The organism is Brevundimonas sp. (assembly GCF_013912065.1).
Classification (GTDB): Bacteria; Pseudomonadota; Alphaproteobacteria; order Caulobacterales; family Caulobacteraceae; genus Brevundimonas.
In genome coordinates, this window is the sequence record NZ_JACESA010000001.1 from 114,187 (window position 1) to 169,257 (window position 55,071).

At 66.1% G+C, this 55,071-nt stretch carries 55 protein-coding genes, 3 tRNA genes and 1 other RNA gene (2 of these 59 cut by a window edge); 33 read left to right on the top strand and 26 right to left on the bottom strand.

The features are described 5' to 3' along the window. On the top strand, nt 1-239 hold the 3' end of the coding sequence (gene ygiD / locus H2037_RS00505) for a 4,5-DOPA dioxygenase extradiol (protein ID WP_292116238.1). The gene continues 520 nt to the left of window position 1, outside the view; only the last 239 of its 759 coding nucleotides appear in the window; its start codon lies beyond the left edge, outside the window; its stop codon occupies nt 237-239. Here the strand turns inward: ygiD and H2037_RS00510 are convergent, their stop codons facing one another. Next, nucleotides 240-2,666 (bottom strand): glycoside hydrolase family 3 N-terminal domain-containing protein, encoded by a 2,427-nt coding sequence (locus H2037_RS00510; RefSeq protein ID WP_292116241.1) that lies wholly within the window; start codon nt 2,664-2,666, stop codon nt 240-242. It lies immediately after the preceding gene. A 196-nt stretch (nt 2,667-2,862) separates the two neighbouring features. Continuing rightward, on the bottom strand, nt 2,863-4,413 hold the full coding sequence (locus H2037_RS00515; RefSeq protein ID WP_292116244.1) for an AMP-binding protein: 1,551 nt from the start codon (nt 4,411-4,413) through the stop codon (nt 2,863-2,865). A 170-nt stretch (nt 4,414-4,583) separates the two neighbouring features. On the opposite strand from H2037_RS00515, the gene lipA reads away from it, so the two are divergent. The 14 genes from lipA (at nt 4,584) to H2037_RS00585 (ending at nt 16,877) form a co-directional block, all read left to right on the top strand. Next, entirely contained in the window at nt 4,584-5,546 is a 963-nt protein-coding gene (lipA, locus tag H2037_RS00520; RefSeq protein WP_292116247.1) for a lipoyl synthase, read from the top strand. Nucleotides 5,547-5,553: 7 nt separating this feature from the next. Next, nucleotides 5,554-6,006 carry a type II toxin-antitoxin system RatA family toxin gene (locus H2037_RS00525; RefSeq protein WP_292116250.1) on the top strand — a complete coding sequence of 151 codons (453 nt, stop codon included), beginning with the start codon at nt 5,554-5,556 and terminating at the stop codon, nt 6,004-6,006. Further along, nucleotides 6,003-7,118, top strand: a complete 1,116-nt coding sequence (locus tag H2037_RS00530; RefSeq protein ID WP_292116253.1) for an NAD(P)/FAD-dependent oxidoreductase — start codon at nt 6,003-6,005, stop codon at nt 7,116-7,118. Before H2037_RS00525 ends, H2037_RS00530 begins: the two co-directional genes overlap by 4 nt. Before the next feature lie 16 nt (nt 7,119-7,134). Further along, nucleotides 7,135-7,659: a GNAT family N-acetyltransferase gene (locus H2037_RS00535; protein WP_292116256.1), complete on the top strand. Its 525-nt coding sequence runs from the start codon at nt 7,135-7,137 to the stop codon at nt 7,657-7,659. A 145-nt stretch (nt 7,660-7,804) separates the two neighbouring features. Continuing rightward, complete coding sequence (gene rpmF, locus H2037_RS00540) at nt 7,805-7,987, top strand: 50S ribosomal protein L32 (RefSeq protein WP_035305966.1); 183 nt, start codon at nt 7,805-7,807, stop codon at nt 7,985-7,987. Between the two features lie 112 nt (nt 7,988-8,099). After that, nucleotides 8,100-8,726 carry a hypothetical protein gene (locus tag H2037_RS00545; RefSeq protein WP_292116259.1) on the top strand — a complete coding sequence of 209 codons (627 nt, stop codon included), beginning with the start codon at nt 8,100-8,102 and terminating at the stop codon, nt 8,724-8,726. Nucleotides 8,727-8,814: 88 nt separating this feature from the next. Continuing rightward, nucleotides 8,815-10,092, top strand: coding sequence for a phosphopyruvate hydratase (gene eno, locus H2037_RS00550; protein ID WP_292116262.1), 1,278 nt, complete (start codon nt 8,815-8,817; stop codon nt 10,090-10,092). Between the two features lie 126 nt (nt 10,093-10,218). Then, nucleotides 10,219-10,530, top strand: coding sequence for a septum formation initiator family protein (locus H2037_RS00555; RefSeq protein WP_292116265.1), 312 nt, complete (start codon nt 10,219-10,221; stop codon nt 10,528-10,530). 133 nt (nt 10,531-10,663) lie between these two features. Next, nucleotides 10,664-11,692 (top strand): pyruvate dehydrogenase (acetyl-transferring) E1 component subunit alpha, encoded by a 1,029-nt coding sequence (gene pdhA, locus H2037_RS00560; RefSeq protein WP_292116267.1) that lies wholly within the window; start codon nt 10,664-10,666, stop codon nt 11,690-11,692. 3 nt (nt 11,693-11,695) lie between these two features. Further along, nucleotides 11,696-13,072, top strand: coding sequence for a pyruvate dehydrogenase complex E1 component subunit beta (locus H2037_RS00565; RefSeq protein WP_292116270.1), 1,377 nt, complete (start codon nt 11,696-11,698; stop codon nt 13,070-13,072). Next, entirely contained in the window at nt 13,069-14,355 is a 1,287-nt protein-coding gene (locus tag H2037_RS00570) for a pyruvate dehydrogenase complex dihydrolipoamide acetyltransferase (protein WP_292116273.1), read from the top strand. The genes H2037_RS00565 and H2037_RS00570 overlap by 4 nt, the downstream gene beginning before the upstream one ends. A 15-nt stretch (nt 14,356-14,370) precedes the next feature. After that, nucleotides 14,371-14,850: a glutathione peroxidase gene (locus H2037_RS00575; RefSeq protein ID WP_292116275.1), complete on the top strand. Its 480-nt coding sequence runs from the start codon at nt 14,371-14,373 to the stop codon at nt 14,848-14,850. A gap of 2 nt (nt 14,851-14,852) precedes the next feature. After that, the gene (lpdA, locus tag H2037_RS00580) at nt 14,853-16,259 is read left to right on the top strand and encodes a dihydrolipoyl dehydrogenase (protein WP_292116276.1); all 1,407 of its coding nucleotides are present in this window, start codon (nt 14,853-14,855) and stop codon (nt 16,257-16,259) included. Nucleotides 16,260-16,343: 84 nt separating this feature from the next. Further along, on the top strand, nt 16,344-16,877 hold the full coding sequence (locus tag H2037_RS00585) for a hypothetical protein (protein WP_292116278.1): 534 nt from the start codon (nt 16,344-16,346) through the stop codon (nt 16,875-16,877). A 14-nt stretch (nt 16,878-16,891) separates the two neighbouring features. Here H2037_RS00585 and H2037_RS00590 read toward each other — a convergent pair whose 3' ends face one another. The 3 genes from H2037_RS00590 to H2037_RS00600 form a co-directional block, all read right to left on the bottom strand. Beyond that, a complete protein-coding gene (locus H2037_RS00590; RefSeq protein WP_008259491.1) occupies nt 16,892-17,074 on the bottom strand; it encodes a DUF3606 domain-containing protein in 183 nt (60 codons plus the stop codon). A 58-nt stretch (nt 17,075-17,132) separates the two neighbouring features. Further along, entirely contained in the window at nt 17,133-19,178 is a 2,046-nt protein-coding gene (locus H2037_RS00595; RefSeq protein ID WP_292116282.1) for a glycoside hydrolase family 2 TIM barrel-domain containing protein, read from the bottom strand. 101 nt (nt 19,179-19,279) lie between these two features. After that, nucleotides 19,280-21,637 carry a UvrD-helicase domain-containing protein gene (locus H2037_RS00600; protein ID WP_292116284.1) on the bottom strand — a complete coding sequence of 786 codons (2,358 nt, stop codon included), beginning with the start codon at nt 21,635-21,637 and terminating at the stop codon, nt 19,280-19,282. A 147-nt stretch (nt 21,638-21,784) separates the two neighbouring features. Here H2037_RS00600 and H2037_RS00605 point away from each other — a divergent pair, with 147 nt between their 5' ends. Then, on the top strand, nt 21,785-21,994 hold the full coding sequence (locus H2037_RS00605) for a hypothetical protein (RefSeq protein WP_292116287.1): 210 nt from the start codon (nt 21,785-21,787) through the stop codon (nt 21,992-21,994). Here H2037_RS00605 and H2037_RS00610 read toward each other — a convergent pair. Both H2037_RS00610 and H2037_RS00615 read right to left on the bottom strand, forming a co-directional pair. Then, a complete protein-coding gene (locus H2037_RS00610) occupies nt 21,975-22,694 on the bottom strand; it encodes an SIMPL domain-containing protein (protein WP_292116289.1) in 720 nt (239 codons plus the stop codon). The genes H2037_RS00605 and H2037_RS00610 overlap by 20 nt on opposite strands. A gap of 25 nt (nt 22,695-22,719) precedes the next feature. Next, complete coding sequence (locus tag H2037_RS00615) at nt 22,720-22,944, bottom strand: ribbon-helix-helix domain-containing protein (RefSeq protein WP_292116292.1); 225 nt, start codon at nt 22,942-22,944, stop codon at nt 22,720-22,722. Between the two features lie 162 nt (nt 22,945-23,106). Here H2037_RS00615 and H2037_RS00620 point away from each other — a divergent pair, with 162 nt between their 5' ends. Continuing rightward, complete coding sequence (locus H2037_RS00620) at nt 23,107-24,003, top strand: EamA family transporter (protein WP_292116295.1); 897 nt, start codon at nt 23,107-23,109, stop codon at nt 24,001-24,003. Nucleotides 24,004-24,005: 2 nt separating this feature from the next. Here H2037_RS00620 and H2037_RS00625 read toward each other — a convergent pair whose 3' ends face one another. Together H2037_RS00625 and H2037_RS00630 are read right to left on the bottom strand one after the other, a co-directional pair. After that, the gene (locus H2037_RS00625) at nt 24,006-24,212 is read right to left on the bottom strand and encodes a DUF4169 family protein (RefSeq protein ID WP_292116299.1); all 207 of its coding nucleotides are present in this window, start codon (nt 24,210-24,212) and stop codon (nt 24,006-24,008) included. A gap of 2 nt (nt 24,213-24,214) precedes the next feature. Further along, entirely contained in the window at nt 24,215-25,456 is a 1,242-nt protein-coding gene (locus H2037_RS00630; RefSeq protein WP_292116301.1) for a patatin-like phospholipase family protein, read from the bottom strand. Nucleotides 25,457-25,613: 157 nt separating this feature from the next. Here H2037_RS00630 and H2037_RS00635 point away from each other — a divergent pair, with 157 nt between their 5' ends. Continuing rightward, nucleotides 25,614-25,853 (top strand): DUF2171 domain-containing protein, encoded by a 240-nt coding sequence (locus H2037_RS00635; RefSeq protein WP_292116302.1) that lies wholly within the window; start codon nt 25,614-25,616, stop codon nt 25,851-25,853. Nucleotides 25,854-25,944: 91 nt separating this feature from the next. Then, the gene (locus H2037_RS00640; protein WP_292116304.1) at nt 25,945-26,331 is read left to right on the top strand and encodes a YccF domain-containing protein; all 387 of its coding nucleotides are present in this window, start codon (nt 25,945-25,947) and stop codon (nt 26,329-26,331) included. On the opposite strand, the gene H2037_RS00645 is transcribed toward H2037_RS00640, so the two are convergent. Both H2037_RS00645 and fumC read right to left on the bottom strand, forming a co-directional pair. Beyond that, on the bottom strand, nt 26,328-27,401 hold the full coding sequence (locus tag H2037_RS00645; protein ID WP_292116306.1) for an alpha/beta fold hydrolase: 1,074 nt from the start codon (nt 27,399-27,401) through the stop codon (nt 26,328-26,330). The genes H2037_RS00640 and H2037_RS00645 overlap by 4 nt on opposite strands. A gap of 77 nt (nt 27,402-27,478) precedes the next feature. Next, complete coding sequence (gene fumC, locus H2037_RS00650; protein WP_292116308.1) at nt 27,479-28,870, bottom strand: class II fumarate hydratase; 1,392 nt, start codon at nt 28,868-28,870, stop codon at nt 27,479-27,481. A gap of 107 nt (nt 28,871-28,977) precedes the next feature. Here fumC and H2037_RS00655 point away from each other — a divergent pair, with 107 nt between their 5' ends. Next, nucleotides 28,978-29,334 (top strand): RusA family crossover junction endodeoxyribonuclease, encoded by a 357-nt coding sequence (locus tag H2037_RS00655; protein ID WP_292116311.1) that lies wholly within the window; start codon nt 28,978-28,980, stop codon nt 29,332-29,334. A gap of 5 nt (nt 29,335-29,339) precedes the next feature. On the opposite strand, the gene H2037_RS00660 is transcribed toward H2037_RS00655, so the two are convergent. From H2037_RS00660 to miaA, 3 genes are all read right to left on the bottom strand, one after another. After that, nucleotides 29,340-29,810 carry a ClpXP protease specificity-enhancing factor SspB gene (locus tag H2037_RS00660; protein ID WP_292116314.1) on the bottom strand — a complete coding sequence of 157 codons (471 nt, stop codon included), beginning with the start codon at nt 29,808-29,810 and terminating at the stop codon, nt 29,340-29,342. Nucleotides 29,811-29,899: 89 nt separating this feature from the next. Then, nucleotides 29,900-30,267: a transfer-messenger RNA gene (gene ssrA / locus H2037_RS00665) on the bottom strand. 423 nt (nt 30,268-30,690) lie between these two features. Further along, nucleotides 30,691-31,629 carry a tRNA (adenosine(37)-N6)-dimethylallyltransferase MiaA gene (gene miaA / locus H2037_RS00670; RefSeq protein WP_292116317.1) on the bottom strand — a complete coding sequence of 313 codons (939 nt, stop codon included), beginning with the start codon at nt 31,627-31,629 and terminating at the stop codon, nt 30,691-30,693. Nucleotides 31,630-31,655: 26 nt separating this feature from the next. On the opposite strand from miaA, the gene H2037_RS00675 reads away from it, so the two are divergent. Next, nucleotides 31,656-32,735, top strand: a complete 1,080-nt coding sequence (locus H2037_RS00675; protein WP_292116320.1) for an Mrp/NBP35 family ATP-binding protein — start codon at nt 31,656-31,658, stop codon at nt 32,733-32,735. Here the strand turns inward: H2037_RS00675 and H2037_RS00680 are convergent. From H2037_RS00680 to H2037_RS00700, 5 genes are all read right to left on the bottom strand, one after another. Beyond that, on the bottom strand, nt 32,732-33,052 hold the full coding sequence (locus H2037_RS00680) for a YbjQ family protein (RefSeq protein WP_292116323.1): 321 nt from the start codon (nt 33,050-33,052) through the stop codon (nt 32,732-32,734). The two genes, H2037_RS00675 and H2037_RS00680, sit on opposite strands and share 4 nt — an antisense overlap. Nucleotides 33,053-33,060: 8 nt before the next feature. Continuing rightward, the gene (locus H2037_RS00685; RefSeq protein ID WP_292116327.1) at nt 33,061-33,588 is read right to left on the bottom strand and encodes a dihydrofolate reductase; all 528 of its coding nucleotides are present in this window, start codon (nt 33,586-33,588) and stop codon (nt 33,061-33,063) included. Beyond that, entirely contained in the window at nt 33,585-33,896 is a 312-nt protein-coding gene (locus H2037_RS00690; RefSeq protein WP_292116330.1) for a phosphoribosyl-ATP pyrophosphohydrolase, read from the bottom strand. The genes H2037_RS00685 and H2037_RS00690 overlap by 4 nt, the downstream gene beginning before the upstream one ends. After that, nucleotides 33,896-34,753, bottom strand: coding sequence for a thymidylate synthase (locus H2037_RS00695; RefSeq protein ID WP_292116333.1), 858 nt, complete (start codon nt 34,751-34,753; stop codon nt 33,896-33,898). Before H2037_RS00695 ends, H2037_RS00690 begins: the two co-directional genes overlap by 1 nt. A gap of 121 nt (nt 34,754-34,874) precedes the next feature. Further along, a complete protein-coding gene (locus H2037_RS00700; RefSeq protein WP_292116336.1) occupies nt 34,875-35,417 on the bottom strand; it encodes a DUF924 family protein in 543 nt (180 codons plus the stop codon). Here H2037_RS00700 and ilvC point away from each other — a divergent pair. Then, nucleotides 35,416-36,450: a ketol-acid reductoisomerase gene (gene ilvC / locus H2037_RS00705; RefSeq protein WP_292116339.1), complete on the top strand. Its 1,035-nt coding sequence runs from the start codon at nt 35,416-35,418 to the stop codon at nt 36,448-36,450. The two genes, H2037_RS00700 and ilvC, sit on opposite strands and share 2 nt — an antisense overlap. 56 nt (nt 36,451-36,506) lie before the next feature. Here the strand turns inward: ilvC and H2037_RS00710 are convergent. After that, nucleotides 36,507-36,583 (bottom strand) — tRNA-Pro (locus H2037_RS00710). A 201-nt stretch (nt 36,584-36,784) separates the two neighbouring features. Between H2037_RS00710 and H2037_RS00715 the strand changes: the two genes are divergently transcribed. After that, nucleotides 36,785-36,858, top strand: a tRNA-Gln gene (locus H2037_RS00715). Between the two features lie 85 nt (nt 36,859-36,943). Here H2037_RS00715 and H2037_RS00720 read toward each other — a convergent pair. Continuing rightward, complete coding sequence (locus H2037_RS00720) at nt 36,944-38,485, bottom strand: alpha-L-fucosidase (RefSeq protein WP_292116342.1); 1,542 nt, start codon at nt 38,483-38,485, stop codon at nt 36,944-36,946. A 206-nt stretch (nt 38,486-38,691) separates the two neighbouring features. On the opposite strand from H2037_RS00720, the gene H2037_RS00725 reads away from it, so the two are divergent. The 4 genes from H2037_RS00725 to H2037_RS00740 all read left to right on the top strand — a co-directional run bounded on the left by H2037_RS00725 (nt 38,692) and on the right by H2037_RS00740 (nt 41,953). After that, nucleotides 38,692-40,740 (top strand): beta-galactosidase, encoded by a 2,049-nt coding sequence (locus H2037_RS00725; protein WP_292116345.1) that lies wholly within the window; start codon nt 38,692-38,694, stop codon nt 40,738-40,740. A 93-nt stretch (nt 40,741-40,833) separates the two neighbouring features. Next, a complete protein-coding gene (locus tag H2037_RS00730) occupies nt 40,834-41,349 on the top strand; it encodes a DNA starvation/stationary phase protection protein (RefSeq protein WP_292116348.1) in 516 nt (171 codons plus the stop codon). A gap of 80 nt (nt 41,350-41,429) precedes the next feature. Then, nucleotides 41,430-41,807, top strand: a complete 378-nt coding sequence (locus tag H2037_RS00735; protein ID WP_292116350.1) for a hypothetical protein — start codon at nt 41,430-41,432, stop codon at nt 41,805-41,807. A gap of 61 nt (nt 41,808-41,868) precedes the next feature. Then, nucleotides 41,869-41,953, top strand: a tRNA-Leu gene (locus tag H2037_RS00740). A 56-nt stretch (nt 41,954-42,009) separates the two neighbouring features. Here H2037_RS00740 and H2037_RS00745 read toward each other — a convergent pair. Continuing rightward, nucleotides 42,010-43,620: an amino acid permease gene (locus H2037_RS00745; RefSeq protein ID WP_292116353.1), complete on the bottom strand. Its 1,611-nt coding sequence runs from the start codon at nt 43,618-43,620 to the stop codon at nt 42,010-42,012. Between the two features lie 145 nt (nt 43,621-43,765). Between H2037_RS00745 and hrpB the strand changes: the two genes are divergently transcribed. Together hrpB and H2037_RS00755 are read left to right on the top strand one after the other, a co-directional pair. After that, entirely contained in the window at nt 43,766-46,213 is a 2,448-nt protein-coding gene (hrpB, locus tag H2037_RS00750; RefSeq protein WP_292116356.1) for an ATP-dependent helicase HrpB, read from the top strand. Nucleotides 46,214-46,275: 62 nt separating this feature from the next. Beyond that, the gene (locus H2037_RS00755; protein WP_292116359.1) at nt 46,276-47,562 is read left to right on the top strand and encodes an MFS transporter; all 1,287 of its coding nucleotides are present in this window, start codon (nt 46,276-46,278) and stop codon (nt 47,560-47,562) included. On the opposite strand, the gene H2037_RS00760 is transcribed toward H2037_RS00755, so the two are convergent. Genes H2037_RS00760 through H2037_RS00770 form a run of 3 tightly spaced genes read right to left on the bottom strand, consistent with a single transcriptional unit; the run spans nt 47,559 to nt 50,698 of the window. Further along, complete coding sequence (locus H2037_RS00760) at nt 47,559-48,368, bottom strand: RNA methyltransferase (protein ID WP_292116361.1); 810 nt, start codon at nt 48,366-48,368, stop codon at nt 47,559-47,561. The genes H2037_RS00755 and H2037_RS00760 overlap by 4 nt on opposite strands. Further along, on the bottom strand, nt 48,365-49,303 hold the full coding sequence (locus H2037_RS00765) for a class I SAM-dependent methyltransferase (protein WP_292116957.1): 939 nt from the start codon (nt 49,301-49,303) through the stop codon (nt 48,365-48,367). Before H2037_RS00765 ends, H2037_RS00760 begins: the two co-directional genes overlap by 4 nt. Nucleotides 49,304-49,321: 18 nt before the next feature. Further along, entirely contained in the window at nt 49,322-50,698 is a 1,377-nt protein-coding gene (locus H2037_RS00770; protein ID WP_292116363.1) for a glycosyltransferase family 2 protein, read from the bottom strand. 133 nt (nt 50,699-50,831) lie between these two features. On the opposite strand from H2037_RS00770, the gene H2037_RS00775 reads away from it, so the two are divergent. The 4 genes from H2037_RS00775 to H2037_RS00790 are packed head-to-tail and all read left to right on the top strand — an operon-like array spanning nt 50,832 to nt 53,999. After that, entirely contained in the window at nt 50,832-51,461 is a 630-nt protein-coding gene (locus tag H2037_RS00775; protein ID WP_292116365.1) for a TetR/AcrR family transcriptional regulator, read from the top strand. Beyond that, on the top strand, nt 51,458-52,261 hold the full coding sequence (locus H2037_RS00780) for an ABC transporter substrate-binding protein (protein WP_292116368.1): 804 nt from the start codon (nt 51,458-51,460) through the stop codon (nt 52,259-52,261). The genes H2037_RS00775 and H2037_RS00780 overlap by 4 nt, the downstream gene beginning before the upstream one ends. Next, a complete protein-coding gene (locus H2037_RS00785; RefSeq protein WP_292116373.1) occupies nt 52,258-53,247 on the top strand; it encodes an iron ABC transporter permease in 990 nt (329 codons plus the stop codon). The genes H2037_RS00780 and H2037_RS00785 overlap by 4 nt, the downstream gene beginning before the upstream one ends. Continuing rightward, nucleotides 53,244-53,999, top strand: a complete 756-nt coding sequence (locus H2037_RS00790) for an ABC transporter ATP-binding protein (RefSeq protein ID WP_292116376.1) — start codon at nt 53,244-53,246, stop codon at nt 53,997-53,999. Before H2037_RS00785 ends, H2037_RS00790 begins: the two co-directional genes overlap by 4 nt. On the opposite strand, the gene H2037_RS00795 is transcribed toward H2037_RS00790, so the two are convergent. Then, nucleotides 53,993-55,071: the 3' portion of a lytic transglycosylase domain-containing protein gene (locus H2037_RS00795; RefSeq protein ID WP_292116379.1), read on the bottom strand. The gene runs 982 nt beyond the window's last position; only the last 1,079 of its 2,061 coding nucleotides appear in the window; the start codon falls outside the window, past its right edge; the stop codon is at nt 53,993-53,995. The two genes, H2037_RS00790 and H2037_RS00795, sit on opposite strands and share 7 nt — an antisense overlap.

A 55,071-nucleotide genomic window follows, 5' to 3' on the forward strand; every position in this document is an offset into this window, starting at 1 on the left:
ATGCCTGGGCGACCGGATTCAACGAGGCCGTCAAACACGCGTTTCGGGTCGGGGACCACGAGGCCCTGATTGACTGGATCGACCTGGCCGAGGACGCCCAGCTGAGCGTGCCGACCGACGAACACTATCTGCCGGTCCTCTATGTCGCCGCCCAGCAGGAGGCGGGCGAGTCGGTCAGCTTCTTCAACGACCTGATCGACGGCGGCTCGATCTCGATGACCGGAGTGCGGATCGGCTGATCAGGCCGTTACGGTCAGGGTCGTGGACTTCAGATCGACCGAGTTCGGCCCAGCGCTGATCGTAAAGGTTCCCGGTTCGACCACCCGCTTCATCTCGGTATTCCAGAACCAGAGGTCGGACGGTCTGATTTCGAACGTCACGGTCGCGCGGGCGCCAGGCTCAAGGGTCACGCGCCTGAAATGCTTCAACTCCTTGACCGGCCGGGTGACGGTGGCCACGTCGTCGCGGACATACAGCTGAACGACCTCGTCCCCCTTCGAGGGGCCGGTGTTGTGGACATCGACCGAGACCTGAACGCTCTGGCCCATGCCGATCGTGGCGTGGGCCAGACGCGGCTCGGACATCTCGAAACTGGTGTAGCTGAGGCCGTAGCCGAACGGATAAAGCGGCGCTGTGGTGTCGAACAGATAGCCGCGCCGCGCCGTCGGCTTGTGGTTGTAGAAGATCGGCAACTGGCCGACCGAGCGGGCGATCGACACCGGCAGCTTGCCGCCGGGACTGACGCGACCGAACAGCACGTCCGCCACCGCATTTCCCGTCTCCTGACCTAGGTACCAGCCCTCGATCAGGGCCGGAGCGTTCTCGGCCAGATAGTTGACTGACAGCGGCCGCCCGTTCAGCAGCAGGACCACGGTGGGTTTGTTCAGGGCGAAGATGGCTCGGGCCAGATCGTTTTGCTGGCCCAGAAGATCGAGGGAGTTCCGGTCACCCAGGTGATTGGTCGCCCAGGCCTCGCGGCTGGTCTGTTCGTTGTCCCCCAAGACCATGACGACGGCGTCGGCGTCGCGGGCGTCGGCGACGGCTTGTTCGATCAGACGGGCGTTGGCGGTCGGATCGACCAGCTTGACCTCGTCAGCGGCCCATATGCGTTCCTCTGTCACGCGGACAGCTTCGGAATAGACGACCTCGAACTTGCCCCGGCCTTCGTTCTGGAGGCCTTCCAGGACGCTGACGACATGACGTGGCTTGTCCGAATAGCCGCCGATCGGCGTGTCGCGGGCGTGGGTCCCCAGCACCGCCAGCTTGCGGATTCGGTCCGAGCGCAGAGGCAGGACGCCCTGGTCGTTCTTCAACAGAACCATCGCGCGTCGCGCCGTCTCGCGCGCCAGAGCGATGGCGTCGGCGGTGGCTTCCTTCGCCTCGGCCGCCGCAGGATCGACATAGGGGTTTTCGAAGACGCCCGACTGGAACTTCATTTTCAGCACGCGGCGAACCGCCTCGTCGATCTGCGCCTCGCTCACCCTGCCTGAGCGCACGAGCCCGGGGAGATAATTATACGCCTCGCCGTCCGGCAGCTCGACGTCGACGCCCGCGGCGAGCGCATGGGCCGCCGCTTCCTGGATCGTGCCGAACAGCTTGTGACCGGTATGCAGGTCACGGATGGCGAAATAGTCGGATACGACCGAACCCTTGTAGTTCCATTCTCCGCGAAGCACGTCCTGCAACAGCCAACGATTGGCGTGCGAGGGCAGGCCGTCGACCTCGTTGTAGGAGGCCATCACTCCCTGAACCGGGAGTTCGGTCACCGCCCGTTCGAACGGCGGGAAGAAGTTCTCGCGCAGGGTTCGTTCGGAGATGCTGGCCGGGCCGACGTTCGTGCCGTTCTCGGGCTGTCCGTGGCCGGTCATGTGTTTCAAGGTGACCAGCACCTTGTCGGGCGCCAGCGGGAGGGTCTCGCCCTGGAAGCCCCGTATGGCCGCCAGGCCCATTTCGGACACCAGGTGCGGATCCTCGCCATAGGTTTCCTCGATACGGCCCCAGCGGGGGTCGCGCACCACGTCGACGACGGGCGCCAGGGCCAGTTGCGTGCCCCGCGCACGCATCTCGCGCGCCGCTACCGAAAACACCCTCGTGATCAGGGCTGGGTCCCAGGTGGAGGCGAGACCGATGGATTGCGGGAAGCTGGTGGCGCCGCGCGCGACATAGCCATGAAGCGCTTCCTCATGCATGAGGAGCGGTATGCCGAGCCGGGTTTCCTCCACGGCCCATCGCTGGGCGGCGTTGGTGTAGTCGGCCGTTTGGCGCGCGTCACGACCGACCGCATCGCCGGCGGCGCCGGCGGCCCCGTTCTGAGCGGGGTCCACCCCGCGAAAGTCCGAAGGGCGAGAAATCTGGCCGAGTCCGTGGGGAAAGACCTGCGAGGCCTTTTCCGGCGAGAAGTCGCCATTGGCGGCCTGGACGTCGCCCTTCTTTTCCCAAACGCCCACCATCTGGGCGACTTTTTCCTCAAGGGTCATGCGACGCAGCAGATCCTCGACACGCGCGGCGATGGGCTGGGCCGCGTCCTTGTAGAGCGCGCCGGCCTCGGGGCGAGCGGCCTGGGCGCGTGCGGCGCCCGCCAGAGGCGCGGCGGCGGCGGCTCCGAGCAGTCCGGCGACAAAGGTGCGGCGAGCGAGCGTGGCCGTGAGGCAGTCGGCGGTGGACATCGGTCTTCTCCCAGGTCCCGCCGGTTCGCCCAGCGATGATAGCGCTATCATTTACGGTATGGCGTCATGCTCCGGCCGTCAATCCACCCCTGGCGTCGCAGACCGATGGTGCGCACGCCTGCGCTCTCCACGTGCAGAAGTAGATGCTGCCTTCATCGGGAGCCTCCGTGACCAAAGCCGGAGGCGGGTCGGCTGATCAGGCCGCCTTTTCGTCCTCGACCATCTTCTGGATGGCGACATAGTCGGTCTTGCCGGTGCCCAGCACGGGGACCTCGGCGACTTTGACGATCTTCTTGGGCACGACCAGTTCGGGCGCGCCGTTGTCGCGCGCCCATTCGGTCAGGGACGCCACCTCAGCGGCGGCGTGGTCTGTCACCAGAACCAGTTTCTCGCCCTTGCGGCTGTCGGGGATCGAGATGACGGCGTGGCGCTGTTCCGGCCAGACGGCGCCGGCTATGCCCTCGACGGCGGTCAGAGAGACCATTTCGCCGCCGATCTTGGCGAACCGCTTGGCGCGGCCCTTGATGGTGACATAGCCGTCGTCGTCGACATCGACGATGTCGCCGGTGTCGAGCCAGTCGTCCTCGATCGGCGCCCAGGCCAGGGGGTCGGCGGCGGTGACATAGCCGCTCATGACGTTGGGGCCGCGCAGGAACAGACGGCCGCCGCCCTCGATGCCTTCGACCGGCTCCAGCTTCCAGTCCATGCCCGGCAGGATTTGGCCCACCGTGCCGGGGGCGTTGCGATCCGGATGATTGACCGCGACGACCGGCGAGGCCTCGGTCGCGCCATAGCCCTCCAGCAGTTCGACGCCGCCGAACTTGGAGAACAGGGCGCGGGTCTCGTCGCGCACCTTCTCGGCGCCGGCGACCACGAACTTCAGGGTGGTGAAATCGTCGGCTTCGGCCACGCGGCCGTACTGATTCAGGAAGGTGTCGGTGGCGAACAGGATCGAAGCCTTCACCTGGGGTAGCAGGTCGGTGATCTGTTTGGCGTGAAGAGGCGACGGATACTGGAACGCTTTCAGACCCTGCAGAAGCGGCAGGATGACGCCGCCGGTCAGGCCGAAACAGTGGAAGGTCGGCAGCGGGTTGAACATCACCCATTCGGGGAGAAGGTCGATGTGTGCGGCGACCTGGCGGGCGTTGGCGACCAGGTTCTTCTGGCTCAGCACCACGCCCTTGGGCGTGCCGAAACTGCCGGAGGTGAACAGGACGACGCCCGGCGCGTCGGGATCGGTCTTGACGCGGAACCGTTTGGGGGCGGCGCCGGCGGCGAGGCCGTACAGCTTGTCGGCCAGGCCGACGGTCTTGCGTACGTCGTCCAGCCAGACGACCTCGGCCACCGTCTGCAGTTCTACGATCAGGTCATCCAGCTTGGCCTGGTCGATGAAACGTCGGGCGGTCAGCACCTTCCTGACGCCGGAGGCCTTGATGGCGGCTTTCAGATTGGCCTCGCCAGCGGTGAAGTTCAGCATCACCGGCACGCGGCCATGGGCGTGAAGCCCGAAGAAGGTGACGACCACACCCATCGACGACGGCAGCAGGATGGCGACACGTTCGCCCAGGGTGGTCATGTTCGCGATCTTGCGGCCCAGGACGAAGGCGGCGCGGATCAGACCTGTGTAGGTCAGGGGCTTGCGATCCTGGTCTTCCAGGATTTCCTTGTCGCCGAACCGCGCGCGCGCCTCGATCAGGGCGTCGATAAGCGATTCGTCGTACAGCGAGGGATCCAGGGCCTGGCGCAAGCGCGTCTCCTACGGAGGGTGCGGGGGACCCTCTCTGTTGTCGGGCGTCCGTCATTAATGACGCGACGGCATCTTGAAAAGATATGTAACGTCGCGCGAGTTCCCGCCAAGCCATCTTCTGTAACCGGCCGTGGCTTGCCTTCGGACGTCGGAAGGCCGAAATACCGGCCATGGTCACCCTGATCGACACACTTCAGCGCAAGCCGTCGGAGCTGCGCCATCCCGAAAAGCAGAACCGTCCGGAGTCGGTGGTCCTGAAAAAGCCCGACTGGCTGCGCGTCAAGGCGCCGGGCTCGGGTGAATATAATGCGACCAAGGACATCGTCCGGTCCAAGGGGCTGCATACGGTCTGTGAAGAGGCCGCCTGCCCGAACATAGGCGAGTGCTGGAGCCAGAAGCACGCCACCCTGATGATCATGGGCGACACCTGCACGCGGGCCTGCGCCTTCTGCAACGTCAAGACGGGCCTGCCCCAGCCGCTGGACCCGGAAGAGCCCGGCAAGGTGGGGCTGGCCGTGTCGCAAATGGGCCTGAACCATGTGGTCATCACCTCGGTCGACCGCGACGACGTGTCCGACGGCGGCGCCGCCCATTTCGCCGAGGTGGTGCGCCAGATCCGTCTCCAGGCCCCGGCTACGACCATCGAGATCCTGACGCCCGACTTCCTGCGCAAGGATGGCGCGGCGGCGACGATGATCGACGCCAAGCCGGATGTCTTCAACCACAACCTCGAGACCGTTCCGCGCCTGTATCTGAAGATCCGGCCCGGCGCCCGTTACTTCCACAGTCTGCGCCTGTTGCAGATGGTCAAGGAACGCGACCCGGAACAGTTCACCAAGTCCGGCATCATGGTCGGCCTGGGCGAGACCAAGGAAGAGGTCATGCAGGTGATGGACGACATGCGGTCCGCCGGCGTCGACTTCATCACCATCGGCCAGTACCTGCAGCCGACCCGCAAGCACGCCGCCATTGACCGGTTCGTCACGCCGGAAGAGTTCAAGGCCTATGAGGCCATCGCCCGGGCCAAGGGCTTCCTGATGGTGTCCTCGTCGCCCTTGACGCGTTCGTCGCACCACGCAGGCGACGATTTCGCCCGGCTGAAGGCGGCGCGCGAGGCGCAGCTGCGCCGCTAAGGTTCGAATGGCCGTCCACCGCGTAACGCGCATTCTCCCCTATGCGCCAGAACAACTCGCCGATCTCGTCGCCGACGTGGAGGCCTATCCGCGCTTCGTGCCGTGGGTGACGACCATGCGCGTCTGGAACGAACGGACCGAGGCCGAGGGCGTCACCGTGATCGACGCCGAGGCCGGGGTCGGCTTCTCCTTCCTCAAGGAGCGGTTCTCGACCTGGGTTCGGCATGATCGCAACGCGCCCAAGGTCGAGGTCGGCCTGCTGCGCGGGCCGTTCAAACATCTGAAGAATCGGTGGGAGTTCTTTCCGCATCCCGACGGCGCGCGGCTGGAGTTCATGATCGACTTCGCCTTCAAATCGCGCATGCTGGACCTGATGCTGTCCGCCAACTTCGACCGGGCGGTGGAAAAGCTGATCGGTTGTTTCGAGGCCGAGGCGAGGCGGAGGTACACGGGCCGATGAGTTTCGATTTCGACGCGACCGTCGTGGGCGCCGGGGCCGTCGGCCTGGCTTGCGGGCGGGCGTTGTCGAAACGGGGTCTGACCGTGCTGGTGCTGGAGAAGGAAGGCCACATCGGCCAGGGCGTCTCGTCGCGAAACTCCGAGGTGATCCACGGCGGCCTCTATTATCCGACCGGATCATTGAAGGCGCAGTTCTGCGTCGAGGGGCGGCGCGCGCTTTATGGCTTCCTGGCCAGCCGCAAGATCGATCATCGGAAATGCGGCAAGCTGGTCGTGGCCACCGAAGCGGCCGAGGTCGAGCGGATCGAGGCCATCTTCGAACAGGCGACGGCCAACGGGGTCGAAGGGCTGGCCCACCTGACCGGCGCCCACGCGCGGGCCTTGGAGCCAGAACTGAACGCCCACGCCGCTATCCTGTCGCCCGAGAGCGGCCTGTTCGATAGTCACGGCTATATGCTGGCGCTCCAGGGGGAGATCGAGGATGCGGGCGGATCGGTCGTGGTTTCAGCCCCGTTCGAGGGGGCGGAGCCCATGCCGGGCGGCGGCTTCAGGATCCGCGTGGGCGGGAAGGGGGCGGTGGAGGTCACTAGCCGCCTACTGGTCACGGCGGCCGGTCTGTCGTCTCAGGCGGTAGCAGCTTCCATTGACGGCTATCCCGCGACCGACATCCCGGCGGGGCATTTCGGCAAGGGCGTCTATTTCCGTCTGGTCGGCAAGGCGCCGTTCGACCGTCTGATCTATCCGCCGCCCATTCCCGGCGCTCTGGGCACCCACTATCGCAAGGATCTGGGCGGCCAGGCGGTGTTCGGCCCGGATCTGGCTTATGTCGAGACCGAGGACTATTCGGTAGATCCGGCCAAGGCGGAGACCTTCGCCGCCTATATCCGCCGCTTCTGGCCGGGCCTGCCGGACGGCGCCCTGACGCCTGACTACGCTGGCATTCGACCCAAGCTGCATGGACCGGGCGAGCCGCAGCCGGACTTCCAGCTTCACGGCCGCGAGCATCATGGCGTCGACGGCTTGATGGCCCTGTTCGGCATCGAAAGCCCGGGCCTGACCAGTTCGTTGGCGATCGGCGAGGCGGTGGCCGCGGCCTTGACGGAGGCGTTGTGACCCAGGACGTCACGCCGTGACCCGGGAACTGGTTACGGCCCGCCTGGTTCTGCGACGACCGAAGCCGGGCGACGTCGATGATCTGCACCAGGTTTTTTCATCGCCGGAAGCGATGCGGTGGTGGTCTACGACACCGCATGAGACCGTGGAAAAGACGGCGGAATGGCTCGACGGCATGATCGCCGCCGATCCGGAGCTCAGCGATGATTTCGTTATCGAGGCGCAGGGACGGGTGATCGGCAAGGCGGGTTTCTGGCGTCTGCCCGAAATCGGCTATATCTTGCACCCCGACTATTGGGGGCAGGGGTTGGCGACCGAAGCCCTGACCGCAGTCATCGATCATATTCTAGCCACGCGGACGGTCGAGCGTGTGACCGCTGACGTGGATCCCGACAATGCGGCGTCTATCCGGCTATTGAGGCGCCTAGGCTTCGAACAGACAGGCGCCGCCAGCCGAACCTGGAGGGTCGGGGGCGTCTGGATGGACAGTCTTTATTTCGGGCTGGACCGTGATCGCTGGAAGTCACTCAAGACGCCTTGAAATCGTCGCGCGGTTCATGCATAAGCCGCGCCTCGCGTGGCGGCTCGGCGTTCTTCTTTCGAAGGACTGGGGCCGCCGCTATTGTTTTCGCGCTTGATCAGGCTTCGGCTCTGGGCGGCGCCCGACTTAGAAGATTGAGACGGACATGGCCGTTCCGAAGCGGAAAGTATCCCCCTCGCGTCGCAACATGCGCCGCGCCCACGACGCCCTGAGCTCGAACGTCTATGTCGAGGACAAGGACACCGGCGAGCTGAAGCGCCCGCACCATATTGACCTGAAGACCGGCACCTATCGCGGTCGCCAGGTCATCACGCCGAAGGAAGACTAGTCTTCGACGGCGCCCCGGTTTCGACCGGACGGTGATTTTAACGGCGCGCGGTGACCCGCGCGCCGTTTTCGTGCGTTGTGTGCGGCAAAGCTTGTTCTGGAGACGCCGCCCTATGATTCGTTTCGCCACCGTCAGCGCCCTGGCGCTGCTTACGCTCGCCGCCTGTGAACGCAGGGACGATCCCGTTTCCGAACCCCCGTCGGCCGCCGTCAATCCCCCCGCCGAGGTCGCGCCGCCCCAGAATGACGCGCTCGTCGACGCCTCGAGCCTGACTTCGAACGGCCTGGGGCCGGCGCGCATAGGAATGACGCGCGCCGAACTCGTCAGGGTGTGGGGGGAGGATTCCCAGCCGAACGCCGTCGGCGGTCCCGATCCCGCAACGTGCGACGAGTTTCATCCGACCGGGGCGCCGACCGACGTGCGCGTGATGATCCAGAACGGCGTCCTGTCCCGAATCACCCTGGCCCGGGGCGCGACGATCAAGACCGATCGTGGCTTCGGCGTCGGTGATTCCGGCATGGCGATCAAACAGGCCTATGGCGGGGCGGTCTTCGCCCAGCCGCACAAATATCAGTCCGCGCCTGCCGAGGATCTGTTCGTCTGGTCGCGCGGCGGTTCGACCGCCTATGTGACGGATCCGGCGGCGCGCGGACTTCGCTACGAAGTCGGCGGGGACGGCAAGGTGATCATGGTGCACGCCGGCGATCCGTCGATCCAACTGGTCGAGGGCTGTTCCTGAAGGCGAGCGGTGAGCGAGGCATTGGCGTTTCGCAGGGAGACGGCTAAACCCTCGGACCTGTTTTCCGCCTGAGCCAAAGAGCCGAGCCATGACCGACATCGCCGACATCGTCGCCCGCCAGATCCTCGACAGCCGGGGCAATCCGACGGTGGAAGTCGATGTGATCCTGGACGACGGCTCGTTCGGCCGCGCGGCTGTGCCGTCCGGCGCCTCGACTGGCGCCCACGAGGCCGTGGAACTGCGCGACGGGGACAAGGACGTCTGGGGCGGCAAGGGCGTGCAGAAGGCGGTCGACGCCGTCAACGGCGAAATCTTCGACGCCCTGTCCGGCATGGACGCAGAAGATCAGCGTCGTCTGGACGAGGCGATGATCGACCTGGACGGCACGCCGAACAAGGCCCGCCTGGGCGCCAACGCCATCCTGGGCGTCTCGTTGGCCGCCGCCAAGGCCAGCGCCATCTCGGCCGGTCTGCCGCTGCACCGCTACATCGGCGGCGTCTCGGCCCGCGTCCTGCCGACGCCGATGATGAACATCATCAACGGCGGCGCCCATGCCGACAATCCGATCGACATCCAGGAGTTCATGATCCTGCCGACCGGCGCGGAAACCTTCACCGACGCCCTGCGGATGGGCACGGAGATCTTCCACGCCCTGAAGAAGCAGCTGAAGGACGCCGGCCACAACACCAACGTCGGCGACGAGGGCGGTTTCGCCCCGAACCTGGCCTCGGCCGAGGAAGCCTTGAGCTTCATCACCAAGGCGGGTCAGGCGGCCGGTTATCTGGCGGGCGAGGACTTCCACCTGGGTCTCGACGTAGCCTCGACCGAGTTCTTCAAGGATGGCAAATACGTCATGGCGGGCGAGGGCAAGACCGTCGACGCCGAGGGCATGGCCGCCTATCTGGTCGACCTGTGCGAACGTTTCCCGATCGTCTCGATCGAAGACGGCATGGCCGAGGATGATTTCGACGGCTGGCGCCTGCTGACCGAGCGTCTGGGCGACCGGGTGCAACTGGTCGGCGACGATCTGTTCGTCACCAATCCGGCCCGTCTTGCCGCCGGCATCGGCGAAGGCCTGGCCAACTCCATCCTGATCAAGGTTAACCAGATCGGCACCCTGTCCGAGACCCTGGACGCCGTCGATATGGCCCACCGCGCCGGTTACACCGCCGTGATGAGCCACCGGTCGGGCGAGACCGAGGATTCGACTATCGCTGACCTGGCGGTCGCCACCAACTGTGGGCAGATCAAGACCGGTTCCCTGGCCCGGTCCGACCGGGTGGCCAAATACAACCAGCTGCTGCGCCTCGAGGAGATGCTGGGCGATCAGGCCGTCTATTTCGGCGACGGCATGCTGTTGCGTTAAACCAATGAATTCTCGGCGGAGAATCAGCGTTCTCCGCCGAGTTCTTACGGTCAAGCTACATTTTATTAGGCATTTTCGGGCACCCTTCCTGAACTGTGTATTTCGCGCTCAGAAGGAGCGTCTGTATTGCCTGAACGGATGAAACCGTACCGCCTGTCCGCCGCTCTTCTGTTGCTGCTCGTCTATCTCGGCGTGCAGGCTCTGACGGGCGAGCGCGGTCTGCTGAGCGGATCGTCACGCGACGCCCTGATGGGGCAGCGCGAGGATCAGCTCGCCCATCTGACCGAACAGCGCCGCGATCTGGAAACGCGAGTGCGCTATCTGCGCACGGACAGCCTGTCAAAGGACCTGCTGGAGGAACGCGCGCGCGCCGTTCTCGGCTTTTCCGATCCGCGCGACTATGTGATCCGCGTTCAGGCGCAACCCGTTCAAGGGTGAAAATCTCCGCCGCTTGAACTATTGTTACAGGCTGGGTCGCCCCCCTTTGCGTTCCGGGAAGGAAGGCTGCTAAAGCCCCCTTCCGTAACGATAAGAAGGCGCCGCTCCCCGGCGCCTAGCCGGGAGATGCCGGATGGCGAAAGCCCCAGCCAAAGCCGCTCAGACCACAGCGCCTGACAAGCTTTCAAATACGCCTTCGGCGTCCAAGGAGGATCTTCTCCGCTTTTACCGTGAGATGGTTCTCATCCGCCGCTTCGAAGAGCGTGCGGGCCAACTGTACGGCATGGGCCTGATCGGGGGCTTCTGCCACCTGTATATCGGCCAGGAAGCCGTGGCCGTCGGCGTTCAGGAGAGCGTCAAACAGGGCCACGACAAGATCATTACCGGCTACCGCGACCACGGTCACATGCTGGCCGCCGGCATGGACCCGAAAGAGGTCATGGCAGAGCTGACCGGCCGCATCGGCGGCTCGTCCAAGGGCAAGGGCGGGTCGATGCACATGTTCGACGTGCCGACTGGCTTCTATGGCGGTCACGGCATCGTCGGCGCCCAGGTTTCGCTGGGCACCGGCCTGGCCTTCGCCGGCAAGTACCGCGGCGACGATTCGGTGGCCTTCGTCTATTTCGGCGACGGCGCCTCGAACCAGGGTCAGGTCTACGAGAGCTTCAACATGGCCCAGCTGTGGAAGCTGCCGGCCATCTACATCATCGAGAACAACCAGTACGCCATGGGCACGAGCATCGAACGCTCGTCGTCCACGACCCAGCTGAGCCAGCGGGGCGCCAGCTTCGGCATCCCCGGCGAACAGGTGGACGGCATGGATGTTCTGGCCGTGCGTGACGCGGTCAAGAAGGCCGTCGAGCGCGCCCGCGCCGGCGAGGGCCCCTACATCCTCGAGGTCAAGACCTACCGCTATCGGGGTCACTCAATGTCCGACCCGGCCAAATACCGGACCAAGGAAGAGGTGGACGAGGTCAAGAAGACGCGCGACCCGATCGACCATATCAAGGTCCTGCTGGCCGCCGCCAACGCGACGGAAGACGAGCTGAAGGCCATCGACAACGAGATCAAGGCCATCGTCGCCGAGGCCGTTCAATTCGCCCAAGAAAGCCCGGAGCCCGATCCGTCCGAGCTCTATACCGACGTCTACGTGGAGGCCTGATCCGTGACCGACATCCTCATGCCGGCGCTGTCCCCCACGATGGAAGAGGGCACGCTCACCAAATGGCACATCAAGGCAGGCGACACCGTGTCGGCCGGCCAGGTGATCGCCGAGATCGAAACCGACAAGGCCACGATGGAAGTCGAGGCCGTGGATGAGGGCGAAGTGCTCGAAATCCTCGTCGCCGAGGGTTCGGAAAACGTGAAGGTCAATACGCCGATCGCGCGCCTGTCGGGCGACGATGCGGGAGCGACCCCGGCGACCAACGCCGCCTCCGCTCCGGCTGCCGTGGCCAAGCTCGAGGCCGCCGAGGCCAAGTCGGGCGACCCGGAAAAGGCGCCGGCCCAGACCGCCAGCCCGAAGGTCCAACTGCGCGATCCGGAAATCCCGGCCGACGCCAAACTGGTCAAGACGACCATCCGCGACGCTCTGCGCGACGCGATGGCCGAAGAAATGCGTCGCGACGACAAGGTCTTCCTGATCGGCGAGGAAGTCGCCCAGTATCAGGGCGCCTACAAGGTCAGCCGCGAACTGCTGCAGGAGTTCGGCGACCAGCGTGTCGTGGACACTCCGATCACCGAGCACGGTTTCGCCGGCCTGGGCGTCGGCGCCGCTATGGCGGGGCTGAAGCCCATCGTCGAGTTCATGACGTTCAACTTCGCCATGCAGGCGATCGACCACATCATCAACTCGGCCGCCAAGACGCTGTATATGTCGGGCGGTCAGATCAAGGCGCCCATCGTCTTCCGCGGTCCGAACGGCGCGGCGTCGCGAGTCGGCGCCCAGCACAGCCAGGACTATTCGGCCTGGTACGCCCAGGTGCCGGGCCTGAAGGTGATCGCGCCCTATGACGCGGCCGACGCCAAGGGCCTGCTGAAGGCCGCGATCCGCGACCCGAACCCGATCGTCTTCCTCGAACACGAGATGATGTACGGCCTCGAGTTCGACGTGCCCGAGGTCGAGGACTATGTCCTGCCGATCGGCAAGGCCAAGGTCCGTCGCGAAGGCAAGGACGTCACCATCACGGCGCACAGCCGCATGGTCGGCTTCGCCCTGCAGGCCGCCGAGAAACTGGCCGAGGAAGGCATCGAGTGCGAGGTCGTCGATCTGCGCACCCTGCGTCCGCTGGACACCGACACCATCGTCGAAAGCGTCAAGAAGACCAGCCGCCTGGTCTCGGCCGAAGAGGGCTGGGGTCCGATGGGCGTCGGCGCCGAGGTTGTGGCGCGGGTCATCGAACACGCCTTCGACTATCTGGACGCCCCGCCGCTGCGGGTGCACCAGGAAGATGTGCCGCTGCCTTACGCCGCCAATCTGGAAGCCCTGTCGCTGCCGGGCGTGGACAAGATCATCGCAGCTGTGAAGCAGGTGATGGCATGACCGACATCCTGATGCCCGCCCTGTCTCCGACCATGGAGGAGGGCGTCCTGGCCAAGTGGCACGTCAAGGTAGGCGACGTCGTCTCCGCCGGGGACGTGATCGCCGAGATCGAAACCGACAAGGCCACGATGGAAGTTGAGGCCGTGGACGAAGGCGAGATCACCGACATCCTGGTCGCCGAAGGGACGGAGGGCGTGAAGGTCAATACGCCCATCGCCCGCCTGAAGGACGAAGGCGGGGCGGCTGCGCCCAAGCCCGCAGCAAAGGCGGAAGAGGCCCCGAAGGCCGCTCCGGCCGCCGCTGAGGCGCCCAAGGCGGCCGCACCGGCGGCTGCCCCCGCTCCGGCCGCGCCGAAGTCGGACAGTGGCGAACGCATCTTCTCGTCGCCCCTGGCGCGTCGGATCGCCGCCCAGAACGGCGTCGATCTGAAGTCGGTCAAGGGCACCGGCCCGCACGGCCGGATCGTCAAGCGCGACGTCGAAGCCGCCGGCAAGGGCGCCGCCCAACCGGCCGCCGCATCGACCGCCGCCGCCGCGACCTCGGGCATTGCGCCGCGTCAGGTGCAGTCGCTGGCCCAGATGGGGATCCCGGACGGCAGCTACGACCTGATCCCGCTGGACGGGATGAAGAAGGCCGTGGCGCGTCGCATGGTCGACAGCATCCAGAACGTGCCCCACTTCCCGCTGTTCATCGACTGCGAGATCGACCAGCTGATGGCGGTCCGCGCCAAGGTCAACAAGATGCTGGAGCCGCAGGGCGTCAAGGTGTCGGTCAACGACTTCGTCATCAAGGCCGCGGCCCTGGCGCTGAAGATGGTGCCCGAGGCCAACGCCTCGTACACGCCCGAAGGCATCGCCATGCACCACAACGCCGACGTCTCGATGGCGGTGGCGATCGACGGCGGCCTGATCACCCCGATCATCAAGAAGGCCGAGACCAAGGGTCTGGCGCAGATCGCGACCGAGTCCAAGGACCTGGCCAAGCGCGCCCGCGAACGCAAGCTGAAGCCCGAAGAGTTCCAGGGCGGCACCTTCTCGGTGTCCAACCTGGGCATGTTCGGCATCAAGCAGTTCACCTCGATTATCAATGAGCCCCAGGGCTGTATCATGAGCGTGGGCGCGGGCGAGCAGCGCGCGGTCGTCAAGGACGGTCAGATCGTGGCGGCCACCGTCATGACCGTGACCCTGACCTGCGATCACCGCGTGGTGGACGGCGCGACCGGCGCCCGCTTCCTGCAGGCGTTCAAGCCGCTGATCGAAGATCCCGTCGCGATGCTGGCTTAAGGGGAGGGTGAGGTCATGACCTCGGTCTATGACTTCTCCGCCCGCGCCATCGACGGCACGGAGGTTTCGCTGGACCGTTTTCGCGGTCAGGCGCTGCTGATCGTCAATACGGCGTCCAAATGCGGTTTCACCGGCCAGTATGACGGGCTGGAGAAACTGCACAGGATGTTCGCGGACCGGCCGTTCGAGGTGCTGGGCTTTCCCTGCAACCAGTTCGGCGAGCAGGAGCCCGGGCGGGCGGCGGAGATCGCCGCCTTCTGCGCCACCAGTTTCGACGTGACCTTTCCCCTGTTCGACAAGGTGGAGGTCAATGGGCCGAACCGGCATCCGCTGTATCACTGGCTGACCAAGCAGAAGCGCGGCTTCCTGGGCTCGCAATCCATCAAGTGGAACTTCACCAAGTTCCTGACCGACCGTGAGGGCAGGGTGGTCGCCCGCTACGCCCCGCAAACAGAACCCGAGGCCATCAAGGCCGACATCGAGAAGTTGATCTGATCATGGCTGCTGAATTCGATCTCGTCGTCATCGGCTCGGGCCCCGGCGGTTACGTCGCGGCCATCCGCGCCAGCCAACTGGGCCAGAAGGTCGCCATCGTCGAGCGCGAGAACCTGGGCGGCATCTGCCTGAACTGGGGCTGTATCCCGACCAAGGCCCTGCTGAAGTCCGGCGAGAAGTTCGAGAGCCTGAGCCATCTGAAGGAATACGGCCTGTCGGCGTCCGGCGCGTCGTTCGACTTCGACGCCATCATCCAGCGCTCGCGCGGCGTGGCGGCGACGATGAACAAGGGCGTCGCCTTCCTGATGAAGAAGAACAAGATCGAGGTGATCGAGGGTTCGGCCAAGCTGGAAAAGGGCGCCGCGGCGCCCAAGGTTGTGATCGCGCTGAAGGCCGGCGGGTCGCGCACGGTCGAGGCCAAGTCGGTCATGCTGGCCGTCGGCGCCCGCGCCCGCGCCCTGCCGCAGATCGGCCTGGAGGCTGACGGTGACAAGATCTGGGCCTATCGCGACGCCCTGGCGCCGAAGAAGCTGCCCAAGTCCTTCGTCGTCATCGGCTCAGGCGCCATCGGCATCGAGTTCGCCAGCTTCTATCGCGCCCTGGGCGCCGAGGTGACGGTCGTCGAGGCCGTCGAGCGCATCATGCCGGTCGAGGACGAGGAGGTCTCCAAGGCCGCCCAGAAGTCGTTCGAGAAGCGCGGCTTCAAGTTCAAGCTGGGCGCCAAGGTGACCAAGGTCACCAAGTCCGCCTCGGGCGTGAAGGTGGATGTCGAGATCGGCGGCAAGGCCGAGACCCTGGAGGCCGAGGTCTGCATCTCGGCCGTCGGCATCACCGCCAACACCGACGGCATCGGCCTGGAGGCGCTGGGCGTCGAACTGGACCGGGGTCACATCAAGACGGACGGTCACTGCCAGACCAACGTCAAGGGCCTGTTCGCCATCGGCGACTGCGCCGGGGCGCCCTGGTTGGCGCACAAGGCGTCGCACGAAGGCATTCACGCCGCCGAATTCATCGCCGGCTACAAGACCCCGAACGTCCATTCGCCCGTCGCCGGCTGCACCTACGCCCAGCCGCAGGTCGCCTCGGTCGGCGTCACCGAACAGGCCGCCCGCGCCGAGAAGCGAGAGGTCAAGATCGGCCGCTTCCCGTTCCGCGTGAACGGCAAGGCCGTGGCCGCGGGCGAGGTGGACGGTTTCGTCAAGGTGATCTTCGACGCCAAGACCGGCGCCCTGATCGGCGCCCATATGATCGGCCACGAAGTGACCGAGATGATCCAGGGCTATGTCACCGCCATCACCATGGAGGCGACAGAAGAAGACATCCACGGCATCGTCTATCCGCACCCGACCATGTCGGAGGCCATGCACGAGGCGGCGCTGGACGCCTATGGGCGCGTGATCCACATCTGATTGCAGAAAATTTTTGCGCAAAGGTAGGGTAGGAGCCGTTTCAGTCGTCGTTAGGTCAGAGAGCTTGGCTTTGCATGACCGGAAATGACGCTTCTTGCCTTCCCCTCGACCTGTGAGACGAATGTCGATGCATTGCGGCTGGTCATTCGTGCGCGCCGCACGATCCTGCGGGAGTTGCCTCGCCGTCTGACGTTTCAGGCGACGGCCGACGAACTCGGCGTCAGGGGCATTGATCTGGAAGCGGCCTTCGCCCGCCTTCACACCAACGCCCGCCTTTTCATGCGCGTGGCCCGACTGTTGAAGCTTCACGAACAACTGAGGGCGGGCCAGGTGGATTCGGTGGGTTCCGCCCTCGTCCGCTGGGGGTTTCCGCGCTGCAGCGGCCAGGCGGCGGCGGACTACGAGTTTCTGTTCAGGGAGACACCCGAAGAAACCCTGTCGACCGCCGCCTGCACGCCTTTCGCTTCCAGCTCGGAACCTGAGGAGTTCGACGATCCGGCGGCGATGATCGAGGCCCTGGCCCGCCTGGCGGGTCAGCTTCCGTCTAGCGGCGGGATACGACAGAATACGAGCCAGTCGCCCCTGCCGACGCTCATTTCCCGGGTGTCGATCAGCTAGGTCCGGCGATTACGTCAGCGCTTCTTACCCAGTTCCGCCGCGATATCCTTGGTCATGCGGCCGACCTTGCGATGAGCGGCCGTGATCTGATCGCGGGTGACGCCCCAGCGCTTCATCCAGTATTCAACCGACTGACGCTCCGACAGGTCGATGCGGTCCTTGTCGATGAAGCCGCGCTTGTCCTTCAGGCCTGCCATGGTGTTTCCGTTTGCTGAGATAAATCCAGGGCTAGACTAGGCGGTTCGCGTCGGAGTGTCAGCGGCTCAGCCAGGCTGTGTCCAGCGTGACGCCCTCGCTCGTCAGTTCGATCCGGTTGAGACCAGGTTTCAGCTGCACATCTGGCCAGACGGCCTCGTGGTCCACGACCTCTGCGGCCGATACGACGACGCCATTGACTTGGAGCGCCAGCGTCGGTCGGTTCGAAAAAGCACGAATGGCTGTCGTTGCCCCCGGCCGGGACGTCATCCTGCGATCGACGATGTGGGCCATGGGGGTTTGCGACCAGTTCGCCTGGTACCAATACCAGGCGTCCTTGCGTACAGACCGGTCATAGGTCACCAGCCCCTTGTCGTTGATGCCCGGCCGGTCGCCTTCGTTTCGACCGTCGGAAGCCAGGTCGAAACCGACCCAGATAAAGTTCGACCACAGCCAGGGCCGCTGGCGCAGTTCACGCCAATAGGCCTGGTGGAAGTCGGTCTGATATTGCTCGGGGTGCCAGTCGCCGTCGGGGCGAGGCCGGATGGGCGGGGTTTGTTGATGACGAACGCTGGCGCCGGCGCCGTACTCGCTCACCGCCATCGGTCGGTCCGGGGCGCGCGCATGTCGCTCGTCGGCCCAGGTCCCGATGCGGGCGAAGTCGTCGTCGTACCAGCCGAAATAGCGGTTGTAGGCGGTCAGGTCGGCGTGCAGCGCCTTTCGGTCCAGGTCATCCTGGCAGCAGTGGGCGTAGGCGGTAAGGCGTTGCGGGTCCTCGGCCTTGGCCACGGCCTGCATGCGGGCGATGGCGGCGTTCGCGGGATCGTCGGTGGCGTAGACTTCGTTGCCCAGACCCCAGATCACCACAGACGGGTGGTGCCGGTTCTGACGGATCAGTTCCGTCATCTGTTGGGCCAGATTGTCGGAAAAGGCCTGGGACGCATCCACAGCGCCGTTCAGCGGCGCCTCGGTCCAGACCATGAGGCCCAGTTCATCAGCCAGGTCATAGGCGTGTTGCGGGTGCTGGAAATGCACGAACCGCAGTGCGCTGGAACCCATCTCGCTCATGATCTGGAAATCCTGGTCGATCTCCCAATCCTGGACGGCCAGTCCGCGCCCGGGGCGGCCGGCGTGGAAATAGTTGACCCCCCGCATCGGCGTGGCCACGCCGTTCAGCATGGCGCCCTGTACAGGATCGACTTTGAAGTCTCGCACTCCGGTCGCCAGCGTCACGACGTCCACGACCTGGCCTGTCGCGTCGCGCACCGTCGTCTCGAGGGTGTACAGCTGCGGATCCGATACGCCGCGCCATAGTCGGGGGGCCTCCAGGCGGCCGGCCTCCTCGACCACCCGAATCGCGCCGGCGGCCACGGCGAAAGGCGCCTCCAGCACCATGGCTTCGAGACCTTGGGCGTCCAGCAGCCGCCAGCGCACTAGGCCGCGGGCCGTTTGAACTCCGTCGTTGGCGATTCGGGCCTGAAGGTCCAGATCGGCGGAGACGGCGCTGACACCCTGCGAAGTCATGACCACGCCGGGGCCGCCGAAATCCGCCAGGTCGATATGGAGCGGGGCCGTCTCGATCAGGCGGACAGGGCGATAGAGGCCGCCGAAAACGGTGAAGTCCCCACCCAAGGGGGCGACGTTCGTCGATCGTGAATCGACGCGGACGGCCAGCGTGTTCTCGCCGGGCCTCAACGCATCGGTGATGTCGAAGCGAAAGCGAGCGTAGCCGCCGTCGTGGCGTCCCACGGCTCGCCCGTTGACGAAGGCCTCTGTCTGAAGGGCGGCTCCGTCGAACTCGATCCATACGCGTCTGCCGGAAGAAGGAGCCACGAAGTTGGTCCTGTACCAGCCGACGCCACGGACATAGCCTCCGCCGTCTTCGCCGTCAGCACCGTTCCAGGTGTGAGGCAGACGCACCGACTTCCAGGACTGATCGTCCGCCGACGGCTGGGTCGAGGCGTCGATGTCGCCTTGATGAAAGCGCCAGGTCTGGTCGAGCGGATGGGTTCTCCGGCCCGGAACCTCCGCACTCGCCGCCGTCGCCAGCACCAGCAGGGACATCAGCAGCGACGCCGCCAGCGACTTTCCAATCCAGCTTATCATGTTCCGCCCCGCCATGCTGCGCCTGTAAGTTTTACAGGCGAGGGAAAATTCATAGGCAGAACTATCAGGCCCGGCAAGTCGACGGGCGCTGAGGAGCGCGCCTAGTCGGCGCGTTCCACGAAACTGTCGATCACGCGCTTCTCGCCGGCCTTTTCGAACTCGACCAACAGCTTGTTGCCCTCGACGACGCGCACGCTTCCGTAGCCGAACTTCTGGTGAAAGACGCGTTCGCCCTTTTTCCAGCCGGAACTGGACTTCGGATCAGCCGTGGCGATCAGGCGGCCGTCGCCCTCGATCACGGCCTTACGGGCCGGGAGCTTGTTCGGGGTCTGGGCGGCGGTGAAGCTTTGGGCGCGTTTCCAGCCGGGGGAGGAATAGCCGCTGCCGAACGAGGGCGCGTCATCCCAGCGGCTCTTGGCCTCCTTCATGCCGGCGGAGGCGCCGTAGTAGCCGGTGTCGGATTGCGGATCGACATGGGCGATGGGCAGTTCGTCGACGAAGCGGCTGGGCAGTTGCGAGGTCCAGCGGCCATAGACCAGCCGGTTGGCGGCGAACGAGATGCGCGCGTCCTGTTTGGCGCGGGTGACGCCGACATAGGCCAGGCGGCGTTCCTCCTCGAGGCCCTTTTCGCCCTTTTCGTCGATGCTGCGCTGGCTGGGGAAGACGCCTTCCTCCCAGCCGGGCAGGAAGACCAGCGGGAACTCCAGCCCCTTGGCGCCGTGCAGGGTCATGATCTGAACCGCCCCGTCGCCGTTCGGATCGTCGCTGGTCGCGCGCTCCAGATCCATGACCAGGGAGACATGCTCCAGATAGGCCTGCAGCGTCTCGAACTGCTGCATCGACTGGGTCAGTTCCTTCAGGTTGTCCAGCCGCGTCTGACCGCTGGTGCGGTCGGCCTTCTGCATGTCGGTGTAGCCGCTTTCCTCCAGCACCGTCTCCATCACCTGCCAGTGGGGCGTATTCTCGGAAAGCGCTCGCCAGCGGTCCAGGTCGCGCACGAAGTTGGACAGGGCGGTGCGGGTGCGGGCCTGAAGCTCGTCAGTGTTGATCAGGCCGCGCACGGCGGTCAGGGCCGAGAGGTCGTGCTGACGCGCGATCTGAAGGATCTTCTGGACGCTGGTGTCGCCGATGCCGCGCTTGGGCACATTGACGATGCGTTCGAAGGCCAGGTCGTCGTCCTCGGACTGGATCAGCCGCAGATAGGCGTGGGCGTCGCGGATTTCGGCGCGCTCGAAGAAGCGGGGGCCGCCGATGACCTGATAGGGGATGGCCAGCATGACCAGCCGTTCTTCAAAGGCCCGCATCTGAAAGGAGGCGCGGACCAGGATGGCCATGTCCTTGTATTTCAGACCGGGTTCGCCGGCGTGGGGGCGGCGGGCGGTCTCGATCTCGTCGGCGATCAGTCGGGCCTCGGCCTCGCCGTCCCAGACGCCGCGCACCCGCACCTTGTCGCCGCTGTCGTCCTCGGTCCACAGCGTCTTGCCCAGCCGGTCGCGATTGGCGGCGATCAGGCCCGAGGCGGCGCCGAGGATGTGGCTGGTGGAGCGATAGTTGCGCTCCAGCTTGACGATCTTGGCGCCGGGGAAGTCGCGCTCGAACCGTAGGATGTTGTCCACCTCGGCCCCGCGCCAGCCATAGATCGACTGATCGTCGTCGCCGACGCAGCAGACGTTTCCGGTAGAGGCGGTCAGCAGCCGCAGCCACAGATATTGGGCGACATTGGTGTCCTGGTATTCGTCGACCAGGATGTAGCGGAAGCGACGTCTGTATTCCTCGGCCAAGTCGGCATGCTGGGACAGGATGGTGATGTTGTGCAGCAGCAGGTCGCCGAAATCGCAGGCGTTCAGGCTGCGAAGCCGGGCCTGGTAGGCGGCGTAAAGACCTTGGCCCTTGCCGTTGGCGAAATCCTCGCCGGGAGGCAGTTTCTCGGGCGTCCAGCCGCGGTTCTTCCAGTGGTCGATCAGGCCGGACAGCGACTTGGGCGTCCAGCGTTTGGTGTCGATATTGGCGGCTTCCAGCAGCTGTTTCAGCACCCGTTCCTGGTCGTCGGTATCCAGGATGGTGAAGCTGGACTTCAGCCCGACCAGTTCGGCGTGGCGGCGCAGGATCTGGGCGGCGATGGAGTGGAAGGTGCCCAGCCAGCGCAGGCCCTCGGCCGAGGGACCGATCAGATGGGTGATCCGTTCGCGCATCTCGCGCGCGGCCTTGTTGGTGAAGGTGACGGCCAGCAGTTCCCATGGCTTGGCTCGGCCGGTCGCGAGGATGTGCGCCAGTCGCGTCGTCAGCACCCGCGTCTTGCCCGTGCCGGCGCCGGCCAGGACGAGGACGGGCCCTTCGGTCGTCTCGACCGCCTCGCGCTGCTCGGGATTCAGGCCGACCAGATAATCGCGCGCGTCTCCTTCTCCAGGCGCTCGCGCGCGAGCCAGGTCTGAAATACGGGGCGCGGGAAGATCGGTCACAGGCGGGAAAAGGTCCGGGCGGTCAGATTCGAATAGGGGAACATAAGGGGACCGGACGGCGATGTCAGCGCCGTGGGGAAAATGAAACTTCGGAACCCGCTTGTTCGACGGCCTGTTCCTGACCCGATGCAACGAAAGGCGCAGAAGATGAGACAGTCCTCGGACCCGTCGCCGAAAGGCGAGAAGAGCGGCTGGCGCGCCTTCGCCCTGGGCATGGCCGCCATGTTCGCCGTGATGGCCCTGTGGGTCGTTCTGGTCGAGACGGGGTCAGACCCGGACGACGAAGTCCGATTGATCGGCCGTCCCCAGACGGAGGGCGAGGCCGAACCGGAGCGACCTATTTCAGGCTATAGGTGATGGTGGTCACGACGCGGACCTTTTTGTCGATCGAACCGGCTTCGTCGCCGCCCGAACCGTCGCGCGGCAGGATCTCGAACGAGCCCTGGGTCGCCTGACGGATCGGCCCCAGGGGCGTGCCGGAATCCTTGGCGAACTGTTCGGCTCCGGTTCGCGCCGCGGCCGTGCCTTCGGCGATCATCTGCGGGCGGACCTGATTCAGCTTCGTGAAGATGTAGGAGGGACCCTGGAAGTCCTGCAGCACCACGCCCTGTCGCACCAGATCGTTCAGGGCGCGCGTCGTCGTCTGCACCCGCGCCACGTCATTGGTCCGCACGATCACCGTCTGGGCCAGGATGAAGCGCGGGCCGCCGTTCTGGGAGCCATATTCGCGCGACCGGGTGTCGGCGACCTCGAGCCGGCCTAGATCGACGGCGCTCGCCGGATAGCCCTGGGCGTTCAGGAACTGCCGCACCAGGGTCAAGTCGCCGTCGATCCGCGCCTGGACCTCGGCCAGCACATCTCCGGAGGCGGTGAAACGCAGCGGGAGCACGGCCAGGTCGGCCTTTACATCACGCTCGGATAGACCGCGCACGGTCACGGTCCGGTCGCCGGCCCTGGCATGGATCACCCCCTGGCCGACCAGGGCGCCGGCGCCGACGAGGCCGAGCGCCAACAGGCCGCCGAAGACGGCGGCCGGGATCAGACGGTCATGGTCCATGGGTATCTCCCTTTAGGGAGCGATGTTACGTCGCCGCGCCTTTCTCCGCCACCCAGTTCAACGCCATAAGGCGGCAGGCGGAGGCCAGCGGCCGGCGGCCGCGCGCCGCATCCACCTCCGCCAGAAGCTGGGCCTTGCTGAGACCTCGCTGCTGGGCGATGCGGTCCAGCACGGCCCAGAACTCCGGCTCCAGAGCGACAGAGGTGGCGTGGCCGGCCAATACGACCGATCGCTTGCTCAGGCCGCTCATCGCGCCCGTTTCGAAACGGCGTCCAGCGGGGGGACGGAGGGAATCATCGGGACGTGGCGCATCGCGGCCTCCTTCAAATCCAGTCTGTCACACTCGGGCGCAAGACGTGAGCGGCGCCGTGGCGCGCGCGATGATAACGAGCCTCCGCAGCCGGAGCCCGTCATGAGTCGCCCCTTTATGATCATCGCCATCGCCGTCTGCGCCCTGATCTGGGGAACGACCTGGTTCGCGATCACACTGCAACTGGGGCCGGTCGATCCGATCGCTTCCATCGTTTGGCGGTTCGGCCTGGCCGCGGTCGTCCTTTTCGCCTTTTGCGCCCTGACGCGTCGGCCGCTGAAACTGACCCGCGCCCAGCATCTGGCCGCCGTCGGCCAGGGCGCTTTCGTCTTCGCGGTCAGCTACGGCTTCGTCTATGCGGCGGAGGAAAGGGTCGCCTCCGCCGTCGTCGCCGTGATTTTCGCCGCCCTGGCCTTCGTCAACCTGGTGCTGTTCCGCATCGTATCGGACCAGAAAGCGGCCCCCGGCGCCTGGCAGGGGGCGCTGCTGGGCGTCTGCGGCGTGGCGGTTCTGTCCTTTGGACAACTCACGGGGGCGGCGGGGGCAGGGGCCGGCCTCGATCCCCCGCTGGGCGTGATCTTCGCCCTGATCGCGGTTCTGGCGTCCGCCGTCGGCAACTGGTTCGCCTGGCGCGGCCAGCAGGCCGGCGCTCCGGTCCTGGGCGCCACGGCCTGGGCCATGGGCTACGGCACGGTCATGCTGGCGATCTATGGTTTCGCGACCGGCGTCGAATGGCGGATCGAACCGACCCCGGCCTATATTCTGTCGTTGCTGCACCTGTCCCTGTTCGGTTCGGTGATCGCTTTCGGGCTCTATTTCACCCTGGCGCGTCAGAGAGGATATGCTCTCGCCAGCTATATCTCGGCCCTGACGCCCCCGATCGCGGTCATCATGTCCGTCGTTTTCGAAGGCGCCCAGGTCGGCGCCTCCATGCTGGTCGGGCTGGGACTGGTGCTCGGCGGCCAGGTCTTGCTGATCCGCGCGCCCAAGCCGGACTGACGTCAGCTTTTCGGCGGGGTCTCGTCCGTCGCCGGAGCGGCGAGTTTCTGTCCGTCCAACAGCTGCGCGGCGCGCGAGCGTTCGATGTCCGCCGCAGTCTTCTGTCCTTTGGATCGACCATGGGCCACGCGGTTCGCGGCCGCGCGCGCCTTGTCGTCCGCCTTGACTCGAGCCTTGCGCACCCGGTTCAGGTTGATGACCTCCGCCACGGCTAGTTCTGTCCTGGCGAAACCGCCTCAGCCGCGCCCTTCGGCTTGAGCGCGTCAGGCACCTGATCCGCTGGTACCACCTCCACTGGGATGAAAGGGGCCGTTGGTGCGGTCTGGTCGAGGCGGGTCCATCCCTCGGGCGAGCGACCTCGTTCGCGCCCGAGGTCGAACATGGCGGTCATGGTCGGTTGATCGAATTTCAGGCTGGAAGCCTCGACATTGTCGGGAATGGCCGACAGCGCCAGGGTGGAGCCGTTGCGCTGGGCGAAGGCTGCGGTCGTCGCCAGATGGGTGCGAAGCGACGCCTTGCTCATGCTGTCGTAGCTGCGCATCAGAATGTCGGTCAGGCGTCCCGGCGTGACGCCTTCATTGCGTCCCACCTGGCCGTTGACGATGACATAGAGTGCTCCGCCGGCTCGCTGGTCCGCGCTGCGCGTCCACAGTGTCAGGTTTTCCGGAATGGCCAGGAAGGGTATGTTCACCCCGCCATCGGCATGCATCTCCATGACCACCGTCCGGTCCGGCTGCATTCCGGCGATCAGCACCGGCGGGAAGACCCCCGGTATGCTGGCCGAGGCGACCAGCACCTCCCTGAACAGGGCGCGGGCGTTGTCGTCGTTCTGAGTGGCGAGAACGCCCATGTCCCATATGACGGTCTCCTCGCTGTCCAGGTTGGTCGTGGCGACCAGAAGCCGGCGACCCTTGGCATGTTCGCGAGCGATGGCCTGCAGCAGTTCGGGCGTGACGTTTTCGTCCACCAGTTCGCGCAGGGCCGAGGCGCTGAAAAGGCTTGGATAGAGGAAGATCGCGAAGCTGCGCCAACCCAGCAGGTTGCTGGCCCCGCCGCCGGTGTAGGCGCGTTTGAGCTGGGGGTCCCAGTCGGACCCGACGAAGGCGAACGGCGCAGCCAGGGCGCCGGTGCTGACGCCGGTTACGATATTGAAGACGGGTCGGTCCCCGCGTTCCGTCCACCCCACCAGCACGCCGGCCCCGTAGGCGCCGTTCGCGCCGCCGCCAGACAGGGCGAGCAGGTTGAAGGGTTTGTCGGCCGCGAGCAGTCCGCCCACTTCCTCGGTAAAGGCTTCCAGCCGCGCGGCGTCGTTGGAGCGAATCCGCGGATCCTCGGCCGGGACCAGCGATCCGTCAGCGATGCGCAACGGGCCGGTTGGGCGAGCCAGTGTGCCGCAGGCCGCCACCGTCAGAGCCATCACGGCCGCCAGCAGACTGGATGCGATCCGTCTCATCGAAATGCTCCTCATTGTGTGCGCCGTCATACAGCCGCGTCGATCGGTCTGTCATCACGGGATAAATACACAGCGCCTTTAAGCGCCGCCGTTTGAAACCCCGTCGTGTAGGCGGACGTTGTCGGGCTCGGAGCCATCCAACCTAAGGAGGATCATCATGCTCGACACGTCGCTCATCAAGGAACATCTCGAAGTCGTCGGTTCAGACGGCGGCCACGTCGGTCGTGTGGATCACGTTCTCGGAGATCAGATCGAGCTCGCCAAGCTGGATCTCGCCGGTGGGTTCAAGCACCACATGATCCCGGTCAGCTGGGTCGAGCGGGTCGACGACAAGCACGTCCATCTCAATCTGACCAAGGATGACGCCAAGGCCCGCTGGACCGAAAAGTCTCACTAGTCGCGAACCGGCTTACGACGAATTAACCAGGCCCCGCTGTCTTCGGCGGGGCCTTTTGGCTATCTGGTGAGTGTCGTTATCGGAGGGCGCGATGATCCGGCTGATCCTGAACATTCTGTGGTTCATCTTCGGCGGCTGGCTGTCAGGTCTGCTGTGGCTGCTGGGCGGCTCCATCCTGGCCTTGACCATCGTCGGCCTGCCCTGGACCTTCGCCGCCTGGCGAATCGCCAGCTATTCCTTCTGGCCCTTCGGACGCGAGATCGTCTGGCAGGAGGCCAATCCCGTATCCGGGTGTCTGGGACTGGTGCTGAACGTGGTCTGGTTCGTGGTCGCGGGCTGGTACATCGCCCTGTCTCACCTGATCATCGCGGTCGCAGAGTTCGTGTCCATCATCGGCATACCCTTCGCGCTGAAGGATCTGGAACTGGCCAAGCTGGCGCTGGCGCCGGTCGGCCGGACGATCCGGGACAAACCCTAGGGCGCATTCGGCCTGGTCGGTTCAGGCGGGCGGACGGGTCTCACGCCCGTTTCGGCGATGAGGCGCCATGATCGCTGCCGCTCGATGAAAACCCGGTTGGGGATTTCGTCCAGCACTGTATCGGACAGGACCGACGACATGTCGTCGCTCATCGCCTGGCTGCGGACATAATAGCTATGCTCGATGAAGGGATCGGCGGCGCCCGCCACGACCCGGCAATCGACAAGCGCCACCTTCTTGGGGATCAGATCGATGAGCCTAGGTCCGTCGGACCCCAGTCTGTCCGGGTTGGCCTTGGTTTTGTCCGAGACCGTCAGTCCCTTGTCGTTGGGATTGAAGTAGACGGTCACCTGCCGCCCGATTCTGGGTAGCAGCCGCAGTTTCGTGTCGTGTTCGAAAGCGTCGTCGTCCTCGTCCGGGGCGGCGAGCAGAATCTGGTCGAACAGGCGCGTCAGGCCGTCCCGGTCCTTGGCGATCAGGGCCTGCAGCGCCTGGCGAAGCACATAGGCGCCCATGCTGTGGGTCAGCAGGTGAACCCGTCGCTGGCAATAGTCGGCCTCGTTCAACGCCAGGACGAAGTCACGGAACTTCAGAAAGGCCCGCGCGATGGAAGGTCCCGACGCCCGAGCGTCCTCCCGGTCGCTGTAATAGGACATCCACGGCACTTTGGCGCCGTCCGACGGCCAGCTGAACACCACGATGTTGAGCGGGTGTCCGCCGACGTTCAATCCTTGGGCCAGCAGGGCCGCGGTCTGGAGCGCCGCTGTGAAACTGACGTTGAATCCGTGGATGAAGACCAGGGTGTCGTATTTGCGCCCCGTCGCCATGGTCGTGCGGAGGTCCTCCATGAACATTCCGGCGCCTGTCTTGGTGACGTCGGGCTGGTTCAGAATGTCGGGATAGACGTTCAGATCCTCCAGGACAGGCCTGACGGGGTCTGGCCTGAAGTCGGCGTATCCGAACCGCAGCGCCGCCACGCCGTCCAGATTGAACGTCCGGCCGAAGATCTGCTTCTTGTTGGCCGGCTGGTAGTTGCGGTTGGTCGCGAAGAACACCCGGACGTCGGCCATCGTCGCCTCCAGAACGACGACGGCCCGAGGGCTGATCCCTCGGGCCGCGCCTTGGTTGCAAGTCTAGCAGCCGGACATCAGCCCGGCGAGATCATCTTCTCGGGCCGCACTGCTTCATCGAACTCGGCATCGGTCAGATAGCCGCCGCCGACGGCTTCCTCGCGCAGGGTGGTGCCGTTCTTGTGCGCGGTCTTGGCGATCTTGGCGCAGAGGTCGTAGCCCAGCTTGCCGTTCAGGGCCGTGACCAGCATCAGCGAGTTGTTGAGGCCGCGCGCGATATTGTCCTCGCGCGCCTCGATGCCGACGACGCAGTTGTCGGTGAAGCTGATGGCCGCATCGGCGACCAGGCGGACCGACTGCAGGAAGTTGTAGGCCATGACCGGGTTGTAGACGTTCAGCTCGAAATGCCCCTGCGAGCCGGCGAAGGTCAGGGCGGCGTTGTTGCCGAACACCTGGACGCAGACCTGGGTCAGGGCCTCGCACTGGGTGGGATTGACCTTGCCCGGCATGATCGACGAGCCCGGCTCGTTCTCCGGCAGGGCCAGTTCGCCCAGACCCGAACGCGGTCCGGAGCCCAGGAAGCGGATGTCGTTGGCGATCTTGAACAGCGAGGCGGCGACCGTGTTGATCGCCCCGTGGCTGAAGACCATGGCGTCGTGGGCGGCCAGGGCCTCGAACTTGTTCGGCGCCGTGGTGAAGGGCAGGCCGGTGATCTCGGCGATCTGGGCCGCGACCTTTTCGGCAAAACCAATGGGGGCGTTCAGGCCGGTGCCGACGGCGGTGCCGCCCTGGGCCAGTTCCATCAGCTTGGGCAGGGTCTGCTCGATCCGCTCGATGCCGTTGGCGACCTGTTGCGCATAGCCGCCGAACTCCTGGCCCAAGGTCAGGGGGGTGGCGTCCTGGGTGTGGGTGCGGCCGATCTTGATGATGTGGGCCCAGGCCTTGGCCTTGGCGTCCAGGGCGGCGTGCAGATGCTTCAGGGCCGGGATCAGGTCGTTGACCACCTGTTCCGCGCAGGCCACGTGCATGGCCGTCGGATAGGTGTCGTTCGACGACTGGCTCATATTGACGTGGTCATTGGGGTGGACCGGCTTCTTGGAGCCCATCTCGCCGCCCAGGATCTCGATGGCGCGGTTCGAGATCACCTCGTTGGCGTTCATGTTCGACTGGGTGCCCGAACCCGTCTGCCAGACGACCAGGGGGAAATGGTCGTTCAGCTTGCCTTCGATGACTTCGTTGGCGGCCTTGATGATGGCGTCGGCCAGGGCGGGGTCCAGCTTGCCCAGGTCGCGGTTGGTCTCGGCGGCGGCGCGCTTGACGATGCCAAGTGCCCGTACGACCGGCAGGGGTTGCTTCTCCCAGCCGATCTTGAAGTTTCCCAGCGACCGCTGCGCCTGGGCGCCCCAGTAGCGATCGGCTGCGACCTCGATGGGGCCGAAGGTGTCGGTTTCGATGCGGACGTTGCTCATGCGCGGGATCTCGTCTCTCAGGCGTGGCGATTGATTGCGCGGCGGTGTAGCACGGGAGCCATGCAGGGCAAGAAGCGCGGGGGCGTCCCCAGACCAAAGGCGAGCGGATGACCGCCGGCTGGATCGGAACCGGCAAGGTCCGGGCGCGCGAGGACGGGGAGGCGGTCGAGATCGTCATCGAGGGCCTGACGACCCAGGCCAAATACTACAAGCCGCTGGTGTACGAGTTCATGCGCAAGGAATGGTCGTCACGGCCGTCCTGGGGCGACCATGTCGTCGAAATCCGCATGGAGCATGTCGGCGAGCCGCCGTGGATGGATCTCGACAACCTGGCTAAGGCCCTGCTCGATTCCATCAAGGGCTATCTGTTCCACGACGACGCCCAGGTCGCGCGGCTGCTGGTCGAACGACACGAGGGCGAGCGGGAGCGGATCACGATCCGCTCCTATCCCCGCCGGAACTGACCTGCCTATTTCTTCCGGAACTGGTCCAGGGACACGACCTTGGGGCCGTCCGTGCCGGGTGTCGGGTCTTCGGGCGGCGTGGCCTCCTCGATCGCCTCGACGATTTCGGGTTCGTCGAACTGCAGCAGAAACTGGACGCTGGGATCGTAGAAGCGGGTCACGGCCGAATACGGCATGGCGAGCGTGCGGGGAACGCCGCCGAAGCGCAGCTTGACCGAGAAGCGGTCGGCTTCGACGTGCAGATCCTCGTACTGGTGCTGCAGCACCACGGTCATTTCCTCGGGATATTTGGCCAGCATGTCCGGGGGGATGCTGACTCCCGCAGCCCGCGTCTTGAACGTGATGTAGAAGTGGTGGGCGCCCGGCAGGCCTTCGGCCACAACATGGTCGAGCGCAGACCGGATCACGCCGCGCAGCGCTTCATGCGCCAGCCGCTCGTACTGCATCTCGTCGACCGGAGGGGTCTGGTCGGTCATCGTCACCTCGCAATTGAGCGCGACTGATAGCGGCGCAGTGGCGCGCGCGAAAGATGCGAATAGGGTAAACCGTCAGTATGTGCGGGAGAAGCGCCGGGATTCTGTTGCCAGGCTCCCGACAGGCCCCGCCCAAGGATCTGAACCCCTAGGACTTAAGATTCGAAATCACCCGAACCGCATTACGCGGCGAGAGCGACTTCTCCAGCGAAGTTATCGTTCGCAGTTAGAAAATGGCCCGATACGGTGGGCCAGGACGAGCGAAAGCAATCCTCTTTACACGTCCGTCGATGCTAGTCGGCCCCATACTGCCTCCGCCGATAACGCGGGGAAGACGATGGTGGAGCCGCCGGGAATCGCACCCGGGTCCGGTCCGCTTATTACAAGCGCGTTTATCGCTATAGTCCGGCCGAAACCGGACAAGACCAATATAGGCCGACCGATAGAGCATTCCAAGAGGATTGCCGTAGGCTAAGTCACGAACCCGGATCCAACCAGCCAAGCTGGTCGGCGTCGACTGAGGCTTTAGCTGCGGTGTCAGCGTGATATCCGGAAGCTCAACCTCCGGAGGCGGTCGGCAACGGAGGAGCGGTCTGGGTGTCCAATCGTTCCCGCATGTCGCGGCTCTGCTCGCGCATGGAGGTGCGTTGTGCTTCGGTCATGCAGACGCGCTGACGTCGATTGGATCCTATAACGCTTTCAGTTCGGCAGATCAGCCGATCGCCGGGTCGGACGGCGTCAGGCAGAGAACCCGGGGTGCTGACTGCAGCTGAACTGTTAGGTGTGACTTGCACGACCCGGGGGGCGGGGTCCTGCTGCAGCAAGGCGACGAAAACGGCCAAAGCAATAGACATGGGATCCTCCAAAGAAGAGTCATGTTACTTCAGAGTTGCGCGGACGAAAGTGTTTTTCTCCAACTGGGGGTTTGGTTCCTGAACCATGTGAGCTGGCGTTTGGCATAGTTCCGAGTCGCCTGCTTAAGTGCGGTCGTCGCCTCATCCAACGTCGAGTCTCCGGCGAGGTGTCCCCGCAGTTCCCGGACGCCGACCGCCTTCATCGCGGGAAGCGAGGTAGACAAACCCCTTGCGATCAGGCCGCAAACTTCAGCTAGTGCGCCTTGATCCATCATTTGATCCACCCGTCGATCACAGGAGTGGTAGAGCATGCGCCGGTCCGGCTCGACCACCAGTCCAGCCCAAGAGCCAGGTTCCAGCAGCGGCCTTGTCTGCGCCTTCCAGGCGGTCAAAGATCGACCGCTGGCGGTATGGACGCTCATGGCTCGCACAAGCCGTTGCCAATCTCCCTGCTCAATAGCAAGGGCGGCTTGAGGATCGACCTCGGACAATCGGGTGCGAAACGCCGCTTCGCCCGTCGCCGTATAATTCGCCTCGACTTCATCGCGCACCCCCTGGGGCACGGAGGGAATATCCGCTAGGCCACGGGTCAGGGCCGAGAAATAGAGGCCGGTTCCCCCTACCAGGATCGCCGGACGCTTCTCGGCTTTCAGGTCGTCAAGCAGCGCCAGCGCGGCACGGCTCCACCTGCCGACGGACCAGGCCTCCGCCGCATCCGCGATTCCATACAGCCGGTGGTCCGCTTCAGCTTCTTCCTCAATCGATGGCCGCGCCGTCAGGACGCGCAGATCGGCGTAGAGCTGCTGGCTGTCCGCGTTGATGATGACGGCGTCCGTCTCGCGCGCCATCTTCAAGGCCAGAGCCGACTTGCCCGAGGCTGTCGGACCGGCGATCAGGGTCACTAATGGCGGCTGGGACAAATCGAGGCTCGCGGGCGGCATCCATGGGCGATAGAACGCGCGCCTCATCGCCTGCAAGTCTTCTGGAGACCGTCTTGGTCGAACGTTCCGCCGTCATCGCCGCGCTCGACGCCGTCATCGATCCGATCTCGGGCCAGGGGCTGGTCGCCGCCGGGCTGGTCCAGGGTCTGGTCGTGGCCGAGGATCGCGCCGGGTTCGCGCTGGAGGTGGATCGCAGCCAAGTCGCGGCCTATGCGCCGGTTCGCGACGCCGCCGAGGCCGCGTTGAAGGCGATCCCGGGCATGAGCCGGGTCTCCGTCATCCTGACCGCAGAAGCCAAGCCGGGCCTCTCCGCGGCGCCCAAGCCCCGCACCGCCGGCCTGTCGAAGGCGGCTCTCGACCAGGGACGAGCCCGGGCGCCGGTCCCGACCGATCGTCCGGCGCATGTCCGCCACGTCCTGGCCGTCGCCAGCGGCAAGGGCGGGGTGGGCAAGTCGACCGTGGCCGTGAACCTGGCCGCCGCCCTGGCGGCGCGCGGCCTCTCGGTCGGCATTCTGGACGCCGACGTCTATGGGCCGTCGCTGCCGACCATGCTGGGGATCAGCGGCCAACCCGCCTATGAGGACGGGGCCATCGTTCCGCATCATGCGCACGGGCTGAAGGCCATGTCGGTCGGTCTTCTGACGAAGATGGACGACGCCATGATCTGGCGCGGTCCCATGGCCTCCCAGGCCATCACCCAGATGCTGACCCAGACCCGCTGGGGCACGGTCGAGGCGCCGCTGGACGTTCTGGTGGTCGATCTGCCGCCTGGCACCGGGGACGTGCAACTGACCCTGATCCAGAAGACGCCGCTGGACGGCGCCGTCATCGTCTCGACGCCGCAGGAGGTGGCGCTGGCCGACGCCCGACGCGCCCACACTCTGTTCCAGAAGGTCGGGGTGCCGACCCTGGGCCTGATCGAGAACATGAGCGGTCCCGTCTTCGGCGAGGGTGGAGCGGAGGCCGAGGCGGCGCGTCTCGGCGTCGTCTTTCTGGGCGCTCTGCCGCTGGACGCCAGTCTGCGCGAGGCGGGAGACGCCGGTCGGCCGCTGGTGACCGCCCAGCCGGAGGGCGAGATCGCCGCCCGGTTCGCCGCCGTCGCGACCGGCGTCGCCGGGGCGCTGGATCTCTAGACGGGTTCGACGATCACGCCCGTGCCGTAGCACAGCACCTCGGTCACGCCGGGCATGATCTCGGTGGCGTCGTAGCGGACGGCCAGAATGGCGTTGGCGCCGTGTTCCTGGGCGTGTCTGACCAGTTCGTCATAGGCTTCCTGGCGCCCGGCCTCGGCCAGTTTCACATAGGCGCCGACCCGGCCGCCCAGCATGGATTGCAGACCGCCGACAGCGTCCGAAAGGGCGTTGCGCGATCGCACCGTCACGCCGCGCACCAGGCCGATATGGCGATTGATGCGAAAGCCGGGCAGGTCGTTGGTGGTGGTGACGTACATGATGGCTCCTAGCGGCGTTCCAGAACGCGGAAGGTGAAGGCGTGATCGTCCTTCTCCCCCGCAGGATGAGGTTCGGATACTACCTCGACCCAGGCCGTTTCGTCGAACGCCGGAAAGACCGCGTCGCCATCGGGGGCGGCGTCGACCTCGGTGATATAGAGACGGCGCGCGCGGGGCAGGGCCGCCGCGAACAGGGCCGTGCCGCCGATGACGCAGATCTCGTCGACCCCATCCTCCTCGGCCGTCTCGCGCGCTATCTCTATGGCCTCGTCCAGCGTGGCGCAGACCAGTGCGCCCTTGGACATGCCGTCCGCCTCGTACGACTCATCCTTGGTCAGGATCAGGTTCAGCCGGCCGGGCAGGGGTTTCAGCGGCAGGCTCTCCCAGGTCTTGCGGCCCATCAGACAGGGCTTGCCGATGGTGACGGCCTTGAATCGCTGCAGATCGCTGCGCAGCCGCCACGGCAGGTCGCCGTCGCGGCCGATGACGCCGTTGCTTCCACGCGCGACGACGAGGGAGATCAGGGGAAGGCTCATGGCGTGACTCCAGCCACGGGCTCCAGCCATTTCAGCCATTTGCGTCGCATCGCCGTCTCCAGATCGATCCCGGCCCCGGCGCAATAGATCAGAAGCATGCCCAGCACGTCCGCCGCCTCGTCACCCAAGGCCTGAGCGTCGGGCGTGCCGCGCGCCCGTCCCGACAGCCTCAGATGCTCGGCCGTCAGCTCGCCTAGTTCTTCCTGCAATTTCAGTAGAGCCCAGTCGCGGTCGCGATCGATGTCGTGAGCGGCGGCGTAGATATCGGAAATGCGCAGGACGTCGGTCTGCAGGGCCTTGAGGTTCATCAGACGGCCACGGCGGCCTTGATGTGGGGCCAGGCCTCGTAACCCTCAAGCGTGAAGTCCGACAGGTCGAAGGCGAACAGGTCGTCCTTCGGCGCGATCCTCATGGTCGGCAGGGGCAGGGGCTCGCGCGTCAGTTGGAGCTCGGCCTGTTCCAGGTGGTTCAGATACAGGTGGGCGTCGCCGAAGGTGTGGATGAACTCGCCGGGCTCCAGCCCCGTCACCTGGGCCAGCATCATCGTCAGCAGGGCATAGGAGGCGATGTTGAACGGTACGCCCAGAAAGACGTCGGCGCTGCGCTGATACAGCTGGCAGCTGAGTTTTCCTTCGGCGACGAAGAACTGGAACAGGCAGTGGCAGGGCGGCAGGGCCATGTCGTCGACGTCGGCCGGGTTCCAGGCCGTGACGATATGGCGGCGGCTGTTGGGATTGGTCTTCAGCCCGTGGACCAGTTTCTCGATCTGGTCGATGACGCGGCCATCGGGCGCGGTCCAGGACCGCCACTGCTTGCCATAGACCGGACCCAGCTCGCCTTCGGCATCGGCCCATTCGTCCCAGATGCGGACGCCGTTGTCCTTGAGCCAGGCGATATTGGTCTCGCCGCGCAGGAACCACAGCAACTCGACGATGATCGAGCGCAGATGCAGCTTCTTGGTCGTCAGCACCGGGAAGCCCCTGGACAGGTCGAACCGCATCTGGCGACCGAAGACGCCCAGGGTGCCGGTGCCGGTGCGGTCGTCGCGTCGAACCCCGTTGTCCAGAATGTCGCGCAGCAGGTTCAGATACTGCCGCTCCGGATGATCGGCGGGCGCAGCCGTGATCCGGGACTGAAGTTCGGCGGTGGCGACCTGGGCGTTCATGGGGCGAGCTTGCCTCAGACTGGGTGATTCGTAACGCAGAACGCATGAGGTTCCGAAGGGCGTCCACAGGAAACCGAATCGGTTAGGCGGACGCGTCCTCCGCATCGTTGAGAAGCGATGGTCAGCCGCCGAAGCCGCCCTGGTCCAGGAAGGTCTGTTCCTCGGCCGTGGTCGCGCGACCCAGGGCGGGGTTGCGGTGGGGGAAGCGGCCGAAACGAACGATGATGTCGCGGTGGATGCCGCCCCATTTCTCAAGCTCCGCGTCGCCGGCGACCAGGCTCAGGTAGCGGTCCTGATTCTCGAGGCGTTCGGAATGTTCGAACGGCAGCAGCAGGAAGTTCTTCAGTTCGGGCGCGACCTGAAGATGAAGACCCTGCGCCACCGCCTGTTCGGCGAACATCAGGGCGAGCGGGTCGGTGGCGAACTGGTGGGCCGTCTCGCGAAAACTGTTGCGAGGATACTGATCCAGCAGGAGCAACAGGGCCAGGGCGCCCTCGGGCGTGGCCATCCAGTCGTCGTGTTCGCGTCGCGCCGCCGCCCAGTGCGACTGATGCCCCCGGTCGCGAAAGACGGCGTCGAAAGCCTCATCCTTGGCGAACCACTTCTCGGGGCCGGCCTCTTTCCAGAAGGCGACGACGTCGGATGGGGTTATGAAGGCGGTCATGAGCCAGATACTATCCAATCCGCTTCCCGTCTTCCATGACCGCGACTGCGATCTGTCGATCATTCGCGGCAAGCGCGTCGCCATGATCGGCTATGGCAGCCAGGGCCGGACCCATGCGCTGAACCTGCGCGATTCGGGTGTGACCGACATCGTCGTGGGCCTGAAGGCCGGATCCAGGACTCGCGACCTGGCCAAGGCGGACGGATTCCCGGTGATGACCGCCGGGGAGGCCGCCGCCGGCGCCGATGTGGTCGCCGTCATGACCTCGGACGAGGCGCATCGTGACCTGTGGCGCGACGAACTGGAGCCGAACGTAAAGCTCGGCGCCGCCCTGGTCTTCGCCCACGGCCTGTCGGTGCGGTTCGGTCTGGTCCAGCCGCGCGCCGACCTGGACGTCGTCTTGGCCTCGCCCAAGGGGATCGGACCCCGTATCCGCGACCTGTACGAAGCCGGAGAGGGGGTCTTCTGCCTGTTCGGGGTCCATCAGGACGCCACCGGCGGAGCCCACGCCCTGGGCCTGTCCTATGCGGCGGCCCTGGGCTGCGGCCGCAAGGGCATCCTCGAGACGACGATGAGGGACGAATGTGAAAGCGACCTGTTCGGGGAACAGGTGGTGCTGTGCGGCGGCATCGCCGAACTGATCGATTCGGCCTTCATGAAACTGGTCGAGGCCGGCTATCCGCCCGAGGTGGCCTGGTTCGAGTGTTTCTACGAGACCAAGCTGGTGACGGACCTGATGTATGAGCGGGGCATAGCCGGCGCCTTCGCCAAGATTTCGAACACAGCCGAATACGGCGCCTATCTGACCGGGCCGCGCGTGATCAACGCCGCCTCGCGCGCGGCGATGGATCAGGTGCTGGCGGAAGTGCAGGGGGGCGATTTCGTCAGGCGGTTGATGGCGGACCATGACGCCGGATCGCCAGACCTGCTGGCGCGCCGCGAGGCCCTGGGCTTGCGTCCTATCGAAGCCGTGGGCGACCATCTGAACGGCGTGGCGAGAAGGGCCATGGAGACGGCGGCGAACGACGATTGACGCGTATGGCGGCGGGCCGAAAACCGCTGCTAACCTTGAAATCTCGAAAGAGAAGATGGTCGGAGTGAGAGGATTCGAACCTCCGACCCCTGCGTCCCGAACGCAGTGCTCTACCAGGCTGAGCCACACTCCGACCGTGGGGGCGGGCCTGGCGGCGTCGCCCCGAAGTGAGGACGCGGCTTATAGCCATGGGTTCCAGCCCCCGCAAGCACCCATTTCGACCTTCTTCCGACAGAGCGAAAATAGTCGTCAAAGAGGGTGTTGCATCCGAAAACGCTTTGGCCTATCTGACCGCCTCCGCCGCACGAGAGCGCTGCGGAAACACCGGTCCTGCTGGGGAATGGTGTAATGGTAACACTCCGGTTTTTGGTACCGTCATTCTAGGTTCGAGTCCTAGTTCCCCAGCCACCGCACTCCCTGGATTTTAAGCGTTCGATCCTTGGAGACGAGGAACTGGCGCCGATTGCCGATCTGGTCGGGCTAGGTTCTGGACCTAGGCGCCGAACGATATTTCGAAGGCGCTGGCGTGGCGGGTGGGCGTCGGTCCGGGCAGGTCGATGATCAGGGCGGTCTCCGCCTGTCGAAACGCGAGGGGATGCGCATGGCCGAGCAGGCGGACGGCGCGCACCGGCCGCGTCTCGTGCCCGGCGTCGCGACCGAGCGAGGTGATCGCCACCCGGCCCTGGGGTTCGCCCATGGTGATGGCGTAGAGCGTATCGCCGCGCGTGGTGAAGCGGATGTCGGCGGGCGTATAGGCCGCGTTTTCCTGGAATGCGCCGGCCGCCGTCTCGGTCGGACCCTCGCCGTGGACGCGCCAGGGCCGCGTGCCGTGGATCGCCTCGGCATTGACGCGCATCCAGGCCGCGAGATCGGCCAGCAGCGCCTGTGATTGCGGGGGCAGGGACCCGTCCGGATAGAGCGCCACATTGAGGAGCATATTGCCGTTCTTGCTGACGATGTCCGCGAGCATGCGGATAATGTCGGGTCCGGTCTTGTAGGCGTCGTCGTCGGCGTAGAACCAGTCGCCGTTGGAGGTGTCGGTCTGCCAGGGCCGGTCGTTGATCCCGCTCAGAACGCCCCGTTCGACATCCTGCACGCAGGCCTCGCGGTGGAACTCACCCGAGCCGAGGTCTTTGCAATTATAGACCGCCTCGAGGCGCCCGTGGCGCGCCATGCTGCTGTTATAGAAATGCGCGACCAGCGAACGGCCGACCTCGCCGAAGGGAAGGCCGCCGTCCGAGTAGAGAAGATCGGGCTGGTAGGAATCGACCAGGTCGCGAATCCGATCGAACCAGTGCTTATGGAACCGGGGATCGCGCGTGTACCAGCTGGCCGCGTCGCCGCGATAAGCCTCGTCGTGGGCGGGGTGGTAGAGATCGCTGAAGCGGGGATCGGCGCCGTCGTAGGGAACGCCGAGCTTGGGCCAGAACTGGTCGTAGAGATGACTGGGACGCCACCAGTTGTGGCTGGCGCCCAGATGTTCCGAAACCCCGAAGCGCAGGCCACGCCTCAAGGCGGCGTCGCGCCAGGCGCCCACGATGTCTCGTCTGGGGCCCATGGCGACGGCGTTCCATTTGTGGTGGCGTGAATTCCACAGATCGAAATTGTCGTGGTGGACGCCCATGCTGACGAAATATCGGGCGCCGGCGGCGGTATAGAGGTCCATCAGCGCCTCCGGATCGAAACGCTCCGCCTTCCACAAGGGAATGATATCCTTGTAGCCCTGCTCCGACGGATGGCCGTAGGTCTCCAGGTGGTGGAGGTAGTGGGGGTGGCCGGGCACATACATCCAGCGCGCATACCAGTCGCCCCGTCGCGGCACGGCCTGCGGCCCCCAATGCGCCCATATGCCCAGCTTGGCGTCCCTGAACCAGTCGGGCGTCCGATAGGTCTTCAGCGAGTCGGCGGTGGCGGAGAAGGGGCCGGGTGCGGTGTCGAGGCGAACGCCTTCGACGGGCTGTGGCGTATCGGCGACCGCGCGGGCGGCGAAGGCCGCGGCGAGCGGGGCTCCCAGAAGACTACGTTTGCTGAACATCACCATTCCAGTCCCTCCCGGTTTGACGTTGTCGAACGTTCGCTCTTGGCCCGGAGACCGGGCACGGCATTGCAACGCCGTTAGGCCGCAGCTACAATGTTAGCGCTATCAATAAACGGGTCAACCGTCAGGGCTGCGGCGTGCGAGCGCCATAAGGGGAAGAAACGCGGCGCCATTGGCGTCGGCAGGCATGCCGGAGGAAGCGAATGAAAGCCTTGATGATCAGCCTGGCCGCTGTGGTCGCGACCTTGGCCGGCGTAGCGAACGCCGCACCTCCGGGCGATCGACCGGGCGCGGCCGTGGTTGGAGACCGCCTGTTCGTCGGCGCCAATTATCAGCCCGTGGACCGCACGCCGGAAGAAATCCATCGCGACATCGCCTTCATGAAACAGGCGGGCTTCAATATCGTCCGCATGGGCGATCTGGCGTGGGACTATTTCGAACCCGCCGACGGTCGTTTCGATTTCGCCCGGTTCGACGCGGTGATGGACGAAATGCACGCCAACGGGATTCGCGTGATCCTGGATATTCCAGGCCAGCCCGCGCCGATCTGGCTGCATCACCGCTATCGGGGCGTGGACCTGGTCGATCAGGACGGCGTGCGTCTGCATCCCGCCGAACGCTATATGGATAATATCGCCGATCCCGATTACCGGCGCCTGCTTCACCGGATGGCCGATACGCTGACGCGCCGCTACGCGACGCATCCGGCCGTGATCGCGGTGGGCTACAACAATGAAATCGGCAACGGATTCATGTCCTATTCCGCGGCGGATCGCGAGCGCTTCGTGACCTGGCTGAAGGCGCGTTACGGCGATCTGGACACGTTGAACCGGGCTTGGGCCACGCAGCGCTGGTCACGTCGGATCGGCGCCTGGGACGAGGTGCAGATCCCGTATGGCGACGGCCCCGGGCCGTTCGAACGGTATCTGGATCTGCGGCGCTACTGGTCCGAGGAGACGATCGAGGTTCTGACGGAACTGGACGCCGTGCGCCAAGCCAACATGCCCGCCACGCCCGCCCTGTCGAACCTGTGGCCGGGATCGGGGCGGCGCGGCTTCGACTATCTGTCCAGCTATCGAGGCTACGCCGATCACGGAGCCTTCGGCTATTACGCCGGCGATGCGATCAGCGGCGCGTATGAAACCCTGCAGATGCGAGGCGCGTTGGAGACGCCGGTCTGGTTCAACGAATTCCAGGCGGGCGGCGGCGGCTATTATGGAACGCGCGGTCGCTCGCGCATGTGGGCCTATTTTGGTCTGCTGAACGGCGGTCAGGGCTTCCTGGCCTGGACCTTCAACACCCATTTGGGAGGCGAGGAACAGGCGCTGTTCGGCCTGATCGATCACGACAACACGCCGTCCTGGAAGCTGGACGAATGGGGCGCGATCGCGTCGGAATTCAAACGGCTCGAGACGCTGGGCTTCCCCCGCAGGCTCGAGCCCCAGGTGGCCTTCGCCTATTCGTTCGAGGCGGAGGCGGCCTCCGACCCCCGTTCACGCACCAATACGGTCCGCCAGTATTTCACGACCCCCTATATGGATCAGCAGCGAAACGCCTTCGCGCCGATCTATGGCGACAATATCGACGCCGCCGTGATCGACGTCGCCCATGAGGATCTGACCCCCTACAGGCTCGTTGTCGTTCCCGCTCTCTATCTGATGAGCGATGCGACGGCGGCGAACATTAGATCCTATGTAGGCAACGGCGGAACGGTCATCATGACCGCCTTTTCGGCCAAGGTGGGAGAGACGAACCAGTGGTTCGACACGCCGCTGCCGGGGCGGCTCACCGACGTGTTCGGCCTGCGCACCAAGGAATTCTATCGCGCTTCCCATCCTTTGAGCGGGACGATCGGCGCGGACGCCTTCACCTCGCCCATCGACTTCTACGAAGTGCTGGAGCCCTCCACCGCGACGGTGATGGGCCGGATCGAAAACGTGGAGGGCGCGCCGCCCATCGCCACCGTCAACGCCTATGGAAAGGGCCGCGCCATCTATGTCGCGACGCCCGCGCACCCGACCGTTATGACGCCGCTTTACCGCGACCTCTACGCCGAACTCGGCATCGTTCGCGGGCCGATCACGCCTGAAGGCGTCTATGCCCGGGTCGTCGACGGCCGCACCCTCTATGTCAATACGACCGGCGAAACCAAGGAGGTCGCCCGCTCCGGGGACGGCCGGGGTCTTTTGTCGGACCGGCCGGTGGACAAAACACTCCACCTTGCGCCCTGGGGCGTCGAAGTCGTGGAATAGTCGAAGGTCCGCCGCGAAATGAGCCGGTGAGGGCTTCCGCTCGATCGTCCCCGTCCCTAGCTAGACGGTAAGTCGCAGCCGAGGAGAACGACCATGGCCACCGCCCCCGAAAAACGTCTGGCGCCGCTCAGAACCCCCACCAGTCTGTCCGAGGATGCGACGCGGGATGTCTCCGCCGCCCTGACGACGCTGCTGGCCGATGTCTTCGCCCTCTATATCAAGACCAAGAATTTCCACTGGCACGTCTCCGGGCCGCATTTCCGGGATTATCACCTGCTGCTGGATGAACAGTCGGCGGAAATTCTGGCCATGACCGACCTGATCGCCGAGCGCGCGCGCAAGATCGGCGGGACCACCCTGCGCTCCGTCGGTCAGATCTCGCGCGAGACGCGCGTCGCCGACAATGACGCCGACTATGTGGATCCGCTGGACATGCTGGCCGAGCTGCGGGAGGACAACAACGACCTGGTCGGCCGCATGCGCGAGCTCCACGACCTGTGCGACGAGCATGGCGACATCGCCACGGCCAGTCTGCTGGAAAACTGGGTCGACGAGACCGAGAAACGGGTCTGGTTCCTGTTTGAAACAGGACGTCGCGGCAACGTCTGACACAGGGCCGCCGTCCTTCCGCTTGCCAAATCTTAACGATCGGTAATACTCCGATCCGGAGGCAGCAGGGAGGAAGGACGATGCGGATCTGGTCGATCGGTCGCGTTCTGGCGCTGGGCGTCGTCGTCATGGCGGCGCCGGTTCGAGCGGATATGGCGCAGGCGGACATGGGGGACGCCTTCGGCAACACCATCGTTTCCCACTATCCCAACGGCCAGTGGGTCAAGCATTTCTTCGAGCCGGACGGCCGCTACGCCTCGCAGTTCTCGGACGGGCGACAGCTCAGCGCGCGCTGGAGCGTCGAGGGCGACAAGATCTGCCTCACGGGATTTCGTCCCCGCCAGATCCTGCCGCGGTTCTGCAGCCGCATGGTCGCGGCCGATGTGGGCGATACCTGGCAGGCCCGCGATCCTCTGGGCCGCACCATTCGCAACGAACTGGTCGCCGGCCGCCGTTGACCGCGCACCGCAGGCCCTTGTCAGGGGAGCCGCGGCCCTCTAGAGCCCACGACCTGCCCATGCGGATGTGGCGGAACTGGTAGACGCACTGGATTTAGGTTCCAGCGCCGCAAGGCGTGGAGGTTCGAGTCCTCTCATCCGCACCACAGCAAAAAGGCCCGGGATCACTCCCGGGCCTTTTCCTTTACCAATGGCTCGCGCCTCAGTCCCGCTCTTCCTTCGAGCCAGGGGCGGGCGCGCCGGGCATCGGCGGAACCGGGCCGCCGGGCGCGTCCGGAGACAGCTCCGGCACCTCGATGAGACCTTGGCCGACGTGGCTCTTGCGGTAGCCATACAGGAAGTAGATCACCAGGCCGACGGCGCCCCAGATCGGCAGCACCAGCTTGGCGTCGTGGGGCAGGTTCCAGAACAGGAAGGCGCAGCCGAAGGCGGACAGGGGCGCGAAGACCCAGATCAACGGCGTGCGGAACGGGCGCTTGCGGTTGGGGTCTTTCACACGCAGCACCAGGACGGCGATCGAGACCATGAAGAAGGCGAACAGGGTGCCCGAGTTCGAGATGTCGGCCAGCTGACCGACCGGGAACAGGGCGCCGCCGATGGCCACCGCGATGCCGGTGAAGGCGGTCACGATGTACGGCGTCTTCCACTTGGAGTGGATCTTGGTCAGGCCTTCCGGCAGAAGGCCGTCGCGCGCCATCACGAAGAAGATGCGGGTCTGGCCGTAGATCATCATCAGAATGACCGAGGGCAGGGCCAGGAGGGCGGCGGTGCCGAGGGCGTTGCCGATCTGCGGGTGACCGATGACGCGCAGCACGTGAGCCAGGGCTTCGTTGGAGCAGACCAGCGCATCGGCGTTGGCCGGCAGGGCGCAGGCGGCGACGAAGGCGGGCGAGCCCGGCTGGACCGCTTCACCGGCGGCGCCGAGCACAGGCTGTGCCCCGATGGCGCCGGCCGCGCCAAGGGCGACCAGCAGGTAAAAAATGGTGCAGATGGCCAGTGAGCCGATCAGACCGATCGGCACGTTGCGCTGCGGGTTCTTGGTTTCCTCTGCCGCAGTCGAAACGGCGTCGAAGCCGACATAGGCGAAGAAGATAGAGGCGGCGGCGCCGACGACGCCCATGCCCGAATAGGCGCCGAACATGCCGTTTGGCGCGAAGGGCGACAGGTTGGCCGTCTTGATCACCGGCAGGGTGATGACGATGAAGACGGTCAGGGCGGCGACCTTGATCAAGACCAGGAAGGCGTTGACGCGCGCCGATTCCGTCGTGCCGAGCATCAACAGACCCGTCACCAGCAGCGCCACGACGATGGCCGGAATATTGACGATGCCGACGGAGAAGTCAGGCGTGGGAATGAAGCCGTTCATGGACCAGGTCGGTCCGGCGGATAAGAGGTCGGGGAAGTTGAATCCCAGCCCCTGTTCTATCAGACCCAATACATACCCTGACCAACCGACAGACACGGCGGACGCCGCTACAGCGTATTCGAGGATCAGCGCCCAGCCGACTGTCCAGGCCAACAACTCGCCCATGACGGCGTAGGTATAGGTGTAGGCCGAGCCTGATACAGGCGCCATGGCCGCCAGTTCGGAATAGCAGAGGGCCGCGACGGCGCAGACCGCGCCGGCGATGACGAAGCTGACCATCATGCCGGGACCGGCCTTCTGGGACGCAGCCGCCGTCAGAACGAAGATGCCGGTGCCGATGATGGCGCCAATGCCCAGCAAGGTCAGTTGAACAGGACCGAGCGACCGATGAAGCGATTTCTTCTCGGCCGTGGCCAGAATCGCGTCGAGCGACTTAACGCGCCACATAGAATACCCCCACGTTTTTACTGCGGCCCACGGCCGCGTTGGCGGGACGCTAGCGGCGGATCGCGGGCCGCGCAACGCGCATGACGCAGCGGTAAAGGCCTCACGACGCTTTCGTGATCCCGCTGCATCGGGCTAGAGGCGGGTGATGTTGCCGATCCACGCCGTTCTCGAACCGCTGAAAGCCGCTCTCGCGGCTGGAAACACCGCGGTGCTGGCCGCTCCGCCGGGGGCGGGCAAGACGACGGTCGTGCCCCTGGCCCTGCTCGATCAGGCGTGGCTGGGAGAGGCGAGGGTGCTGGTGCTGGAGCCGCGCCGGATCGCCGCACGGGCCGCCGCTGACCGGATGGCGACTACTCTGGGCGAAGAGGCCGGGGGGACCGTCGGCTATCGCACCCGACTGCAAAGCCGGATCGGGCCGAAAACCCGGATCGAGGTGATCACGGAGGGTGTGTTCACTCGAATGATTCTGGACGATCCCGGCCTGGACGGGGTCGGGGCGGTCCTGTTCGACGAATTCCACGAACGTAACCTGGACGCAGACCTGGGCCTTGCCCTGGCGCGGGAGACGCAAGGGGTGCTGCGCGACGACCTGCGGCTGCTGGTGATGTCGGCGACCCTGGACGTGGCGGGGGTGTCGCGTCTGCTCGAGGGCGCGCCGGTGATCGAGGCGGAGGGCCGGGCCTATCCTGTGGAAACTCGCTATCTGGGGCGCAATCCGGCCGAGCGGTTCGAGGAGGCCATGGCGCGGGCCTGTCTGACCGCCGTGGGCGAGGAGACAGGGTCGGTGCTGGCCTTCCTGCCAGGGCAGGGCGAGATCCACCGAGTGGCGCGGCTGGTCAATGAGCGGTTGCGGCTGGCGAATGTCGATGTGGTTCCCTTGTACGGCGGGCTGGACCGGGCCGAGCAGGATCGCGCGATCGAGCCGGCGGCGCCTGGACGACGCAAACTGGTGCTGGCGACCTCGGTGGCGGAAACCAGTTTGACCATCGACGGGGTTCGGGTGGTGCTGGACGGCGGCCTGTCGCGCGTGCCTCGGTTCGAGCCGTCCAGCGGCCTGACGCGACTGGCGACGGTGCGGGTCAGCCGATCCTCGGCCGAGCAGAGGCTGGGTCGGGCGGGGCGGACCGAGCCCGGCATCTGTTACAGGCTGTGGGACGAGGAACAGACACGCGGTCTGGTCCCACACCAGAAGCCCGAGATTCAGGAAGCGGACCTGACCGGTCTGGCGCTGGATCTGGCCCGTTGGGGCGCGCGGTCGGTCGAGGGGCTGGCCCTGCTCGATCCGCCGCCGGCCGGCGCCATGGCCGAGGCGCGCAAGATATTGACGCGGCTGGGCGCGCTGGACGCGGACGGAGGGCTGTCGGATCACGGCAGGCGGCTGACGCGGATTCCGCTGTCGCCCAGACTGGCTCATATGGTCGCCGTGGCCTCGGACGCCGGAGATGCGATGACCGGCGCGCGGATCGCGGCGGTGTTGAGCGAACCGGGCCTGGGCGGATCGGGCGTGGATCTGGCGGATCGGCTGGTCGGGCTGGACCGGGACCGGTCGCCACGAGCGCGGGATGCGTTGAAACTGGCGGACCGCTGGGCGCGGGCGGCGGGCGGCGGGCGGGGCGAAGCCGTCGAGCCGGGCATGCTGCTGGCCGAAGCCTTTCCCGAACGGATCGCCAAGGCGCGCGGCAAGCCCGGCGAACTGCTGCTGGCCAGCGGGCGGGGCGCGGTGCTGGACGCGACCGATCATCTGGCGCGCGAACCCTGGCTGGCGGTGGCGGAACTCGCAGGGGGCGGGGCCGGCGGCGAGGCGCGCGACCGGGTTCGGCTGGCGGCGGCGCTGGACGGGACGCGGATCGAGACCGACCTGGGGCGGCTGATTGAGGTCGAGGACCGGCTGACCAAGGCGCCCTCCGGGCGGATGGAGATCCGACGGGCGCGGAAGATCGGCGCCCTGGTCCTGGACGAAAAGGTCATCGGGGCGCCGGACGCCAAGGCCATGACGGCGGCGCTGAAGTCGGAGATCGAGGCCGAGGGGCTGGGCGCGCTGAAATGGGGCGAACAGGCGACGGGATTGCGGGCGCGCCTGGCCTTCCTGCATGGGCTGGACCCGACATGGCCCGACATCTCGGACACGGCCCTTCTGGCACGACGCGCGGACTGGCTCTGGCCGTTGCTGGAGGGGGCGAAGTCGTTGGAATCCATCGTTGATGGACGTTTGGCGGATGCGCTGCGCGGCCTGATCCCCTGGGATCTGCAGCGCAGGCTGGATGATCTGGCGCCGAGCCGGCTGACGACGCCGCTGGGGTCGGCGAGCATCGACTATGGCGCCGAGGGCGGGCCGCGCGTGGAGATCCGCGTTCAGGAACTGTTCGGCGTCGTCACCCATCCGGTAGTCGGGGGCGGGCGCGTGCCCTTGACCCTGTCCCTGTTGTCGCCGGCGCGGCGGCCGGTTCAGGTGACGAAGGATCTGCCGGGTTTCTGGGCTGGATCCTGGGCGGCGGTGCGGTCGGAGATGCGGGGCCGTTATCCCCGCCATCCCTGGCCCGAGAACCCAGCCGAGGCCCAGGCCACGAACCGGGTCAAACCGCGAGGGACGTGAACCTAGGCTTGACGTGGAACGGCGTTCCAAGCATTGCCCGTGCGCCCAGACAGGATGCCGACGTGTCAGACGCAAAAAACATTTCGCCGACCGCCAAGAACGGTCGCGTTCTTTTCGCCAGTCTGATCGGCACCACGATCGAGTTCTACGACTTCTACATCTACGCCACGGCGGCGGTGCTGGTGTTTCCGCGCCTGTTCTTTCCCGGCGCAGATCCGACCACGGCAATGCTGTCGTCCTTCGCCACCTTCTCCATCGCCTTTTTTGCGCGCCCCGTCGGCGCCCTGGCCTTTGGCCATTTCGGGGACCGGGTGGGGCGCAAGGCGACCCTGGTGGCGGCACTGATGACCATGGGGGTGTCGACCGTCGCCATCGGACTGTTGCCGACGCATCAGACGGCTGGCGTGCTGGCGCCGCTGCTGCTGGCCCTGTGCCGGTTCGGACAGGGGCTGGGCCTGGGCGGCGAATGGGGCGGGGCCGTGCTGCTGGCCACCGAGAACGCCCCGCCGGGCAAAAAGGCCTGGTTCGGCATGTTCCCGCAGCTGGGGGCGCCGATCGGCTTCATCCTGTCGACCACCTCCTTCATAGTCCTGACCTCGACCATGAGCGAGAGCCAGTTCGAGACCTGGGGATGGCGTATCCCGTTCGTGGCCAGCGCGGTCCTGGTTCTGGTCGGCCTGTGGGTGCGGCTGAAGATCACCGAAACGCCAGAGTTCCAGCAGGCGCTGGACCGGAACGAACAGCTGAAGGCCCCGGCCGTAACCCTGTTCACACGTCACAAGGCGGCGTTGTTCCTGGGGACCTTCAGCGGGGTGACGACCTTCACCCTCTTCTATCTGATGACCGTCTTCGCCCTGGGCTGGGCGACGACAGGCATGGGGTTGGCGCGGGCGGACATCCTGCCGATCCAGTTGATCGGAGTGCTGTTCTTCGCCGCCTTTATTCCGGTGACCGCCCTGCTGGCCGACAAGTACGGCCAGGCCCGAGTGCTGATCGCCTCGTCCATCGGCATCGGCCTGTTCGGCGCCTTGTTCGCCCCGCTGTTCGCAGCGGGCCTGACCGGGCTCCTGATCTTCTTCGCCCTGGGATTTGGGCTGATGGGCTGCACCTATGGACCGATAGGCGCGGCCATGGCGCGGCCCTTCCCGACGACGGTTCGTTATACGGGGGCGTCGATGGCCTTCAATCTGGCCGGCATCGTCGGGGCGTCGCTGGCGCCCTATCTGGCGACCTGGCTGGCGCGAAACTATGGACTGGCGGCGGTGGGCGGCTATCTGGCCGTATCCGCCTCCGTCACCATACTGGCCCTGTGGGGAATGGCGCGGCTGAGCCCGGAGACCGAGCTCTAGGTCCCGTCGGTGGCGGCGTAGACCATAATCCCGGTCGCGATGGCCAGGTTCAGGCTGTCGGCCCGGCCCCGCATCGGGATCTTGACGTTGAGGTCGCAGGCGGCGGCCAGTTCGTCGGTCAGGCCCGCCTGTTCGTTGCCCATCAGGATCAGCGACGGCTGGCGCATCACGGCCGAGCGGTGGCTGACGGAGGCGTCCAGGCGGGTGCCGACCACGCTGCCGGGCCAGGTCTTGCGCCAGGCCAAGAAGGCCTCCGGCTCGGTCCGAGTGATCGAGACGGCGAAGACCGAGCCCATGGTGGCCCGCACGGCCTCGACCGAATAGGGGTCGACGCAGTCGCCGATCAGTATGACCCCGCCGCATCCGGCCGCGTCGGCGGTGCGGATGATGGTGCCCAGATTGCCTGGGTCACGGACCTGCTCCAGGGCCACCCAGCAGGGCGCGGATGTGGGGTCCAGGCTGTCCAGGGGCGCATAGACCTGATCGAACACGCCGAGCACGGTCTGGGGATTGTCGCGGCGGCTGATCTTTTCGAGGATGGCGTGGGTGACAATGACGATGTCGCCGCCGGCGTTGCGTGTCTCTGCCTTGGCCCGGTCCAGCAGGGGATGGGGGCGGGCGTCTTCGCCGACCAGCAGCATCCGGGGCGCGCGGCCCAGGTCCAGGGCCTCACCAATGAACTTCAAACCCTCCGCCAGGAAGGCGCCGGTCAGGTCGCGTTCTTTGCGCATATGCAGGGCGCGAACGCTCTTGATCGTGTCGTTGGTCAGGGAGGTGATGACCCGGTATTCGTCCTTGGCGCTCATCCCCGGCTCCAGCGCGCGAAGAAGGACAGGCCGATGGAGCGCGCTTCTGGGCCGTCTTCGGACAGGGCCAGTTCGCCCCAGTCGATGCGGCCGCCGCGATCTTGGGTCGCCTCGGCCATTAGATGGGCCAGCGACAGGCCGGACACCCGCGCGGCATAGGCGTTCAGCAACAGGAAGTCGGCGTCGTCGGACAGAAGGGCGGCGCAATCCTTCAGCAGGGCGGGCATATCCTCGAACAGCCGCCAGACTTCGCCGGTCGGGCCGCGTCCGTATTTGGGCGGGTCCAGGATGATCCCGTCGTATCGAGAGCCGCGACGAACCTCGCGGGCTACATATTTGCGGGCGTCCTCGACGATCCAGCGGATCGGACGATCGGACAGGCCGGACTGTTCGGCGTTCTCGCGGGCGTAGTTGACCGACTTCTTCGACGCATCGACGTGGGTGACCTCGGCGCCCGCGGCGGCGGCGGCAAGGCTGGCGACGCCGGTATAGCCGAACAGATTGAGAATCTTCGGGACTTTTCCAGTGGCGCTATCGCCCTTCGGGCTGCTTGAGCGCGTGAACGCTCGCACCCGGCCATCCAGCCACTCCCAGTTCGCCGCCTGTTCGGGGAAGAAGGCCAGATGGCGGAAAGGGGTGAAACGGCCGGTGAATTTCACATTGCGCCAGGACAGGGGGAAGGCGTCGATGGGTCCGTGCCGGTCGAACTTCCAGCGGCCGGAGTCTTCCTCTTCCTGCTGCGGGTCGAACTGGGCGTTGGCCCTGTCGAAGGCCGAGGGATCGCGGGGTGACCAGAAACACTGAGGCTCGGGTCGGACCACCGTATAGGGGCCGTAGCGCTCCAGCTTTTTGCCATCGCCGGAATCCAGCAGGGCGTAGTCTGACCAGCCGGTGGTCACGAGGGTTTCGGGTGTGGGAGAGAGCAGGGGCGCCATCATGCGGCTGATAGGCGGTCAGGCGGCCTCACGTCCAGCGTCCAGCACGACGACGGGCGCGCATTCCGCGTCGATCTCCGCATCATGGGCGGTCTTGTCCCAGACGTGGGGGGCCACGATCAGCCGCCAGACCGCATGGGCGAGGGCCAGGCTGAGCAGGGACCAATAGGCGGGCGCCGCCAGCATGTCTGTGAGCCTGTAGTCCAGTCCGGCCCGCCGCGCGCCGACGGCGCAGCCCATCCAGGCGGCGATGACGCCCACGGCCAGGACAGCGCAAGAGGCCAAAGGGGTTTCGGGCGCTATTCCGGCATGCAGCCCAACCATCAGGGCCGAGGCGATCCAAGCCAGGGCCGGGGCATGGCAGGCGGCCGAGACGATGGCCGCGCCCAGGGTCATAACGAGAGAAAGGAGACCGCGTTTTCCGAGCGCGAAGGGCGCACGGGTATGAACGCCCCAAGTCTGCATATAGCCCTTCAGCCAGCGGGTGCGTTGCGGCAGCCAGCGCTCCAGGCCGCCGGGCGGGGTTTCCCAGGTCGGACTGTTCAACACCCCCAACCGCCAGCCGGCCGACCATAGCCGGAAGCCCAGATCGGCGTCCTCGGTCACATTATGGGCGTCCCAGCCGCCGACGCCGCGCAGGGCCGCGGTGCGCAGATGATTGCTGGTGCCGCCTAATGGAAAGGGCAGGTTCAGACGGGCCATGCCAGGCAGATTGACCTCGAACAGGGCCGCATATTCGAAAGCGAACTGCCGGTCGAGGAAGCTGGACAGGTCGGCGCCGGTGCGACGGATGCGCAGCGGCGCCTGGAGGCAACCCAGTCGCGGCGCCTCGGCGAACCGGGCCGCCGCCTCGCGCAACTGGCCGGGATCGGGCGCATCCTCGGCGTCATAGATGGTGATCAGTTCGCCGGTGGCGAAGGATAGGGCGTGGTTCAGGGCGCGCGGCTTGGTCTGGGGGCTTCCCGGAGGGACGACGATGATCTTCAGCCAGTCGGGACGGTGCGCGGCCATGGCGGCGTTAAGTGTGGCGCAGTCGTGGGCCTCCAGCACCAGAAAGCCCTCGAGCTGGCGCCGGGGATAGTCGATGCGCGACAGGCGCTGGATCAACTGAGGCACGACGGCGGCCTCGTCGTGCAGGGCGGCCATTATGGTGTAGCGGGGCCAGCGCCGGGGACGCGCGGGGGGCGAAAGAGGGCGGAGACTGGCGACGGCCAGAGCGGTCCGCCACACGGCCGCTATGACGAAGCCGGCCTGGAGCGCGATCACCCATCCCGCCAGGGTGGAGCGCGGCCACGCGGCGAGGGCGGCGATCAGGATCGCAGTCAGGACCGCGACGACCACAGCCTGCCAGGCCGTCGGCGTTCGCTGCGCTGCGCCGATCCTCTCCCGCTCCATCGTCGTTCGCCCCATCCGCCCCATTGGGATATACAACTAGAAATACTCATTACGTGCAACTGCGTTATGCGAGACCGATTGGCGCCGGTGACGGATTGTCGCTATTCAAGGCGCGCCTGATCCGGAGTCGCCCTTGTCCGTCGTTTCGCCATCCTCGCGTTCCAGCCGTAAACCCAAGGGCGAAGGCCATTCGCGACGCGGTGAAATTCTCGCCGCCGCTGAACGCATCTTCGTCGAGCACGGCTACGAGGGGGCGACCATCCGCAAGATTGCGGACGAGGTCGGGCTGTCATCGACGGCCCTCTATATGCATTTTCCTGACAAGGGAGCGATCCTGCAGGAGATTTGTCGCCACGCCTTCGGCGAGTTGATCGCGGCGACAGAGTCGTTGTCAGCGATGGACGGACCGCCCGAGGTCCGTCTGCGCCGCCTGATCGAGGCCTATGTCGATTTCGGTTTCGAATACCCGAACGCCTATCGACTGATCTATCTGACCCGGCCCGCCGAGGCCCGCGAGGGCGCACAGAGCCTGGCCCAGGAACTGGGCGCCGACGTCTTTTCGGCTTTTGAAGCCCTTGTGGCAGAGGCGATCCAGTCGGGGCGGATGGCAGGAGATCCGCGCGCCGTCGCTCAGGCGATCTGGGCCTCGGCCCATGGCGTCGTCTCCCTGATGATCACCAAGCCCTATTTCCCCTGGGTCGATCGCGACGCTCTGGTGAAGACCACGCTGGACGCCGTCTTCGCGGGCTTGATGAAGCCATGAACCCTGGGGGGGGCGCGGCGCTGGCGGTCATGGTTCTGGCCCTCGCCCAGACCGCCGAAGCGCGCCCGCAAAGGATCATGGCGCTGGATCAGTGCGCCGATCAATATGTGTTGGCCCTGGCGCCCGACGCCGATCTGGCCCTGTCGCCGCGCGCCGACGATCCCGACGCCTGGCTGCGACGCGAGGCCGCCGGCCATCGCCGCCTACGCCCGACGCTGGAGGCGGCGGTCGGGTTCAAGCCGGATGTCGTGGTCCGCTACTGGGGCGGCGAGCCTCGGCTGTTGAATGCGCTGGAAAGACGTGGCGTGAAGGTGGTCACCATAGAGGACGCGAACGATCTGGCCGGGGTGAAGGCAAACCTTCGCGCGACGGCGAAGGCGCTGGGCCAGGTCGAGCGGGGCGCCCGGCTGGAGCGGACCATGCAGGCCAAGCTGGATCGCGCCGCCCCGGCCCCTGGAGCGTCCAGGCCGGGCGCCGTCTATCTGACCGCCGGCGGTTTCACGTCCGGTCCCGGCACGCTGATGGATGCGATGCTGCGGGCCGCCGGGTTTCACAACCTGACCCAGGCGCCGGGGTTCGGGGCGATCAGCGTCGAGCGGATCGCGCTGGAGCCGCCGATCCGGTTCGTGCTGGGCTTCTTTGATCAACTGCGGTCCGACTGGCGCGGACCGGGACGTCATCCCGTCGTTCGGCGGGCGGCCAAGGGACGAACGGCGGCCAGCCTGCCTGCGGCGGTGCTGACCTGTCCGGCCTGGTTCGCCGCGGACGGAGTCGAGATGATGGCGAAGGGCCGGCCATGAGCCGGACGGCGCGTCTGTGTCTGTTACTGGGCTTGGCGATCGTCGCGGCCCTGGCGGCGGCGGTTCTGGTCGGGGAGACGCCCTTCGATGGCGGTCAGTATGCGGCGGCCTTTGGCGATCCGGCGTCCGGGCCTTGGGAAGTGCTGTGGCAGGTGCGGGCGCCGAGGGCGGTTTGCGCCCTGGTGGTCGGGGCGGCCCTGGGTCTGGCGGGGGCGGTGATGCAGGGATTGCTGCGCAACCCGCTGGCGGATCCCGGCGTGTTGGGCGTGTCGGCGACGGCGGCCCTTGGGGCGGCGCTGGCCATAGTTTTAGGCGGGGCGGGCGTGACGGGACTGGTCGAGGGCTCGGCCCTGGCCGGGGCGGCCGCCGCGGGCGGGCTGTTGATCGTGGCTTCCAGTCTGGTCCGGGCCCCCGAGGCCCTGATCCTGTTCGGGGTCGCCCTGTCCAGTTTCGCCGGCGCCGCGACGGCCCTGATCTTCAATCTTTCTCCGTCGCCCATCGCCCAGGCCGAGGTAATGGCCTGGCTGCTGGGGTCGGTGCAGAACCGAAGCTGGATCGACGTGGCCTGGGTCACGCCTGCGGTTGTGGTCGCGGCGGTCTTCGCCGGTCTGTCGGCGAGCGGACTGCGTATGTTGACGCTGGGCGACGAGGCGGCGGCGGCCTCGGGCCTGTCGATGGGGCGGCTGCGGGTATTCGCCCTGATCGCGGCGGCGGTGGCGACCGGAGCGGCAGTGGCGGTGGCCGGGGTGATCGGCTTCGTCGGTCTGGCGGCGCCCCATCTGGTGCGGGCGGCCGTGCGGGGCGATGCGGGACGAATACTGGCCCCTTCGGCCCTGGCGGGCGGTCTGATGCTGGTGGTCGCCGACCTGCTGGCCCGCCTGACGCCGACGGATCAGGAACTGAAGCTGGGGGTGTTCACCGCCTTGATCGGCGCGCCCCTTTTCGCCCTGATCGCTTGGCGCGCGGCGCGGGAGTGGCGGTTGTGAACCTGCTGACGTTCAAAGGCGTCCGCGCCAGCCTGGGGCAGGTGCGGGTTCTCGACGGGATCGACATCGCCGTGAAGGCGGGCGAGGTGACGGCCCTGTGCGGTCCGAACGGCGCGGGCAAGTCCAGCGTCATCCGCGCGGCGGCGGGACTTCTGCCGGTCGAAGCCGGCGAGGTCCGTCTGAGCGACGTGGCTATAGGACGGCTCTCGCCGCGCCAAAGGGCCGAGCGCGTCGCCTATCTGCCGCAGGAGCGCCGGATCGCCTGGAACCTGCCGGCCGTCGAGGTGGCCGCCCTGGGAGCACCCTTCCTGTCGGGCGAGGCTGCGCTGGCGAAGGCGGCGGCTTCGCTGGAGGCGGTCGGCGCGGGGCATCTGGCGGATCGAGGCGTGGCCGACATGTCGGGCGGGGAGCGGGCGCGTGTCCTGTTGGCCCGCGCCCTGACGACGCAGGCGCCTCTGATGCTGGCTGACGAGCCGATCGCAGGACTGGATCCGGACGCCCAGCGACTGGTGCTGGAACGGCTGAAGGCGCGGGCAGAGGCGGGGGCGGGGGTTCTGGTCAGTCTGCACGACCTGACCCTGGCCGCCGCCTTTGCGGATCGGGTGATCGTGTTGGATCGAGGCCGGGTAATCGCCGACGCGGCCCCGATCACTGCCCTGGCGCCGACGGTGCTGCGACAGGTGTTCGGACTGGACGCCCGCTGGGTCGAAGGACCGGACGGGCCGCTGTTGGCGGCCCGCCGGACTCAGTAGGCGATGTAGGGGCGGGGACCGGCGGCCGCGCCTCGGGCGATGTCAGCCGAGGGCGTCAGGGGCGCCGAGCCGCCGTTCAGCCGGGCTTTGTAGACGGCCATATTCTCCATCACCCGCATCATATAGTTACGCGTCTCCGTGAAGGGCGCGCATTCGATGAAGTCTATGGCGGCGTTCGCGTCGCCGCGCGGATCGCCACAACGCGCGATCCATTGGTTCGGTCGGGCCGGGCCGGCGTTATAGCCGACCGTCGCCAGCAGCATGGAGCCGTTGTTCGCGGCCATCAGCTCGCCCAGGTGATAGCTGCCGAGGGTCATGTTGTAGTCGGGATCCCACAGCTGTTCGGCCGAGAACCCCATGCCCAGGCGACGCGCGACGCCGGAGGCGGTCGCGGGCAGGAACTGCATCATTCCGCGCGCGTCGGCCCCGGATCGGGCGCGGGGATCGAAGCTGGATTCCTGACGAGTGATGGCCTGGGTGAACTCCAGCGGTGCGGCGCCGGCGACCTGGGGCGGGACGCGGACGGGGTACATGCGTTCAGGCAGGACGAACCCACGCTGGCTGGCCGCGCGTCCGACCATCATGGCGGTGAAACCCTCGCCATAGCCACGCGTCAGGTCCATCAGCAGAGCCAGATCCTCAATGGTCGGTAGGTCATTGTCGAGCTGATAGGCGAAGACGCGCACCAGGCTGGTTTCACCGGTCTCGCCGAGGATGCGCGTGGCGCGGACGATCTCGTTGCCCTCGAACCGGGCTACGTCGGCCGCGGTCGGCGCAGGTTCGCCGGGCAGGGTCAGGGTCGCGATGCCGGCCTTTTCAGCCGCCAGCTGGCCATAGAAGGTCTGCCAATGCTGCGCGCCGTTGCGATAATAGCTGAGCGCGGCCTCGCGTTCGCCGCGCGCTTCCGCCGCTCGACCCAGCCAATAATAGGCGCGGCCCTGGGTGATGGGGGTAGAGGAGGCGGTGCGTAGGGCCTCGAAGTGGCGGGCGGCGACCTCGGGCTGGTTCAGCTTGGTCAGGGCGACCCAGCCGGCGAAGAACTCGGCGTCCACCATCCGGTCGCCGGAGGTGA

Excerpts from the sequence above, each read along its gene's own strand:
- H2037_RS00510 (WP_292116241.1), bottom strand. The coding sequence starts at position 2,666 with ATGTCCACCGCCGACTGCCTCACGGCCACGCTCGCTCGCCGCACCTTT.
- lipA (WP_292116247.1), top strand. The coding sequence starts at position 4,584 with ATGGTCACCCTGATCGACACACTTCAGCGCAAGCCGTCGGAGCTGCGC.
- H2037_RS00525 (WP_292116250.1), top strand. The coding sequence starts at position 5,554 with ATGGCCGTCCACCGCGTAACGCGCATTCTCCCCTATGCGCCAGAACAA.
- H2037_RS00530 (WP_292116253.1), top strand. The coding sequence starts at position 6,003 with ATGAGTTTCGATTTCGACGCGACCGTCGTGGGCGCCGGGGCCGTCGGC.
- rpmF (WP_035305966.1), top strand. The coding sequence starts at position 7,805 with ATGGCCGTTCCGAAGCGGAAAGTATCCCCCTCGCGTCGCAACATGCGC.
- H2037_RS00545 (WP_292116259.1), top strand. The coding sequence starts at position 8,100 with ATGATTCGTTTCGCCACCGTCAGCGCCCTGGCGCTGCTTACGCTCGCC.
- eno (WP_292116262.1), top strand. The coding sequence starts at position 8,815 with ATGACCGACATCGCCGACATCGTCGCCCGCCAGATCCTCGACAGCCGG.
- pdhA (WP_292116267.1), top strand. The coding sequence starts at position 10,664 with ATGGCGAAAGCCCCAGCCAAAGCCGCTCAGACCACAGCGCCTGACAAG.
- H2037_RS00570 (WP_292116273.1), top strand. The coding sequence starts at position 13,069 with ATGACCGACATCCTGATGCCCGCCCTGTCTCCGACCATGGAGGAGGGC.
- H2037_RS00575 (WP_292116275.1), top strand. The coding sequence starts at position 14,371 with ATGACCTCGGTCTATGACTTCTCCGCCCGCGCCATCGACGGCACGGAG.
- lpdA (WP_292116276.1), top strand. The coding sequence starts at position 14,853 with ATGGCTGCTGAATTCGATCTCGTCGTCATCGGCTCGGGCCCCGGCGGT.
- H2037_RS00585 (WP_292116278.1), top strand. The coding sequence starts at position 16,344 with ATGACGCTTCTTGCCTTCCCCTCGACCTGTGAGACGAATGTCGATGCA.
- H2037_RS00590 (WP_008259491.1), bottom strand. The coding sequence starts at position 17,074 with ATGGCAGGCCTGAAGGACAAGCGCGGCTTCATCGACAAGGACCGCATC.
- H2037_RS00595 (WP_292116282.1), bottom strand. The coding sequence starts at position 19,178 with ATGATAAGCTGGATTGGAAAGTCGCTGGCGGCGTCGCTGCTGATGTCC.
- H2037_RS00605 (WP_292116287.1), top strand. The coding sequence starts at position 21,785 with ATGAGACAGTCCTCGGACCCGTCGCCGAAAGGCGAGAAGAGCGGCTGG.
- H2037_RS00610 (WP_292116289.1), bottom strand. The coding sequence starts at position 22,694 with ATGGACCATGACCGTCTGATCCCGGCCGCCGTCTTCGGCGGCCTGTTG.
- H2037_RS00615 (WP_292116292.1), bottom strand. The coding sequence starts at position 22,944 with ATGAGCGGCCTGAGCAAGCGATCGGTCGTATTGGCCGGCCACGCCACC.
- H2037_RS00620 (WP_292116295.1), top strand. The coding sequence starts at position 23,107 with ATGAGTCGCCCCTTTATGATCATCGCCATCGCCGTCTGCGCCCTGATC.
- H2037_RS00630 (WP_292116301.1), bottom strand. The coding sequence starts at position 25,456 with ATGAGACGGATCGCATCCAGTCTGCTGGCGGCCGTGATGGCTCTGACG.
- H2037_RS00635 (WP_292116302.1), top strand. The coding sequence starts at position 25,614 with ATGCTCGACACGTCGCTCATCAAGGAACATCTCGAAGTCGTCGGTTCA.
- H2037_RS00640 (WP_292116304.1), top strand. The coding sequence starts at position 25,945 with ATGATCCGGCTGATCCTGAACATTCTGTGGTTCATCTTCGGCGGCTGG.
- H2037_RS00645 (WP_292116306.1), bottom strand. The coding sequence starts at position 27,401 with ATGGCCGACGTCCGGGTGTTCTTCGCGACCAACCGCAACTACCAGCCG.
- fumC (WP_292116308.1), bottom strand. The coding sequence starts at position 28,870 with ATGAGCAACGTCCGCATCGAAACCGACACCTTCGGCCCCATCGAGGTC.
- H2037_RS00655 (WP_292116311.1), top strand. The coding sequence starts at position 28,978 with ATGACCGCCGGCTGGATCGGAACCGGCAAGGTCCGGGCGCGCGAGGAC.
- H2037_RS00660 (WP_292116314.1), bottom strand. The coding sequence starts at position 29,810 with ATGACCGACCAGACCCCTCCGGTCGACGAGATGCAGTACGAGCGGCTG.
- miaA (WP_292116317.1), bottom strand. The coding sequence starts at position 31,629 with ATGAGGCGCGCGTTCTATCGCCCATGGATGCCGCCCGCGAGCCTCGAT.
- H2037_RS00680 (WP_292116323.1), bottom strand. The coding sequence starts at position 33,052 with ATGTACGTCACCACCACCAACGACCTGCCCGGCTTTCGCATCAATCGC.
- H2037_RS00685 (WP_292116327.1), bottom strand. The coding sequence starts at position 33,588 with ATGAGCCTTCCCCTGATCTCCCTCGTCGTCGCGCGTGGAAGCAACGGC.
- H2037_RS00690 (WP_292116330.1), bottom strand. The coding sequence starts at position 33,896 with ATGAACCTCAAGGCCCTGCAGACCGACGTCCTGCGCATTTCCGATATC.
- H2037_RS00695 (WP_292116333.1), bottom strand. The coding sequence starts at position 34,753 with ATGAACGCCCAGGTCGCCACCGCCGAACTTCAGTCCCGGATCACGGCT.
- ilvC (WP_292116339.1), top strand. The coding sequence starts at position 35,416 with ATGAGCCAGATACTATCCAATCCGCTTCCCGTCTTCCATGACCGCGAC.
- H2037_RS00700 (WP_292116336.1), bottom strand. The coding sequence starts at position 35,417 with ATGACCGCCTTCATAACCCCATCCGACGTCGTCGCCTTCTGGAAAGAG.
- H2037_RS00720 (WP_292116342.1), bottom strand. The coding sequence starts at position 38,485 with ATGTTCAGCAAACGTAGTCTTCTGGGAGCCCCGCTCGCCGCGGCCTTC.
- H2037_RS00725 (WP_292116345.1), top strand. The coding sequence starts at position 38,692 with ATGAAAGCCTTGATGATCAGCCTGGCCGCTGTGGTCGCGACCTTGGCC.
- H2037_RS00730 (WP_292116348.1), top strand. The coding sequence starts at position 40,834 with ATGGCCACCGCCCCCGAAAAACGTCTGGCGCCGCTCAGAACCCCCACC.
- H2037_RS00735 (WP_292116350.1), top strand. The coding sequence starts at position 41,430 with ATGCGGATCTGGTCGATCGGTCGCGTTCTGGCGCTGGGCGTCGTCGTC.
- H2037_RS00745 (WP_292116353.1), bottom strand. The coding sequence starts at position 43,620 with ATGTGGCGCGTTAAGTCGCTCGACGCGATTCTGGCCACGGCCGAGAAG.
- hrpB (WP_292116356.1), top strand. The coding sequence starts at position 43,766 with ATGTTGCCGATCCACGCCGTTCTCGAACCGCTGAAAGCCGCTCTCGCG.
- H2037_RS00760 (WP_292116361.1), bottom strand. The coding sequence starts at position 48,368 with ATGAGCGCCAAGGACGAATACCGGGTCATCACCTCCCTGACCAACGAC.
- H2037_RS00765 (WP_292116957.1), bottom strand. The coding sequence starts at position 49,303 with ATGGCGCCCCTGCTCTCTCCCACACCCGAAACCCTCGTGACCACCGGC.
- H2037_RS00770 (WP_292116363.1), bottom strand. The coding sequence starts at position 50,698 with ATGGAGCGGGAGAGGATCGGCGCAGCGCAGCGAACGCCGACGGCCTGG.
- H2037_RS00780 (WP_292116368.1), top strand. The coding sequence starts at position 51,458 with ATGAACCCTGGGGGGGGCGCGGCGCTGGCGGTCATGGTTCTGGCCCTC.
- H2037_RS00785 (WP_292116373.1), top strand. The coding sequence starts at position 52,258 with ATGAGCCGGACGGCGCGTCTGTGTCTGTTACTGGGCTTGGCGATCGTC.